The organism is Brevundimonas sp. GW821-FHT12E07 (assembly GCF_058807035.1).
Genome location: NZ_JBXAQH010000005.1, coordinates 1 through 52,188 on the forward strand (window position 1 = coordinate 1; position 52,188 = coordinate 52,188).

A 52,188-nucleotide genomic window follows, 5' to 3' on the forward strand; every position below is an offset into this window, starting at 1 on the left:
CGCTTCGCCATCCGTGAAGGCGGCCGCACCGTCGGCGCCGGCGTCGTCGCCAAGATCATCGCCTAAAAGATACAAGATACAGTAGCTTACAGAGCGGCCCCGGAGAGCAATCTCCGGGGTCGTTTTGCTTTCTGGGCCCCTCTCCCAAAGGGAGAGGGAGGGACCCGCGAGCAAAGCGAGTGGGAGGGTGAGGGGTTCTGCCCTCACCGGTGAGCGACATTACCCCTCACCCTTTTGCGCAAGGACGACGGCTTCGCCGCCGTGCGCTCAAGCCCTCTCCCTGTGGGAGAGGGAAGATGGCAACCTTCACCATTCATTGGGCGTTGGGAGCCGGATGATTCACCACGCTCGCGCCGTCCTCTCCATCCTGTTCGGCGCCCTGTTGCTGGCCGGGTGCGCCCTGCATCCGGGGGCGGTGGATCGGGTCAGGCTGGCGTCGGATCTGACCCGGCCCGTGGTCGCGACCCCGGCGGGCGATCTCAGAGGCATCGACGGCGACGGCGTCCGGGCCTTCCTCGGCGTGCCCTATGCCGCGCCGCCAGTCGGGGATCTGCGCTGGCGGGCGCCGCAGCCGGTCGCGGCCTGGCAGGGCGTGCGAGACGCCTCGCGCATCGGATCGGACTGCACCCAGGCGCTGGGCCGACGCGCCGTGCTCGGCGGCGGGGGCGGGGTCGTCTTCGGCAGCGAGGACTGCCTCACCCTCAACATCTATGCGCCGGCGGGAGAGCCTGCGACGCCGCGTCCGGTGATGGTTTATTTGCACGGCGGAGCCTTCACCATCGGGGCGGGCGCCAACTACGACCCCGGCCTGCTGGCGGTCGAGCAGGACCGGGTGGTGGTGACCCTGAACTTCCGCCTCGGCGCCCTGGGCTGGCTCGCCCATCCGGACTTTGCCAGGGACGGCGATGGGGTGGGCGGCAACTGGGGGCTGATGGACCAGCAGGCGGCCCTGCGCTGGGTCCACGCCAATATCGCAGCCTTCGGCGGCGATCCCGGCGACGTCACCCTGTTCGGAGAAAGCTCGGGCGCCTGGAGCGCCTGCTACCTGATGTCGGCGCCGTCGTCCCAGGGTCTGTGGAGTCGGGTCATCCTGCAGAGCGGGCCATGCCTTGAACCCTCATCCCTGAATGATGCGGCGACGGCGGCCCAGGCCGGGCCGGGCTTCGCCGAGTTGCTGGGTTGCGATGGGCCGGACGCCGTTGCCTGCCTGCGATCGAAGTCGAAGGGGGCGATCGCAAAGACACGTTCCGTGCGCAGCGGCCTGAACGGGCCCGGATCCTGGGGGCCGGTCTATGGCGACGCCCTGGTCCCGCACAGCCCGGCGGAAGCTTTCGCCTCGGGCGACTTCATCCGCACCCCGGTGATCGTGGGCACGAACGCCGACGAGGGCCGGCTGTTCGCGGTCGAGGTCAGGGACATGGCCCGCTACGACGACGAGACCCGCTGGATGTACGGCGACGAGGGGACGCGGGTCCTGGCCCACTATCCGGTCGGCGAGGACGGTCCCGGCCTGACCATGGCGCGCAGCTTCACCGACCAGAGGTTCGCCTGTCCGTCCGACGCCCTGCGCCGGGTGCTGGCCCGGCATGTGCCCGTCTACGGCTATGAGTTCGCCGATCCGAACCCGCCCATCGTCGTGCCCCGCTTCCTGCTGCCCTACGACATGGGCGCCTATCACGCCTCGGAGATGACCTATGTTTTCGGCCGGCCGTGGGCTTTCGCCAGTCCCTCGAAATTCACGCCGGAACAGGCGGCGCTGGCGCGGCGGATGCGCGACGCCTGGGCGGGGTTTGGCCATGACCCGGCGTTCGAGGCCGGCTGGCCGCGCGTCAATGAACGTGGAACGCCGCTGAAGGCTTTCGACCCGGCGGGCGACCGGGCGGATGACGGCTTCTTCGTCCGCCACCAGTGCGCGATGTGGGACGGCTCGGACTTCGGCGCCGTCATCCGGATGGCCCGCTAGCGTCTAGCGGAAGTGGACCATCACGCCCGGCTTGACGGCCTCGGCCAACTCCAGCGCGTCCCAGTTGGTCAGACGGACGCAGCCGTGGCTGGCGGTCTTGCCGATCTTGGTCGGATCGGGCGTGCCGTGGATGCCGTAGCTCGGGCGGTCCAGATCGATCCAGACCGCGCCGACCGGATTGTTCGGACCGGCGGGGACTGTGACCTTCGGACCCTTGCCGAAGTTCAGCTTGGCGGGGTCATAGACATAGTCCGGGGTGCGGGCCACGCCGTTGACCTTCACCTCGCCCGACGGGCTGGGGTTGTCACCGCTGCCGATGGTGGCCGGGTAATAGGCGATCAGCTTGCCCGAGGCGTCATAGGCGCGGATGGCCTTCTCTGCCTTGGACACCTCGATGCGATCGACCGCGGCAAGGGTCGCCTGCCGGACGGACGGGACCATGATCTTCACCCCGGCCGTCTTGAAGTCGACGCCTGGATTCAGGGCCTGAAGCAGGGTCTCGGAGATGTGGAAGCGTTCGGCGATCTTCTCGCGCGCTGTCGAATAGTTCGTTCCAAGCTCGGCCTGGAGCGACAGGTCGTCCGTCGGCGGCGGGCTGAACGGACCGGCGACGTCTTCGGCGCTCAGGACATAGTCGGCCATGACTGGCGCGGAGTCGGTGCTCGCCAGGACCTGGACCATGTCGGCCTCGGTGAAGGTCTCGTCCTCACGGCCGTTGGCCTTGCGCCAGGCCTCGATCGCCTGACGCGTGTTCGAGCCGCGCAGGCCGTCGATCTGGCCGGGCGAGAAGGGGGTGCGGTCCAGAAGGATCTGCAGCCGGATCAGGCCCGCGTCGGGCGGGGTGTCGGCGGCCGGGTCCGGCGTTTCGACGGCCTGGCCCGAAACGGCGGTGTCCGGCAGGGCCTCGGGCGCGGGGATGCCGCCCTCGATCTCGGCCCGGCTCAGCCCCGGCGTCACGCCCGCCGCCGGCGCCTCGACGCGGCTGTTCTGGCGATCAGGCGACCCGCAGGCCGCGAGCCACCCGGCGGCGAGGGGAAGGGCGGCGGAGACGAGGAGCAGCAGACGCAGACGCATGGGGCACTCTTTAATACGGCAAGGCTTGATGAAGGCTTCAGGCGCCGGAGAGTTCCCTATCTCAGGGCTGCGGCCAGACCTTCTGCGGTGATGGCGGCCCAGCACGCATAGCCCTCGTCATTCATATGCAGGTCGTCCGGCCCGATGCCGCCCCGGCTGAGGCGGCCCCAGCCCTGCATGGCCTCGAAGCGGCGCTGCACCGCATAGCCGACCCGGGTGCCCTCCAGGGCGATCAGCCGCGCGGCCTCGCCCAGCTCGCTGTTCTTGCCCCGGAAGTTGACGCCGTTCTCGGGCAGGCGCTGCGGATCGACCAGCAGGACGTCGACATGGGCGGCCGAGAGGATGGCCTCGCCGCGCTGCAGATCGGCGGCGACGTCGTTCCAGGGGCGGGCGCGCAGGATGTCGTTGGTGCCCAGCTGCCAGATGACCAGATCGGGCTGGAAGCGTTCGATCTCGGCTTGCAGCCGGTTGACGGTCTCATGCGCCGTCTCCCCGCCGATGCCCCGGTTCCAGACATTGACCGCGACCTCTGGCATCCGTGCGCGCAGATCGGTCTGCAGCAGGGGGACGAAGCCGAGTTCGGCGCGGCTGGCGCCCACGCCCTCGATGCTGGACGAGCCGATGGCCAGGATGTTGAGCCGGTTCTGGGCCACCGCCGCCTTCGACCGCTTCAGTCCGTCGCCGGCCAGGACCAGGCTGTCGCCGCTGACCGGGCAAGCCGGGGAATCGGCCTCAGGCGCCTGGATCGGGTTCGGGATCACCGGCTCGGTGGCGCGTGGTTGGGTCTGGGCCCGGGCGGCGCCGGCCAGGATCAGCCCCAGGCCGATCCCGGCGGCGGCGGTCAGCAGGACAGTCTTCAGTCTCACCCGTTCTCTTCTCCGGTTGCGGGGTCGGTGGCGGTTTCGCCGGAATTGCTCGAGCCTTCGGCCCCGCGCGGCTCGGTCGCGGGGCGCGGGGGTTCGCCCTCGGGGCCCGGGCGCAGGTTCTCGTTCTCGACAGCTTTGTCTTTGGGGCGGTTGGGGGAGGTCATCGCAGTCTTCCTGATTATCCACGGTCTGGCCGTCTGCGGCAACGCTCGGGGCGAAGGTTCGGCTCCGGACCCGAGCGGCGAAAGGTCTCGTTCACCATCCCGCTAAACCGTCCCGAAACAGCGGTCGGTGCAGGGTGCCGGCTGAAATCGGAGAGCCGCATGACCGGAACCCTTGAGGTCGAGATCATCAGGCCGGAGGCGCTGACCCCGGCAGACGAGACCCTGTGGCGCGCCATGCTGGCGGCCGACCCGGTGCTGGCCAGCCCCTATTTCCGCCCGGAGTTCACCCGCGTGGCCGGGGCGATCAGCCCGGATGCGGCCCTCGCCGTGTTCAAACAGGACGGCGAGACGGTCGGCTTCTTCCCGTATCAGACGCGCGGCGGCACGATCCAGCCGCTGGGCGCGCCGATGAACGACTATCACGGCGTCGTCGCCTTTCCGGGCCAGGCGCCGGATCTGGAGACGGTCGCCCGCCTGCTGGACGCCCCGCGCCTGCGCGTCAGCGCCTGGGTGGGAGAGGCTGAAGCCACCGAAGAGCGCCAGACCCTGATGGTCGCCATGCCCGACGAGGGATACGACGCCTGGTACGCCGAGCGCCGCTCCACCTGGGGCAAATACTTCAAGGACAAGGAACGCGCCCGCCGCAGCCTCGAGGCCGAGCAGGGGCCGATCACGGTCGAGCGCAATCTGCGCGACCCGGACCTGCTGGATCAGCTGATCGCCCTCAAGCGCGACCAGTACAAGCGCACCGGCCGCCACGACATCTTCGATTGCGGCTGGACCGCCGAGCTGCTGCACGCCCTGCTCAAGACCGAAGGCCAGGACGATTTCGGCGCCTCCATGGCCGCCATGTACGCGGGCGGCAGGCTGGTGGCGGTGGAGTATTCCCTGCACGCCGGCGGCCGCTACCATTTCTGGTTCCCGGTCTATGAGCCGTCGCTGGCGCGCTGTTCGCCGGGCATCCTGCTCAGCATGGACACCATGCGGCTGGCCTCGGAGAAGGGCTACCGGGTCTTCGACTTCGGCTTCGGCGGCGAGGGCTACAAGAAGTACTTCTGCAACGCCATGCAGACGGTGCGCGAAGCCGTGGTCATGCGCCCGGGCCTCAGCTCCGGCATCAGCAATGCCGCGGTCGGCCTGCTGAACGCGGCGGGCAAGCGGCGCGGCGACCGGCTGCGCACCAGCGTCCGGCGGCGCTGGGCGGCGATCGAGGCCTGCGAGACCACCTCGATGGACCGGCTCAAGGGCGCGGTCGAGGCGGCCCAGGTGGCGCTCAGCAAGGGCAAGGCCCGCGCGGCCCAGCGTCTGGCCGATCCGGCGGTGAGCGGATGAGAGATCAAGTGACGAAGCGCACCCGCTATCCGGGCCCGATCACCGAGGCGAAGAAGCACCCGCACGATCTGGTCGAGCGCGGCTTCGCGACCGACGAGGCCCTGGCCCAGGTGCTGGACCGCTATCCGGCCGAGCTGTTCGACATCAACCTGTACGACTACGACGCCGAGGGGCAGGTCTCGCTGCGCACCGGCGCGCGCGGCAAGCTGTCGGGCGACAAGCTGCTGGAGGCCATCCAGGCCGGGCGGCTCTGGGTCAATCTGCGCGACGCCCAGAACGGCTGCCCCGACCTCTGGGCCGCGGCCATGGGCGAGTTCAAAAAGATCGAGGCGGCCTATCCGGGGCTGAAGGCCGTGCGCAATGCGGGTCAGCTGATCATCTCCTCGCCGGTGGCGCGGGTGCCCTATCATTTCGATCCGGCCGGGGTGGTGCTGTTCCACCTGCGCGGCCGCAAGCGGATCTTCGTCTATCCGGGCGACGAGGCCCATCTGCCCGAGCGCAATATGGAGCAGGTGGTCGCGCGCCAGACGACCGAGGAACTGCCCTATGTCCGCGCCTTCGAGGCCGACGCCCAGGTCATGGACCTGGAGCCCGGTGAGGCCCTGACCTGGCCGCTGTACGCCCCGCACCGGGTGGAGAACCTCGACAGGTTCTGCGTCAGCCTGTCGATGGACTTCCAGACCTGGCCGTCGCGGTTCCGCAACGGCGCTCTCTATACCAACGCCGTCATGCGCAGCCGGGGCGGTTCGCCGCGCTTCACCGAAGGCATGTCAACGCCGGAACTGGCCGCGCGCTGGGCCGCCTCCCTGGCGCTCAAGAAGGTCGGCGGGCTGAGGAGCAAGCTCGACAGCTTCGAACGCGACTTCGAGCCCGAGGTCGGCGCCGCCGATGGGGCAGGGGCCTTGCGGGCCTAGATTAAATCGAGGTCATGACGTCGAGTTAAAATGACTTGCGGGAACGACGGCGGCATTTTCCGGTCATCGCCGGAGAGGAAACCCGTCATGAATTTCGCAGTCGTCGCCACCGCCGCTTCCATCGCCGTACTCGGCGTCGCCGCCATCGCCGCCCCCGCCTCCGCCAAGGACGGTCCCGAGGTCCGCGTCCGTAACGCCGCCGCCCGCATGGTCGTGATCGTCGAGGACCGTCAGGACGTCGCTGTGGAGATTGAGGGTGGTTCCGCCAACCTGCCGCGCCCGACCGTGACCCGGGTCGGCAATGAAGTCCGCATTGACGGCGAGCTGGGCCGCAACTCCATCCGCAACTGCCGCAGCGGCCCTGAGACGGCGCGTCAGCCTGGCGAGGGGGCCTCGGTCGAGGTGCGCAACCACGGCCGTGTCGACCTGTCGGCCGCGCCGCTGATCGTGGTGCGCACGCCGCGCGACGTCGATGTCTCCACCCAGAACTCGGCCGTGTTTGGCTCGGTCGGCCGCGGCGCGAACCGGATCGAACTGAGCAGCGGCGGCTGCGGAGACTGGACCGTGGCCAACACGACCGGCCACATGGATCTGGGTGTCGGCGGTTCGGGCAACATCCGCGCTGGAACCTCGGCCAGCCTTGAGGCCTCCATCGGTGGCTCGGGCCGGATCAACGCCGGCGCCACCGGTGATCTGGACGCCTCCATCGGCGGCTCGGGCACGGTCATCGTCACCCAGGCCACGGGCCAGGTCGACGCTTCGATCGGCGGCTCGGGCGACATTCGTGTCGGCGGCGGTCAACCGCGCTCGGTCGACGCCTCCATCGGCGGCTCGGGCGACATCGTCATCCAGGGCGACGCCGGCCCGCTGGACGCCTCCATCGCCGGCTCCGGCAATGTCACCGTCACGGGCACGGTCGCCAGCCTCGACGCCAGCCTGGTCGGCGGCGGCGACGTCCGGGTCGGCCGGGTTACCGGCTCGGTCTCCCAGTCGGTCATGGGCGGCGGCCGGGTCCGCATCGGCCAGTAAACGCATCGGTCAGCCGGCTCACACCGCCTGACTGAAGGAAGGCCCGCCGGGGGAGCGCCGGTGGGCCTTTCGTATGTCTGGCCCCTCTCGTTGGCGCACGTCAGGAACGGACACTCGCGCCGGAGACGGGTATTCTGCATCCTCGGTGCATGACCCGGATCCTGCCGCTCGCCGCCGTTCTCGCCGCCTTCGCCCTGCCGACCGTCGCCGCGGCCCAGGCGCCGACGCCGCCCGAGGGCTTCACCTGGCTGGTGCTCAAGGGGCTGAACGATCTGCACGACGATCCCGAAGATCCCACCAACGGCCCGCCGATCGTCACTGAGGTCCCCGAAGGGGTGCTCAAGCCGGTCGACATCAACCATGACGGCCTGACCGACTGGCTGATCGACTGGCCGCAGGACATCTCCGTCTGCGGCACCGGCGGCTGTCTGAAGTCCCTCTATGTCAGCGGCCCCGACGGCTTCACCCGGGCGTTCGACCGTCAGGCGCTGGAGTTCGACATCCGCACCGTCGGCGACGAGGTCCGCGTCGAGGCCATGGTCCACCACGGCGAATGCCCGTCGCAGGAGTTCGCCGGCGACTGGGACTGCCGCTACGCCTGGGCCTGGGACGAGCAGGCGAAGGCCCTGATCCCGCGTCCGACTCTCGAAGGCGTCTCCGTCCTGGACGGCGCCGGCGCCCAGCCGGTCGAACCGATCCTGATCGACGGCCGCACCCTGCCGCCCGCGAATCTGCCCGATGCCCTCACGGCCCTGTGGGATTCGGCCAAGGTGGTCTGCGCCGCCGACTGGGCCGAGACCGGCCAGTACGCCCTGCGCCCGACGATTGGCCGCCTGCCCGATGTGGACGGCGACGGCGTGCCCGACTGGTCCGTCGTCCTGCCCCGCGACTGCGACGCCGCGCCGGAGGGCGGAATCCGCATCTGGCGCGCCGGGCCGGACAATGCCGCGACCCCGATCTATGAAGACGCGACCGCCGCCCGCTTCCGCACCGACGTGTCGACCGCACCCGCCGTCATCTCGGTCAGCCCCGCCTGCGAGCCCGGAAGGGAAGGGGAGGGCGAGTCCTGCCGTTACGTTTCACTGCACTGGAACGCCGCGACGCGCAGACTCGAGCCTTCGGCGTAAAAGCCAGCCGTGACTCGGTTTGCGGGCGTTTCGGCGCTTGACGAAATCGGAATCGAACGTCATAAGCGCCCACTCTTGTTGGACCGGCTGTGCAGAGCAATCTGCAGACGCGGTTCGCAGGAACGACCTGAGTACCCGTTCTTTGTAGCGACTTAGGAATTCAACGGCCTTCGCGGGCGTCCGCGTGGGCCGATCGTTTTTGCGGACGTGCGTACTCTGAAGGCGTTTTCGCCTGAAGGCCTCCGGTCTTTGAAATGGTTCACAGGGACGCAGGTTCGCCTGCTTGGGAAATAAGACCGATATGGATCAAAGCATCCGCATCAGGCTCAAGGCCTTCGATCACCGCGTCCTCGATTTTTCGACGCGCGAAATCGTGAACACGGCCAAGCGCACCGGGGCGACCGTTCGTGGTCCGATCCCGCTGCCGACCCTGATCGAAAAATTCACCGTGAACCGCTCGCCGCACGTCGACAAGAAGTCGCGCGAGCAGTTTGAAATCCGCACGCACAAGCGCGTGCTCGACATCGTCGACCCCACCCCGCAGACCGTGGACGCGCTCATGAAGCTCGACCTGTCCGCCGGCGTGGACGTCGAGATCAAGATTTAATTAGAAAGAGGCGGGATCCGATGCGCACGGGCGTGATCGCCAAGAAGCTGGGCATGACCCGCGTGTTCGCCGAAGACGGCGCGCACGTTCCGGTCACTGTGCTCCAGCTCGACGACTGTCAGGTCGTCGGCCAACGCACTCAGGAGCGGGACGGCTACGTCGCCCTGCAGCTGGGCGCCGGGGCCAAGAAGGCTAAGAACACCAACAAGGCTCAACGCACGACCTTCGCGAAAGCGGAAGTCGAGCCGAAGCACGTCGTCAGCGAGTTCCGCGTGTCGGAAGACGCGCTGATCGAAGTCGGCGCGACCCTGTCGGCGGACCACTTCGTGGCCGGCCAGAAGGTCGACATCCAGGGCGAAACCATCGGTAAGGGCTTCGCCGGCGCCATGAAGCGCTGGAACTTCGGCGGTCTGCGCGCCACCCACGGCGTTTCGCTGTCGCACCGTTCGCACGGTTCGACGGGTAACCGCCAGGACCCGGGCAAGACCTTCAAGGGCAAGAAGATGGCCGGTCACTACGGGACCGAGATCGTCACCACCCAGAACCTGACCGTCGTTCGCGTGGACGCTGAGCGCGGCCTGATCCTGATCAAGGGCGCTGTCCCGGGTCACGAAGGTTCGTGGGTCAAGGTTCGCGACGCGCACAAGAAGCCGTTCGCCGACCTGCCCTTCCCCGGATCGTTCAAGAAGAACGGCGCCGTCGCTGCTGCTCCGGCTGAAACGCCGGCTGAAGAAGCCCCGGCCGTCGAAACGACCGAAGGCGGTGAAGCGTAATGAAACTCTCTGTCATCAAACTCGACGGCAAGGCCGCTGGTGACGTGGAACTGTCGGATGTCGTTTTCGGCATCTCTGACATCCGCGGCGACCTGCTGGCCCGCTACGTCAACTGGCAGCTGGCCAAGCGCCGCGCCGGTACGCACAAGGTTCAGACCCGGAACGAGAATTCTCGCACCGGCAAGAAGATGTACAAGCAAAAGGGCACCGGCGGCGCCCGTCACGGTTCGCGCCGTGCGCCGCAGTTCGTCGGTGGTTCGCGCGCTTTCGGCCCGATCGTTCGCGATCACGGCTTTGATCTTCCCAAGAAGGTCCGCGCCCTGGCCCTGCGTCACGCCCTGTCCTCCAAGGTCAAGGCCGGCGCCCTGGTCGTCGTCGACACCGTCTCGGTGAAGGACGCCAAGACCTCGGCTCTGCGCGAAAACTTCGGCAAGCTGGGCTGGACCAAGACGCTCATCATCGCCGGTCCCGAAGTTGACACCAACTTCGCCCTGGCGTCGCGCAACATCCCGCACATTCACGTCCTGCCGAACGCCGGCCTGAACGTTTATGACATCCTGCGGGCCGACAAGCTGGTTCTGTCGAAGGCCGCTGTGGAAGCCATCGAGGCCTCCTACGCCGACTACAAGCCCTCGCGTCGCGAGCAAGCCGAGAAGGAAGCCGCGTAATGGCCGCCGCTCCCACCGCCAAACACTACGACACGATCCTGTCGCCGATCATCACTGAGAAGGCCACGATCCTGTCCGAGCAGAACAAGGTCGTCTTCCGCGTCGCCGGCACGTCCACCAAGGACGAAATCGCCGCCGCCGTTGAAAGCCTGTTCAAGGTCAACGTCCTCAAGGTCAACACCATGGTGACCAAGGGCAAGACCAAGCGCTTCCGGGGTATCCTCGGTCGTCGCGTCGACATCAAAAAAGCGATCGTGACCCTGGCCGAAGGCCAGTCGATCGACGTCACCACGGGGCTCTGATCAGATGGCCTTGAAGACTTATAATCCGACGTCGCCGGGCCGCCGCGCCCTGGTGCTGATCGACCGCTCGGAGCTCCACAAGGGCCGTCCCGAGAAGTCGCTGACCGAAGGCCTGACCAAGTCGGGCGGACGTGGTCAGGGCGGTCGCATCGCTGTCCGCTTCCGCGGCGGCGGCGCCAAGCGCCTGTATCGCAAGATCGACTTCAAGCGTCGCAAGTTCATGACCGCCACGGTCGAACGCCTGGAATACGATCCGAACCGCACCGCCTTCATCGCCCTCATCACCTATGAGGACGGCGAAAAGGCCTACATCGTCGCGCCGCAACGCCTGAAGGCTGGCGACACGATCGTGGCCGGCGAAAAGACCGACGTGAAGCCGGGCAACGCCATGCCGCTGCGCTCGATCCCGGTGGGTACGATCATCCACTGCGTCGAGATGAAGCCGGGCAAGGGCGCCCAGCTGGCCCGTTCGGCCGGCGCCTACGCCCAGCTGGTCGGCCGCGATCAGGGCTACGCCCAGATCCGTCTCGGCTCGGGCGAGCTGCGCATGGTCCTGGACTCCTGCATGGCCACGGTCGGCGCCGTTTCGAACGCCGATCACATGAACCAGAACCTCGGCAAGGCCGGTCGCGTTCGTCACATGGGCTGGCGTCCGCACGTTCGCGGCGTCGCCATGAACCCGATCGATCACCCGCACGGTGGTGGTGAAGGCCGGACCTCCGGTGGTCGCACCCCCGTCACGCCGTGGGGTAAGGACACCAAGGGCACCCGCACCCGCAAGAACAAGGCGACGGACAAGTACATCATCCGTACCCGCCACGTTAAGAAGGCTCGCTAAAGATGGCTCGTTCCTCCTGGAAAGGCCCGTTCGTCGACGGGTATCTGCTCAAGAAGGCCGACGCCGTTTCGACGTCGGGCCGCAAGGACGTGATCAAGACCTGGTCGCGTCGCTCCACCATCCTGCCGCAGTTCGTGGGCCTTACTTTTGGCGTCCACAACGGTCACAAGCACGTTCCCGTGCACGTGAACGAGGACATGGTCGGCATGAAGCTGGGCGAATTCTCGCCCACCCGTTCGTTCCCCGGCCACGCCGCGGACAAGAAGGCGAAGCGGAAGTAACATGCCCAAGACCAACAACCCCCGCCGCGTCGGCAATACGGAGGCTCGCGCCAAGCTGACGAACGTCCGTATCAGCCCTCAAAAGCTGAACCTCGTCGCTCAGTCCATCCGTGGCCTGCCGGTGCAAAAGGCGCTGAACGAACTCGAGTTCAGCCGCAAGCGCATCTCCGACGACGTCCGCAAGGTCCTGTACTCGGCCGTCTCCAACGCCGAGAACAACCACAACCTCGACATCGACAACCTGGTCGTCGCCGAGGCCTTCGTGGGCAAGAACCTGGTGATGAAGCGTTTCGCGAGCCGCGCTCGTGGTCGCTCCTCGCGCATCCTGAAACCTTTCGCGGAAATCACGATCGTGGTCCGCGAAGCCGGTGAGGCCGCCTGATGGGTCAGAAAATCAATCCGATCGGTTTCCGCCTCGGCGTGAACCGCACCTGGGACAGCCGTTGGTTCGCCGACGGCGTCTCCTACGCCCGCCTGCTGCACCAGGACCTGAAGCTGCGTACGTGGCTCAAGGAACGCCTGAACGCCGCCGGCGTCTCGCGCATCATTATCGAGCGTCCGCACAAGAAGTGCCGCGTGACGATCTACGCCGCCCGTCCGGGTGTCGTGATCGGCAAGAAGGGCGCTGACATCGAGAAGCTCCGCAAGGACATCTCGGCTCGCACCGAAGGCGAAGTTCACCTGAACATCGTCGAAGTCCGCAAGCCGGAAGTCGACGCCCAGCTGATCGCCGAGAACATCGCCCAGCAGCTGGAACGCCGTATCGCGTTCCGCCGCGCGATGAAGCGTTCGATGCAGTCCGCCATGCGCCTCGGCGCCAAGGGCGTCCGCATCAACGTCTCGGGCCGCCTCGGCGGCGCTGAAATCGCTCGTATGGAATGGTACCGCGAAGGCCGCGTGCCGCTGCACACCCTGCGCGCCGACATCGACTATGGCTTCATCGAAGCCAAGACGACCTACGGCATCATCGGTGTGAAGGTCTGGGTCTTCAAGGGTGAGGTGCTCGAGCACGACCCGATGGCCCAGGACAAGCGTTGGGCCGCTGAAGCTGCGGGCCCGTCGTCGAACGAAGGCCGCGAACGCGGTGGTCCCCGCGGTGACCGTGGTCCCCGTCGTGGTCGTGAGGGCTAAGGAACATGCTGCAGCCTAAGAAAACCAAGTACCGGAAGGCCTTCAAGGGCCGTATCCACGGTGCCGCCAAGGGTGGCTTCTCGCTGAACTTCGGGTCCTACGGCCTGAAGACGCTGGAGCCGGAACGCATCACTGCGCGTCAGATCGAAGCGGCCCGCCGCGCGATCACCCGCCAGATGAAGCGTCAGGGCCGCGTCTGGATCCGCGTCTTCCCCGACCTGCCCGTCACGGGCAAGCCCGCCGAAGTCCGTATGGGTAAAGGCAAGGGCGCGGTGGACCACTGGGCGGCGCGCTGCCACCCGGGCCGGATCCTGTTCGAAATCGACGGCGTCGCCGACGATGTGGCGCGTGAAGCGCTGCGTCTGGGCGCCGCCAAGCTGCCGGTCCGCACCAAGGTGGTCACCCGCCTGGACGCCGGTATCGCTCACGTGGAGCACGCCGCCTGATGACCAAGATCGCTGATCTCCGTTCCCAGACGACGGACCAGCTGGGCGACCAGCTGCTGTCCCTCAAGAAGGAACAATTCAACCTGCGCTTCCAGGCGGCCACCGGCCAAATGGAAAAGACTCACCGCGTTGGTGAAGTCCGCAAAGACATCGCTCGCATCTCGACGCTTCTGCGCGAGAAGCGTGCGGCCTCGTAAGGAAACACTATGCCCAAGCGAATTCTCGAAGGCGTGGTCGTGTCCGACAAGGGCGACAAGACCGTCGTCGTCGTCGTCCAACGCACGCTGCTGCACCCGGTCATGAAAAAGATCGTGCGCCTGTCCAAGAAGTACCACGCCCACGACGAAGCGAATGCTTTCAAAGAGGGCGACGTCGCCCGCATCGTCGAGTGCGCCCCCAAGTCCAAGCTGAAGCGCTGGGAAGTCCTGTCCAAGGACACCTCGGCCTCGGCCTCGTAATCAGAAGGATCTGACACTATGATCCAGATGCAAACTAACCTGGATGTGGCCGATAATTCGGGCGCCCGCCGGGTCATGTGCATCAAGGTGCTCGGCGGCGCTAAGCGTCGCTACGCCTCGGTCGGAGACACCATCGTCGCTTCCGTCAAGGAAGCGATCCCGCGCGGTCGCGTGAAGAAGGGCGAGGTCGTTCGGGCCATCGTCGTTCGCACCGCCAAGGACATCCAGCGCAAGGACGGTTCCGTCATTCGCTTCGACAAGTCCGCCGCCGTCATCGTCAACAAGCAAAACGAGCCGGTCGGCACGCGGATCTTTGGCCCGGTTCCCCGCGAACTGCGCGCCAAGAACCACATGAAGATCATCTCGCTGGCCCCGGAGGTCCTGTAACCATGGCCGCCAAGATCAAGAAGGGCGACCGCGTCGTCGTCCTGACCGGCAAGGACAAGGGCCGCACCGGCTCCGTCGCCAAGGTCCTGCCCACCGAGAACCGCGTCCTCGTGACCGGCATCAACATGGTGCAGCGCCACACCCGTCCGACCCAGGGCGACCCCCAGGGCGGTATCAAGAACAAGGAAGCCTCGCTTCACCTGTCGAACGTCGCGGTCGCCGACGCCAACGGCAAGGCGACCCGCGTCGGCTTCCGCGTGGAAGGCGACAAGAAGGTTCGCTTCGCCAAGACCACGGGAGACGTCATCTAATGGCCGACACCAAGTACACCCCGCGCCTCAAGACCGAATACGTCGAGCGCATCAAGGGCGTGATGGCCGAGAAGTTCGGCTACACCAACCCGATGCAAATGCCCAAGCTGGACAAGATCGTCCTCAACATGGGCATCGGCGAAGCCGTCGCTGACTCCAAGAAGGCCAATGCGGCCCTCAAGGATCTGACGATGATCGCCGGTCAGAAGGCCGTCGCCACCAAGGCCCGTAACTCCATCGCCGGCTTCAAGCTGCGCGAAGGCATGGTCATCGGCGGCAAGGTCACCCTCCGCGGCGACCAGATGTATGAGTTCCTGGACCGTCTGATCACGATCGCCCTGCCGCGCGTGAAGGACTTCCGTGGCCTGAAGCCGACGTCGTTCGACGGCCGCGGCAACTACGCCATGGGTCTGAAGGAGCACATCGTGTTCCCGGAAATCAACTACGACCAGATCGACCAGATGTGGGGCATGGACATCATCGTCTGCACCACGGCCAGGACTGACGACGAAGCGCGCGCGCTTCTGACCGAGTTCAAGTTCCCGTTCGTGAAGAACTGAGCGGGAAGGGAAAAGCACAATGGCAAAGAAAAGCGCCGTAAACCGTAACGAAGCCGTCAAGGCCCTGGTTGCGAAGTATGCCGCGAAGCGGGCCGCCCTCAAGGCGACCGCCAACGACGAGAGCCTGCCTCTGGAAGAGCGCTTCGAAGCGCGCCTGAAGCTGGCCGAGCTGCCGCGTAACTCGGCTGCCGTCCGTATCCGCAACCGCTGCGAAGTGACGGGCCGTCCGCGGGCCTTCTATCGCAAGCTCAAGATGAGCCGTATCGCCCTGCGTGAACTCGGCAACCTGGGTCAGATCCCGGGTCTGACCAAGTCCAGCTGGTAAGGGGAGCGACAGACATGATGATCAACGATCCCCTGAGTGACATGATCACTCGCATCCGCAACGCGCACATGCGCAAGCGGTCCAAGGTTCTCACCCCGGCCTCCCGTCTGCGTCAGCGCGTCCTCGACGTGCTGCAGGACGAAGGCTACATCCGCGGCTACTCCCTGGTTCAGAACCCGGGCGAGTTCCCGCAGTTCGAGATCGAGCTCAAGTACTTCGACGGCCAGCCGGTCATCGCCGACATCGCTCGCGTGTCCAAGCCGGGCCGCCGCGTCTACTCGGCCATCGGTGATCTGAAGCCGGTCAAGAACGGCCTGGGCATCTCGATCCTTTCGACTTCGAAGGGCGTCATGTCCGACGCCGCCGCTCGCGACGCCAACGTCGGCGGCGAAGTCCTCTGCAGGGTCTACTAAGATGTCCCGTATCGGAAAACGTCTCATCGCAGTGCCCAAGGGCGTGACTGTCACGCTCAACGGCCAATCCGTCACCGTCAAGGGTCCCAAGGGCGAACGCTCCTGGACCGTCGCCGACGAGATCGAAGTCACCCAGGATGAAGCCGGCCTCTCGCTCGGCCTCAAGGTGGACACCCAGCGCGCTCGCGCGATGTGGGGTCTGTCGCGCACCTTGGTCGACAACATGGTCACCGGCGTCACCGACGGCTTCGAGCGCAAGCTCGAGCTGGTCGGCGTCGGTTACCGCGCCGCCCTGAAGGGCAAGGACCTGTCGCTGCAGCTCGGCTTCTCGCACGAAGTCGACATCGTGGCTCCCGAAGGCGTGACCTTCGTGGTGCCCAAGCAGACCGAAATCAGCATCCAGGGCGCTGACAAGCAAGTCGTCGGCGAACTGGCGGCCAACATTCGCAAGCTGCGTCCGCCGGAGCCCTACAAGGGCAAGGGCGTCCGCTACGCCGGCGAAAAGGTCCGTCGCAAGGAAGGCAAGAAGAAGTAAGTCATGGCTCTTTCTCTGCAACAACAAGCCAAGCGCCGCACCGAACGCAACCGCCGCCGCCTCAAGGCTGTGGCCAACGGTCGCCTGCGCCTGTCGGTCTACCGCTCGGACAAGAACATCTCGGCCCAGATCATCGACGACGCCAACGGCGTCACCGTGGTCGCTGCCTCGTCGCTGGAAGGCGGCAAGGGCGCCAGCGGCTCCAACGTCGAGGCTGCCGCCAAGATCGGCAAGCTGGTCGCTGAACGCGCCATCGAAAAGGGCGTCACCGACGTCGTCTTCGACCGCGGCGGTTACATCTATCACGGACGGGTGAAGGCGCTGGCTGATGCCGCGCGTGAAGCCGGCCTGAACTTCTAAGGGACGCGACAGATGGCGCAACAACCCCAACGTGGCGGACAAGGCGGCGAACGCCGTGGCGACCGTCGCGACAACCGCAACGCTCCTGTCGTCGACGGTCCGGATTCGGACATCGTCGAGAAGCTGGTCCACATCAACCGCGTCGCCGCTACCGTCAAAGGCGGTCGCCGGTTCTCGTTCGCGGCCCTGATGGTGGTCGGCGACGGCAAGGGCCGCGTCGGCTTCGGTCACGGCAAGGCGCGCGAAGTGCCGGAAGCCATCCGCAAGGCGACCGAAGAAGCCAAGAAGACCATGATCCGCGTTCCGCTCCGCGAGAACCGCACCCTGCACCACGACGGTCAAGGCCGTTGGGGCGCCGGCAAGATCATGATGCGCGCTGCCCCTCCCGGGACCGGCGTCATCGCGGGTGGTCCGATGCGCGCCGTCCTCGAAACCCTCGGCGTCCATGACGTCGTGGCCAAGTCGAGCGGTTCGTCGAACCCCTACAACATGATCCGTGCGACGTTCGAGGCCCTCAAGGTCCAGTCGTCGCCGCGTCAGGTCGCTTCGAAGCGTGGCAAGAAGGTCGCTGACCTGATGGGCCGCCGCAACGACGGCGCCTCGGCTCCCGCCGAGACCGCCGAAGCCGTGGAGTCCTAAGTCATGGCCGAGAAGAAAACCGTCACCGTCAAGCAGACCGGTTCGCCGATCCGCCGCAAGAACGACCAGCGCGCCACCCTGGTGGGCCTGGGTCTGAACCGCATGGGCCGCGAGTCCACGCTGGAAGACACCCCCTCGGTTCGTGGGATGATCGCCAAGGTCGCCCACCTGACCGAGATCGTCGAAAAGTAAGACGAACGTCTATCGCCCTTCCCGAAAGGGGAGGGCGGGTCGTCCAGAACGACCGGCAAGGGGCGGCTCCGCAAGAGTCGCCTTTACTGCTGTCCGGGGAGCCGCTATAGCGCGCGACCTTGAGTTTCGGGTCCGGATCCGTCCGGCCCCGCCGTAAAAATCGAAACAGCCGAGTCCGCTGCTGCAGCGGGCGCTAGAACCCGAAAGGATCAGGCACATGAAACTGAACGAAATCCGCGACAACCAGGGCGCCCACAAGAAGCGCATGCGCGTCGGCCGCGGTCCGGGCTCGGGCAAGGGCAAGACCGCCGGTCGCGGCGTCAAGGGTCAGAAGTCGCGTTCGGGCGTCGCCATCGGCGGCTTCGAAGGCGGCCAGATGCCGCTGTACATGCGTATGCCGAAGCGCGGCTTCAACAACGCCAACGCTCTGAAGCTGGCCGAAGTGAACCTGTGGCGCCTGCAAGACGCGATCGACGCCGGCAAGCTGGACGTCAAGGGTGAGATCAAGGGCGACGCCCTGGTTGCCGCCGGCGTCATCCGCCGCGTCAAGGACGGCGTCCGCATCCTGGGCACCGGCGAGATCAAGGCCAAGCTGAACCTGGTCGTCTGGTCGGCCTCGGCCGGCGCGATCAAGGCTATCGAAGCTGCTGGTGGTTCGGTCGTTCAGGAGCGCATCGCTGCTGAAGCCAAGGCCGCCGCGGCCGTCGAGAAGCGCAACGCCGCCAAGGGCAAGGCTCCGGCTCCCAAGGCTCCGCGTGGCGACGCCAACAAGATCTCGGCCCGTACCGCTCGTACGGCTGCCAAGGCCTAACGAATAAAGCTTGAGGGGCGGTCTCGCTAAGAGGCCGCCCTTCGCCTATCTGGACTGTGGCCCCGGATTCTCTCTCGGTCTGGCCGCGTTCTGATCAGTCGGGGTAACGACATATGGCTTCGGCCGCCGAACAACTCGCAGCCAATATGAACATGGGCTCGTTCGCGAAAGCGACCGACCTGCACAAGCGGCTGCTCTTCACGCTTCTGGCGCTTCTGGTCTACCGCATCGGCACCTATGTGCCGATCCCGGGGATCAACTCCGAAGCCTTCCTGCAGTTCTTCCAGGATCCGAACGGCAAGCGCGGCATCCTGGACATGTTCAACATGTTCTCGGGCGGCGCCGTTCAGCGGATGGCCGTCTTCGCCCTGAACGTCACGCCCTACATCTCGGCGTCGATCATCGTCCAGCTGATGGGGACGGTGTATCCGCCGTGGGAAAAACTGCGCAAGGAAGGCGGCGAGAGCGGCCGCAAGACCCTGAACCAGTACACCCGCTACCTGACGGTCTTCCTCGCCCTGGCCCAGTCGCTGGGCATCGCGGCGGGCCTGAACGCCCAGGCCGGTCTGATCGACCAGCCCGGCATCTTCTTCATCGTCTCGACCGTGACCTGCCTGACCGGCGGCACCATGTTCCTGATGTGGCTGGGTGAGCAGGTGACCACGCGCGGCGTCGGCAACGGCATCTCGCTGATCATCTTCGCCGGTATCGTGGCGGTGCTGCCCGGCACCGTGGTGCGGCTGTTCGGCCTGGCCCAGCAGGGTCAGCTGTCGGCCTTCGCCCTGCTGTTCATCATGGTCATGGCCATGGCGACCGTCATCTTCATCGTCTTCATGGAGCGCGCCCAGCGCCGCCTTCTGATCCAGTATCCGAAGCGCCAGGAAGGCAACCGCATGTCGGGCGGCGAACGCTCGTTCCTGCCGCTGAAGGTGAACACCGCCGGCGTCATCCCGCCGATCTTCGCCTCGTCCCTGCTGATGCTGCCGTCGACGGCCGCGACCATGCTGGTCAACGCCGACCTGCCGAACTGGCTGAGCTGGCTGCCGATGGTCACCGCCCAGCTGACCCACGGCCAGCCGCTGTTCATGCTGCTGTACGCGGCCCTGATCATCTTCTTCTGCTTCTTCTACACCTCGATCACCTTCAACCCCGAGGACACGGCCGAGAACCTGCGCAAGTACGGCGGCTTCCTGCCGGGCATCCGTCCGGGCAAGCGTACGGCGGAATATCTGGACTATGTCCTGACCCGCCTGACCGTGATCGGCGCCGCCTACATCACCCTGGTCTGCCTGCTGCCCGAGTTCGTCTCGGCCAACTTCGGCCAGAGCCTCTACTTCGGCGGCACCTCGGTGCTGATCGTGGTCTCGGTGACGATGGACACGGTGGCCCAGATCCAGTCCCAACTGCTGGCGCACCAGTACGAGGGTCTGATCAAGAAGGCCAAGCTGCGTGGTCGTGGTGGACGTGGCGCCCCGACTCCCGTACGCCGGTAACAACTTGTTTCGGGGCTATCGCGCGTCGCGCTGTCTGAGCCCGAACGTGATCGCCTTGGGAGGGCGGCTTTGAACCTGATCCTGTTCGGACCGCCGGCCGCCGGCAAGGGCACGCAAGCCAAACGCCTCGTCGAAGGCCGCGGCATGGTGCAGCTCTCGACCGGCGACATGCTGCGCGAGGCCATCGCCTCGGGCTCGGCCCTGGGCCTGGAGTGCCAGGCGATCATGTCGCGCGGCGATCTGGTCTCGGACGAGATCGTCATCGCCCTGATCGAGGCCCGGCTGAAAGAGGCCGAGGACGCGGGCGGAGCCATCTTCGACGGCTTCCCGCGCACCGTGGCCCAGGCCGAGGCGCTGGACGCCATGCTGGCCAAGCTGGGCAAGCAGATCGACCACGTCGTCCGGCTCAAGGTCGATGACACGGCCCTGCTGGAGCGGGTCGCCAAACGCTACGCCGACCAGGGCCGCCCGGACGACAACCCGGAAAGCTTCAAGGTCCGGCTCGAGGCCTATAACCGCAACACCGCGCCCCTGCTGCCCTACTACGGCGACAAGGGTCTGCTGACCGAGGTCGACGGCATGGGCTCCATCGAGGCCGTCGCCACGGGTATCGACGCGGCGCTCGACGCCTAGGGCTCACCCAGGCGGCCGTCAGGCGACGTTCATCCGCGTCATGCGTTAGGGTCCTTCAGCATTCTGCAGGATGACCCCGACGCCGTGACGCCGCCCCGCCCGCATCTCTCGCCGAAGAAGAGCCGCAACCTCCTCGTCGCGTCCGGCGTCGTGGTTCTGCACCTCGGCCTTTTCGCCCTGGTGGGGCTGGAACAGGTTCCCGTCGAACAGACGGGGCCGGGCCTGCCGCCCATCTTCGTCGAACTGGTCCCCCCGGTCCGCCCGCCCGAACCTCCGCCCGAAAAGACCGCGCCCGTCGAGGGCGGGGGCGCGCCCGCCACCCCCTCGCGCGTCCATGTGACGCCCAAGCCGCCCGAGAAGCCTCTCCCCGATCCGCCGCCGGCCCCGATCCAGCAGGCGCCCAAGCCTGATCTGATCGTCGGCGTCGCTCCCGTGGCCGGCCCGACGCCGGGTCAGGGTCTGGGCGGGCAGGGGACGGGCTCGGGCACAGGCATCGGCTCGGGCAATGGCCCCGGCGTCGGCGACCGTATGGCGCCCCGCATCATCCGGGGGCCGTCGCTGCGGGACATCGGGCGGGCCCGGCCGCGCGGCGCTCGGGGACGTGGGGATGTGGGTGTGCGCTGCCGGATCCGGCTGGATCAGACGCTCGACCAGTGCCGGGTTGTCAGCGAGACCCCGCCGGGACAGGGCTTCGCCGAGGCCGCTCTGCCATTGACCTCCGCCTTCCGCTTCCTGCCGCCGACCGAGAACGGCGTGCCGGTCGAGGGGCAAACCGTGGTGGTCACTCTCAGATTTCCCTGAGGCGCCCCCACGACCCGGCCGACGCTCCGCCGACGGAACTTCACCGCGTTGACACCCGCCTGCCAATCACCGCCTTATCGCACCGCAGCGTAACAGGGGGCAGGCATGGCTTACGGGTTCAGGCGGACGGCGACGGCGATCGCCCTGGTATTGGCCCTCTCGGGCGCTGCAGCTCCCACCTTTGCCGCTGATCCCGCCCCCAGGACCTTCGCCGAGGCCACCGAGGGTTTGACCCGTCAGGACGGTTTGCTGCCGGTCTTCGTCGATCAGGACGGCGGCAAGGTGCTGGTCCAGCTGCCGGCCCCCGGCGCCGACGGCGTCATGACCCGGGTCATCCACCACACGGCCCTGCGCACCGGCGTCGGCTCGGCGGTGACCGGTCTGGACCGCGCCCAGATCGGCGCCACCAACATCCTGGCCTTCCGCCGTATCGGCAAGAAGATCGTCGCCGAGTTCGAGAACCCCAAATACGAGGCCCCCCACGGCTCGCCCGAGGAACAGGCTGCCGCCCGCGACGCCTTCGTCGGCTCGACCGTCTGGGCCGGGGACGTGGTCGCGACCGGGCCGGACGGCTCGGTCCTGGTCGATCTGTCGGCCTTCCTGACCCGCGACGCCATGGGTATCGTCGAAACCCTGAAGGCCACGGGCCAGGGCTCGCTCAAGGCGATGAGCGACCTGACCATGGTCGATCCGGCGGCGACCAGATCCTTCCCCGACAATCTGGAGATGGAGGCCCGTCTCACCTTCGGCGTCGACAGCCCCGGCCGCGAGCTGTCCCAGATCGCGCCCGAGCCGCGTCTGGCCACCTTCACCGTCCACCACAGCTTCATCAAACTGCCCGACGCTGACTATCAGCCGCGCGAGTTCGATCCGCGCACCGGCGCCTTCGCCACCAACGTCACCGACTATTCCGCGCCTCTGAACGAGGCCATGGTCCACCGTCTGGCCAGCCGCTTCCGGCTGGTGAAGACCGATCCGACCGCGGCGCGCTCCACCGTGGTCAAGCCGATCGTCTTCTATGTCGACCGCGCCGCGCCCGAGCCGATCCGCTCGGCCCTGGTCGAGGGCGCGAGCTGGTGGGCCCAGGCCTTCGACGCCGCCGGCTATATCGACGCCTTCAAGGTCGAGGTCATGCCCGAGGGCGCCGATCCGCTGGACGCCCGCTACAACGTCATCAACTGGGTCAACCGCGCCACCCGCAGCTGGTCCTACGGCCAGAGCGTCGTCGATCCGCGCACCGGCGAGATCGTCAAGGGTTCAGTCCTGCTCGGCTCCCTGCGCATCCGTCAGGACATGCTGATCTTCGAAGGACTGGTCGGCGCCGACCACACCGGCGACGGCTCCGTCAACGACCCCCAGCGCATCGCCCTGGCCCGTATTCGCCAGCTGGCCGCGCACGAGGTCGGCCACGCCATCGGCCTGCAGCACAATTTCGCGGCCAGCACCCAGGGCCGCGCCTCGGTGATGGATTATCCGGTGCCGAAGATCGGCATCACCGTCGACGACCAGCTCGACTTCTCGGACGCCTATGGCGTGGGGATGGGCGCCTGGGACGACTTCGCCATCGACTGGCTCTATTCCGACGCTGACAAGGCCACGCTGGAGAAGAAGGCGGAGGAGGGCAGGGCGCGCCTGCGCTTCGCCAATGACGCCGACGCCCGCGTGGGCGGCGACGCCCAGCCCTGGGGCAGCCTGTGGGACAATGGCGAGGATCCGGTCGCCGAGCTGGACCACATCCTCAGGATCCGCCGCATCGCCCTCGACCGCTTCGGCCTGCGCAACCTGCCGGCGGGCGCCGCCGTCAACGACCTGCGTCGCCGTCTGGTCCCCATCTATCTCTATCACCGGTACCAGGTGGATGCGGTGTCCAAGCTGGTGGGCGGCATCGACTACTCCTATCCGGTCGCGGGCGGCGGGCAGGAGGCGGCGACCGCCGTCCCGGCCGACGTCCAGCGCGCGGCCCTCGCGGCCCTGGCCCGCACCCTCAACCCCGCCGAGCTCGACCTGCCCGAGCCGCTGCTGGCCCTGCTGGCCGCCCAGCAGTCGGGCGACGGCGATCCCCAGAACGACATCGAGGTGTTCAAGGGCCTCAACGGCCGGGCCTTCGATCCGGGCGTGGCCGCCGATGTCGCCGCCGACGTGACGCTGGACGCCCTGTTCGCGCCCCAGCGGGTCAACCGCATCGCCGACGCCGGCCGCCGCGATCCGGCGGCTCTGGGTCTGGGCGAGACCGTCGACACTATCGTCACGGCCGCCTTCGCCCCGGCGACCGGCCGCCTCGCCGAGCCCGCGCGCCGGGTTCAGGCCCAGACGGTCCTGACGCTCGCGGGCCTGCTCAAGGGCGACGACCTGTCCAGCACCTCGGCCGCCGTCATCGACGAGCGCTTGCAGGCGCTGGCCGTGAAGCTGAAGGCCTCACGCGCAGGCGATCCGGTCCAGCGCGCCCACGACCGCTGGCTCGGCGCCCTGATCGGCGACCGCGACCGGCTGGATCAGCTGCTGGAAGACAAGCATCATGCGCCCGCGACCCCGCCCGGATCTCCGATCGGTGCGGAGGAGGGTTGGCACGATAACGATGCGTAAACCCCTTCCCGGTGTTGACCCGAACTGAATCACCTGTATAAGGCGCGCTTCCCGCGAAGGGCGCCACGCTCCTGGTCTGTTGACCGGAGCGTTTGTTGCGTCCGATCACGCGTATCTGGAGAGCTTCGTGGCCCGTATCGCTGGCGTCAATATTCCGACCAACAAGCGCGTGGAAATCGCGCTGCAGTATATTCACGGCATCGGCCCGGCCGCCGCCAAGGACATCACCGCCAAGGTGGGCCTCGAGCCCGCGCGCCGCGTGAACCAGCTGACGGACGCCGAAGTCCTGCAGATCCGTGAGACCATTGACCGCGACTACACCGTCGAGGGCGACCTGCGTCGCGAGACCTCGATGAACATCAAGCGTCTGATGGACCTGGCCTGCTACCGCGGCCTGCGTCACCGTAAGGGCCTGCCGGTCCGCGGTCAGCGCACCCACACCAACGCCCGCACCCGCAAGGGTCCCGCCAAGCCGATCGCCGGCAAGAAGAAGTAAGAGCTGACAGATGGCCAAGGAACCGGGTCGCGTAAAGAAGCGCGAGCGCAAGAACATCACCTCGGGCGTCGCCCACGTGAATGCTTCGTTCAACAACACCATGATCACGATCACCGATGCCCAGGGCAACGCGATCTCGTGGTCGTCGGCGGGTCACATGGGCTTCAAGGGTTCGCGTAAGTCGACCCCCTACGCCGCCCAGATGGCTGCTGAAGACGCGGGCAAGAAGGCCCAGGAACACGGCGTCAAGACGCTGGAAGTCAACGTCTCGGGTCCGGGTTCCGGCCGTGAGTCCGCGCTCCGCGCCCTGCAGTCGGTGGGCCTGACCATCACCACCATCCGCGACGTCACCCCGATGCCGCACAACGGTTGCCGTCCGCCCAAGCGCCGCCGCGTCTAAGCGAACCGCCGCCGACCCATTCTCCGCGGGTTCCGCCTCCCTGACGAGGTGAGAGGAACCCGCGAAACTCGTTTCGAGGGACACCTATGATCGAACGTAACTGGCAAGAGCTGATCCGTCCCGAGAAGCCGCAGATCGAACTCGGCTCCGACGCCCAGCGCAAGGCGCGCCTGGTCGCCGAGCCTCTCGAACGCGGCTTCGGCGTGACCCTCGGCAACGCGCTCCGCCGCGTCCTGCTGTCGTCGCTGCAAGGCGCCGCCGTCACCGCCATCCAGATCGACGGCGTCGTTCACGAATTCTCGTCGCTGGAAGGCGTGCGCGAGGACGTGGTCGACATCGTTCTGAACATCAAGCAACTGGCGCTGCGCATGCACGCCGAGGGCCCCAAGCGCATGACGCTGAAGGCCACCGGTCCGGGCGTCGTCACCGCCGGCCAGATCGACGTCCCCGCGGACATCGAGGTGCTGAACCCGAACCACGTCATCTGCACCCTGGATGACGGCGCTTCGATCCGCATGGAACTGACCGTCCAGAACGGCAAGGGCTATGTCGCTTCGGAGTTCAACCGTCCGGAAGACGCCCCGATCGGCCTGATCGCCGTCGACGCCCTGTACTCGCCGGTCAAGCGCGTCGCCTATCGCGTCGAGCCGACCCGCCAGGGCCAGTCGCTGGACTATGACAAGCTGGTGCTGGAAGTCGAAACCAACGGCGCCGTCTCGCCGGTTGACGCTGTGGCCTACGCCTCGCGCATCCTGCAAGACCAGCTGCAGATCTTCATCACCTTCGATGAGCCGAAGAAGGCCGTTGAAGCCACGGACGGCAAGCCCGACCTGCCCTTCAACCCGGCCCTCCTCAAGAAGGTGGACGAGCTGGAACTGTCGGTGCGTTCGGCCAACTGCCTGAAGAACGACAACATCGTCTACATCGGCGACCTGATCCAGAAGACCGAGGGCGAAATGCTTCGCACCCCTAACTTCGGCCGCAAGTCGCTGAACGAGATCAAGGAAGTGCTCACCTCCATGGGTCTGTCGCTCGGCATGGACGTGCCGAACTGGCCCCCGGAAAACATCGAAGACCTGGCCAAGAAGTTCGACGACCAGATCTAGTTTTTAACCCTCCGCCCAATCCCGAGTATGGGACTGACGGGGCGGTTATGAAGAATACGGCGGCTGGTCCTCATTCAGGATACCGTCGCCGGAGTAGGAGAGACCCCGATGCGCCACGGCGCCGCCCACCGCAAGCTCGGCCGTACGAGCGCCCACCGGACCGCGATGTTCGCCAACATGGCTGCGTCGCTGATCAAGCACGAGCAGATCACGACCACCCTGCCGAAGGCCAAGGAGCTCCGCCCCTTCGTCGAGAAGCTGGTCACGCTCGGCAAGAAGGGCGACCTGCACGCTCGCCGTCAGGCCATCAGCCACGTCCGCGACGTGACCCAGGTCGGCAAGCTGTTCGAAACGATCGGCCCGCGCTACGCCGAACGTAACGGCGGCTATATCCGCATCATGAAGGCCGGCTTCCGCCACGGCGACAACGCCCCGATGGCCGTCATCGAGTTCGTCGACCGCGACGTCGACGCCAAGGGCCTGGACTCCGGTCCGGTCTACGCCGTCGAAGGCGACGAGGAATAGGATCCAGCCTCACGGCTGATCTGTCGAAAGGGCGGCCCGGTTATCCGGGCCGCCCTTTTGCTTTCCGGGCGGCCTTCACGCTGTGAGGATCTGCCACAGGGCGGCGGCCCAGATCAGGATGGCGCACAGACCGTACAGGACCTTGTCCCAGAGCGTACGGCGGGGCGGCGGGGTGTTTCTGTCGAAGAGGGGCATCGATCAGCTTCAACCCGAATTGCGCCGGACCGAAAATCGATTAAACCGGCTCATCCTTGTGAGCTGAGATCACATGACCCCAACCTCATGAAACGGGCCGCCCCGCCGCCGCTCAATGCCCTGCGCGCCTTCGAGGCCTTCGCCCGTCACGGCGGCATGACCCCGGCCGCCGCCGAGCTCTGCGTCACCCACGGCGCGGTCAGCCGGCAGGTGAGGGCGCTGCAGGACAGCCTCGGCGTCGTCCTCGTCTCCGGCCCGCGTCACCGTCTGGTCCTGACCCCAGCCGGCGAAACCCTGGCCCGCAGCCTGTCGCCCGCCTTCACCGCTATCGACGACGCTGTCGCCACGGCCAGGGCGGGAAGCCATCGCGAGATCGAGATTTCCTGCCTCGGCACCTTCGCCCTGAAGTGGCTGATCCCGCGCCTGCCCGCCTTCCTCGACGCCCATCCCGAGGTGCGGGTGAAGCTCTCCGAAAGCTGGGCGGCCGTCGATTTCGCCCGCGACCGCTTCGACGGCGCCGTGCGTATCCTGAACCCCGGTCAGACCGCGGGCCGGGCCGAGGCGACGCCCTTTCTCGTTCAGTATCAGGGGCCGGTCGGGGCGCCGGGGATCGAGCGGCTGCCGCCCGAGGCCTTCGCCCGCCTGCCGCGCCTGCATGCCACGACCTTCCCCGAGAGCTGGCGCGTCTGGAGCGACCTGACCGGCGTCGCCCTGCCGCCCGCCGTCCTGATGCGGGAGTTCGCTCATAACCATTCGATGATCGAGGCCGCCGCCTCGGGCATGGGCGTGGCCATCGCCCCCTGGGCCTTCGTCGCCCCGGATGTCACGGCGGGCCGTCTCGTCGCCCCTTACGGCTTCGCGGAGCGGCCGTCGCAGTTTGTCTTCCTGCGCCCGGCGGGCCGCAAGGACGCCGCCGTCGACGCCTTCCGCGACTGGCTGGTCGCCGAGGGCGCGGCCAGTCCGCCGCCGCCCTCTCATCGCGCACCCTGAAGGCGTCTATTCCTTCGACAGGTCCTGCCGCTGGAACCAGGCGATGGCCGCGACCAGCAGGACCACGCACCAGCCGATCAGGCTGATCGCCGCGGCCCAGACCGTGGCGTCGGGCACAGCGGACTGGGCCCCGCCGATGATCGCGCTCTTCAGATTGTCGGAGGCCAGACCCGGGATGACCGCCTGGGCGTACCATTCCGTGCCTTCCCAGCCGAACAGGGGCATGGCCTGCATCAGGAAGAACTGGCCGATCGAAACCACCAGGGGCACGAACAGGGTCGCCAGCAGCGACCGGCTCATGACGGCGGCCAGCAGACCGATCAGGCCGACCTGCACGATCCGCACATAGCCGGCCAGGGCCAGCAGGCCGAACTGGCCCGCCTCCCTGGCGCCGAAGGTGAAGATATAGCTCTGGCCGTGGATCGCGCCCTTCACCAGCTCGCCGATGAAGCCGAAGATCAGGAAGACGATCACCGCGGCGAGGGTCAGCAGCTTGGCCACCCCCACCTTGCCGAGGATCAGGTTGGCCCGGGTGTTGCGCGCCGAGGTCAGCCGCCAGGTCTCCCAGCGGTAATCGCCGGCATACAGGGTCGCCGCCCCGATCAGGACGAACAGCAGCAGCATCGGGTTGGTGATGTCGCCTGCCAGCTTGACCAGCGAGTGTCCGAGGTCCAGCGGCCCCTGCGTCAGCAGGCCCGGCGGCAGGTTCGGCTCCGTGGTGATCTGGGCCATCTTCTGCTTGAGGAAGAACTGGCCGGCGCTGCCCAGGACCAGCAGCAGGATCGGCAGGAAGATGACGCTCCAGAAGACCGTCATCCGGTTCTTGGTGAAGCGATAGGCCTCGGAGAAGAGGGCGTCCGCCAGCATGGTCATTGGATGGCCTCCGGGATCTGGACGGAACCGGTTTCGGTCATGAAGACGCTTTCGAGGTCGGCGCCGACCCAGCGGGCCTCGTCGATGTCCACGCCCTGTTCGATCAGGGCCTTGAGCAGGGCCGGGCCCTCGGCGCGCGGGATGGCGGCGATGACGGCCGAACCCTCCATCGAGCCCTTGGCGCCGAGCACCTGGAGCACCTTCTCTGACGGCTTGACCGACAGGCGCAGGCGTTCGCCGCTGGTGGTCAGTTCGCTGACCGAGCCTTCGCGCACCAGCCTGCCCTTGTTCATGATGGCCACGCGGTCGCAGACGCGCTGGACCTCCAGCAGCTGGTGGCTGGCCAGGACCACGGTGATGCCCTCGTGGTCCGACAGCGACCGGATCAGGGCGCGCATCTCCTGAATGCCGGGCGGGTCCATGCCGCTGGTCGGTTCATCCAGGATGATCAGCTCGGGTTCGGTGATCAGGGCGATGGCCACGCCCAGCCGCTGCAGCATGCCGACCGAGAAGCCGCGCACCTTGCGGTCGGCGGCGCCGGTCAGGCCGACCCGCTCCAGCCAGGCGTCCACGCGGCTGTTATCGGCCTTCAGCCCGTGGGCGGTCGACAGCCAGACCAGCACCTGACGCGCGGTCATGAAGGGCGGGAAGCGCGGCGTCTCGATCATCGAGCCCATGCGCCGCGAGGCCTTCACGTCGCCAATGGGCCCGCCCATGACGATGGCCTGGCCTTCGGTCGGCCGGATCAGGCCCAGAAGGATGCGGAACAGGGTCGACTTGCCGGCCCCGTTCGGGCCCAGAACGCCGTAGACCCCGCCTTTGGGAATCTCCAGCGAAAGCCCGTCGAGGGCGCGGACCGTGCCATAGGTCTTGGTCAGGGAGCGGGTTTCGATCACCGAGGTCATGGGGCGACCTTCGCCTGCCCGTGTTCGTCCGGCAAGCCGTCGCGAGACCGTTACGGATTAAGCTTAGGCAATGTTGCCTTCCCCGAATGCGTCTGTGGAGTTCGCCTGATGTTGTCCCGTCTGATCGCCGCCACCTCCGTGAGCGCGATGCTCGTCATGACCGGATGCGCGACGGCCCCGTCGACTCCTCAGGCCTCGACCGTCGCAGCGGCGCCGACCGCCCGGGCGGCGCGCCCGCTGGTGATCCTGATCTCGATCGACGGCTTCCGGTATGACTATCTGACCCGCGGGGCGACCCCGACCCTCAGCGGCCTCGCCGCCGACGGCGCGACCGGTCCGATGCGCCCGTCTTTCCCCAGCCTGACCTTCCCCAACCACTATACGCTGGTCACCGGCCTGCACCCCGACCACCACGGCATCGTCGGCAACAGCTTCGTCGATCCGGTGCTGGGCAAGTTCAGCATGTCCAACACCGAAACCGGCTTCTGGGATCAGGCCGAGCCCATCTGGGACACGGCGGTCAAGGCGGGCCTGACCACGGCGACTATGTTCTGGCCGGGGTCCGAGACGACGATCAACGGCGTGCATTCGACCTACTGGAAGGCGTTCGATCACGACATGCCCGGCGACGCCCGGGTCGACCAGCTGCTGGCCTGGATGGATCAGACGCCGCGTCCCGACTTCGGCACCCTGTATTTCGACGCCGTCGACTCGGCCGGTCACCGCAACGGGCCTGACGCAGCCGAAACCATGGCCGCGGCGACCAGCGTCGACGCCTCCATCGCCCGGCTGATCGAGGGTCTGAAGGCGAGGGGGCTCTATGACAATACGGTGCTGGTCATCGTCGCCGACCACGGGATGGCGGCCACCTCGCCCGACCGGGTGATGGCGCTGGACGATCTGGTGGACCTCTCGGCCGTCCAGATCATCGCGGCGGGCCCCGTCGTCTATCTGGATCCGGTTCCCGGGCATGAGGCCGAGGTCCAGGCGGCCCTGGTCAAGCGCCACGATCACGGCGTCTGCTGGGACAAGGCGCATATCCCCGCCCGGTTCGTGCTGGGCTCCAACCCGCGCGTCCCCGCCATCGTCTGTTCGGCCGACATCGGCTGGGTGTTCGGGACGAAGGCCCGGCCGATGCGTCAGGCCGGCGGCGCCCACGGCTATGACAACCAGGCGCTCGAGATGGCCGCCCTGTTCATCGCCCACGGCCCGGGCGTCGCCCATGGCCGCACCCTGACCGATCTCGACAGCGTCGACGTCCAGCCCCTGCTGGGTCGCCTGCTGGGCATCTCCGTCCCCGCAGGCGACGGCCATCTGGTCGACAGCGAAAAGGCATTGCAATAGCGTAACTTGCCTTCGCAACCTTCACCGTTTCAGATGTCCCTCTGTTCCAGAGGGGGATGAGTGATGAGTTTCGAACGTTGGGGCGTGCCGGTCGCGCTGGGGGACCGCCGCGTCCTGCATCCGGGCATGCTGCGCTGGTTGCGCGCCCTGGGCTGGATGGTGCTGGTCGGCTTCCTCTGCGTCCTGTCCTTCGGCATGCCCTATTCGGTGCTGGACCATTTCCTGCCCGAGACGGGGCCTGTCGAGGTGGCCTCAAACGCCGTCTGCGCCCTGATCGCGCTCGGCGTCTACACCGGCCTGGTCTGGTTCGGGGAGGCGAGGGCGCCGGCGGAACTGGCGCTCAAGGCGGCGCTACCCGGCCTGTTCTGGGGCCTCGTCATCGGCGTCCTGATGTTCGCCTCGGTCATGGGGATCATGGCCGTCTTCGGCTTCTACGACATCGTCTTCACCGGTCCGGCCCCGGCCTGGAAGTCCGTTGGCAGCGCGATCGAGTCGGGGGTTCTGGAAGAGCTGCTGCTGCGCGCCGTCATCCTGCGTCTGGTCTGGCGCGCCTTCGGGCCGTGGATCGCCTTCGCCGCCTCGGCCGTCCTGTTCGGCGGCGGCCACCTCGGCAATCCCAACGCGACTGTCTTCGCGGCCGTCTGTATCGCGGTCGAGGCCGGTATCATGTTGGCCGCCTTCTATGCCCTGACCGGACGCGTGTGGGTCTCCGTCGGCGTCCATGCGGCCTGGAATTTCACCCAGGGCTATCTGTTCGGCGCGGCCGTCTCGGGCACCGACTTCGGTCCCTCCATCGCCCGCAGCACGGCGCGCCCCGGTGTCGCCGAATATCTGACCGGCGGCGCCTTCGGTCCCGAGGCCTCGCTCCCGGCCCTGTTCGTGGGGACCCTGGTGGGGGCGGTCGTGCTCTGGATGGCGTGGAAGGCGGGGAGGTTCAGCAAGCTGACGTGACGGCGTTACGATCCCCGGCTAAACCCCGGGCGCAATGAAACTCTTCGCCCGCTCCCATCAGGCCGCCATCGGCTTCATCTTCGTGACCGCCGTCCTCGACGTCGTGGCCATGGGGATCATCATCCCGGTCCTGCCGACCCTGATCGAGCAGTTCGTCGGCTCGAACGCCCAGGCCGGGATCATCAACGGCGTCTTCGTGGCCCTGTGGGCCGGGATGCAGTTCCTGGCCTCGCCGGTGATCGGCTCCATCTCGGACCAGTACGGCCGCCGCCCGGTGATCCTGCTCAGCTGCGTGGGTCTGGCCTGCGACTATGTGCTGATGGCCGTGGCGCCGGACCTGTGGTGGCTGGCGCTCGGGCGGATGATCGCCGGCGTCACCTCGTCCAGCTTCACCACCATCTTCGCCTATATGGCCGACGTAACCGAGCCGGAGAAACGCGCCCGCGCCTATGGCCTGGTCGGCGCCGCCTTCTCGGGCGGCTTCGTCCTGGGCCCCGTGCTGGGCGGCTTCATCGGCGAGCTGGGCCCGCGCGCGCCCTTCTGGGTCGCCGCCTGCCTGTCAGGCGTGGCCTTCCTCTACGGCCTGATCGTCCTGCCCGAGAGCCTCGCGCCCGAGAAGCGCATGAAGTTCAGCTGGAAGCGCGCCAATCCGGTCGGGGCCATGGTCCTGCTGCTCCGCCATCCGGAGCTTTCGGGTCTGTCGATCGTCAACTTCCTCCTCTACTTCGCCCACCACGTCTTCTCGGCGGTGTTCGTGCTCTACGCGGCCTACCGCTACGGCTGGGGCCCGCGCGAGGTCGGCTTCCTGCTGGCCCTCGTGGGCGCCATGGACATGCTGGTGCAGGGCCTGCTGACCGGCTGGATCGTCAAGAAGATCGGCGACCGCGCCGCGATGATCTTCGGCCTGACCGCCGGGGCCGTGGGCATGGCCTGTATGGGCTGGGCGCCGACCGGCTGGTTCTTCATCGCCGCCATGCTGCCCAACGCCCTGTGGGGTCTGGCCATGCCGACGCTTCAGGCCCTGATGACCGCCCGCGTCTCCGAAAGCGAGCAGGGCCAGCTCCAGGGCGCCAACTCCAGCGTCGGCTCCATCGCCGGCGTGGCCTCGCCGATCTTCTTCGGCTGGGTCTATTCGATGACGGTCGTGTCGCTTCCGGGCGCGGCCTTCTATTTCGGCGGGGCGGTGCTTCTGGCGGCGGCGGCGATCGGCTGGATCGTGGCCCGCAAGGCCGAGCGGGCCGAGGCGACGGCCGAGGCCTGACGCGCCATCATCCCGCCGAAATGGCGGAGAGAAATGCCGGTCAATGACGCCGCCTTCGAAAGTCCCGATGAAAGCCTCGACCCCAGTCCTCGCTATGGCCATCGCCGCTGTCCTCTCGCTCGGCGCCGTCGCCGTTCACGCCCAGGAGGCGACGCAGGACGCCTTCTCCGAGCCCGCCGCCCGCGCGGTGCCCACCGACGCCCTGTCGATGAAGGCCGGCTTCGCGCCCGTGGTGCGTCGCGCCGCTCCGGCGGTGGTCAATATCTCGGCCCGCTCTGTCCAGCAGGTCGATCCCTTCTTCCAGATGTTCCGCGGCATGCCGGCCCAGCGCATGGCCGAGTCGGCCGGCTCCGGCGTCATCGTCCGCGCCGACGGCATCGTGGTCACCAACAACCACGTCATCGAGGGCGCGCAACAGATCCGCGTCGTCCTCAACGACCGCCGCGAATATCCGGCCCACGTCCTGCTGGCCGACGAGCGCGCCGATGTGGCCGTGCTCCAGCTCGAGGGCGTCACCGAACAGCTGCCGACTCTCCCCATCGATGACCGCGAGGAACAGCAGGTCGGCGACCTGGTCCTGGCCATCGGCAACCCCTTCGGCGTGGGCCAGACCGTGACGAACGGCATCATCTCGGCCCTGAACCGCACCGAGACGGGGATCTCGGATTCCGGCTCCTTCATCCAGACCGACGCGGCCATCAATCCGGGCAACTCCGGCGGGCCGCTGGTCGACATGAACGGCGAGGTGATCGGCATCAACACCGCCATCTTCTCGCGCTCGGGCTCCTCGTCCGGCGTCGGCTTCGCCATCCCGGCCTCGATGGTGAAGCGGGTCATCGCCAGCGCCGTCGGCGGCGCCACCAGCGTCGTCCGTCCCTGGCTGGGCGTGAAGGGCGAGGGCGTCTCGGCCGACATCGCCCGCAGCCTCGGCATGGACCGGCCGGTGGGTCTGGTCGTCACCCAGGTCTGGACCACCGGCCCCGGCGACCGCGCCGGCATCCAGGAGGGCGATGTGATCACCTCCGTCGGCGGTCAGGAGGTCAACGACCAGGGCGGTCTGAACTTCCGCGTCGGCACCCACAATCCCAACGACACCGTCTCCGTCGCCCTGCTGCGCGACGGCCGCCCGATGACCGTCAACGCCCGCATCCAGGCCCTGCCGGGCGACACGGCGCCGGATCAGGGCACGCTGATCGCCCGCGGCCCCCTGGCGGGTCTGAAGGTCGCCAGCCTGACCCCGGCCCTGGCCGACAGCCTCGGCGGCGACCCCTTCCTGAAGGGCGTCATCGTCACCGGCTTTGGAGAGACCGCCCGCAATCCGGGCCTGCGTCGCGGCGACTTCCTGCGCGCCGCCAACGGCAATGCCATCAACTCGGTCGCCGACGTCCAGGCCATCACCGGCCCGACCCAGCTGACCATCGAACGCAACGGCCGCCGCATCACCGGCGTGATCCGTTGAGGCGTCTCGCTCCCGGCGCCCTCGTCCTCGCCGCCCTCGCCACGATCGGTTGCAGCGGCGCCGAGCCGGCCGCCGCCCAATCCGCCACCGCCAGCGCCCCTGCCGACGATCCCCTGACCCGGCCCCTGAAGGCCAACCCCGCCTGGCTGGTCCCCCAGACGCCGGTGAAGGTGTTCGGCAATACGTATTTCGTCGGGACGCAGGGGCTCAGCATCGCCCTGATCGATACCGGTCAGGGGCTGATCCTGATCGACGGCGCCGTGCCCCAGGCCGTCGGCGACATCGAGGCCAATATCGCCCGGCTCGGCTTCCGCCTTCAGGACGTCCGCTACATCCTGAACACCGAGGCCCATTACGATCACTCCGGCGGGATCGCCGCCCTGGCCCGCGATAGCGGCGCGACGGTGATCGCCGCCCCGGCGGGAGCGCAGGCCCTGCGCGCCGGCCATGTGCTGGACGCCGACCCCCAGGCCACCGACATCGAGGCCTTCCCGGCCATCCCGACCGCCCGCGCGATCGCGGATGGAGAGACCCTGACCCTCGGCGGCGTCACCGTCACCGCCGTCCACACGCCCGGCCACACGCCGGGGAGCGCGAGCTGGACCTGGTCGTCGTGCGAGGCTGGCGTCTGCCACAGCGTGGTCTTCGCCTCGAGCCTGAACGCCGTCACCGCCGCCCCCTTCACCTATGCCGGTCATCCGGAGGCGACGGCCGCCCTGCGCGCCTCCATCGCGCGGATCGAGGAGCTGGATTGCGACATCCTGATCTCGGCCCATCCGGACAACTCCGGCGGCGTCGAGAAGCTGGCGGGCCGCGCAGCCAATGCGACGCCCAACCCCTTCATCGACCCCAACGCCTGCCGCGCCTACGCGGCCCGGGCGACAGGTATCCTCGACCGGCGTCTGGCGACCGAGGCGGGGGCCCGCTAGGTCTTCTTCGGGCCTAACAACGACCAGACATGCCCATACGGATCGCGCAACTTGGCGTGGCGGCCATAGAACTCGTCCACGGCCGGGCGGATGACCTCGGCTCCGGCCTCGACCGCCCGGGCCAGCCAGGCGTCCACGTCATCGACGGCCAGAGAGATCGTCACCGTCGTCCCGCCCAGTGTCCTCGGCGTCAAGGCCCCGACGGTCTCGACCGCCTCCGGGAACTCGTCGGCCAGATAGAGGTCGCCGCCGTTGATCCCGATCATGGCGTGGCCGACCCGGCCGTCCTCCATGTCGTAGCGGACCTTCACCTCGGCCCCGAACGCGCGCCCGTACCAGTCCAGCGCCCCCGGTCCGTCATGGACCATCAGATAGGGCATCACCGGCGGATCGGGCGGCGTATAGGCCATGGGTCTAGCCCTTGATCGGCGACCCGATCGACCAGCAATGGCCGAACGGATCCTTCACCTGGCCGTAGCGGTCGCCCCAGAACTGGTCCGACAGCGGGAACAGGGGCACGGCGCCGGCGATCACCGCCCGGTTCCACCATTCGTCGGCGTCGTCGACCTGAAGGTGGATGGTCACCGAGGCCGGGACCACATCGACCGGCCCGCCCATTTCCGGGAACTCGTCCGACAGCATGACGCTGCAGCCGTTGATCTGCAGGTGGGAGTGAATCAGCCGCTCGCCGTCCTCGGCCACCATCCGCCGGACCTCCACTGCCCCGAAGGCGCGGGCATAGAAGTCCACCGCCGCCATCCCGCCGCGCGAGGCGATGCTCAGATAGGGGGTGACCCCGGTCAGGGGCGGCGGCGCCTTGGTCTGGTCCATGGGAGGTCTCCGGTGTCTTGTCCCCACTCTAACGCGTGAAAACCTCAGCCGAAACGCCTACATCTGCGGCATGTCCGACCTGTTCGAAGCCTCCGGCGTCCTGCCGCCTGACGCACCGCTTGCCGACCGCCTGCGCCCCCGCACCCTCGATGAGGTCGTGGGTCAGGACCATCTGCTGGGCGAGGGCGGGCCGATCCGGCGGATGATCGAGGCGGGCCGTCTGGGCTCCATGATCCTCTGGGGGCCGCCCGGCACCGGCAAGACGACCATCGCCCGGCTTCTCGCGAAGGCGGCGGGCTATGAGTTCCAGCAGATCTCGGCCGTCTTTTCCGGCGTCGCCGATCTGAAGAAGGCCTTCGAACAGGCGACGATGCGCCGCCTCGCGGGCCAGTCGACCCTGCTGTTCGTCGACGAGATCCACCGCTTCAACCGCGCCCAGCAGGACGGCTTCCTGCCCTTCGTGGAGGAGGGGGTGGTCACCCTCGTCGGCGCCACGACCGAGAACCCCTCGTTCGAGCTGAACGGGGCGCTGCTGTCGCGCTCGCAGGTCTTCGTGCTCAAGCGGCTGGACGACGCGGCGCTCGATCAGCTTCTGGTCCGGGCCGAGGCGCATGAGGACCGGGCCCTGCCGCTGACGCCCGAGGCGCGCCACGCCCTGCTGGCTCTCGCCGACGGCGACGGCCGCTATCTGCTGACCATGACCGAGACCCTGTTCGCCCTGCCGGCCGACGTCTCCCTCGACGTCCAGGGTCTGGCCGCCATCCTCCAGCGCCGCGCCCCGGCCTACGACAAGAGCCGCGAGGAGCACTACAACCTCATTTCCGCCCTGCATAAGTCGGTGCGCGGCTCCGACCCCGACGCCGCCCTCTACTGGCTGGCGCGGATGCTGAACGGCGGCGAGGACCCGCTCTATCTGGCCCGCCGCATCGTGCGCATGGCGGTCGAGGACATCGGCGAGGCCGACCCCCTGTCCATCATGGTCGCCAATGCGGCCAAGGACACCTACGACTTCCTCGGCAGCCCCGAGGGCGAACTGGCTCTCGCCCAGGCAGTGGTTCACCTCGCCACCGCGCCCAAGTCGGTCGGCGTCTATGAGGCCTTCAAGGCGGCGAAGCGTGCCGCGGCCGAGACCGGCTCCCTCATGCCCCCCGCACACATCCGCAACGCCCCGACCAAGCTCATGAAGCAACTCGGCTACGGCAAGGGCTACCAGTACGACCCCGACACCGAGGAAGGCTTCTCGGGCGCCAACTTCTTCCCCGACGAGATGGAGCGTCGCGTCTTCTACAAGCCCAAGGGCGAGGGTCACGAAGAGAAGATCAAGGCGCGTCTGGAACGCTGGGCCGCGATGCGCGAACGGATTCAGGCGGAGAGGCAGGGGGGCGAATGAACCTCAATCAGGTCACCGTCGAGGTCGCGGATATCCCGCGCAGCCGCGCCTTCTACCAGCGCCTCGGCCTGATCCTGATCGTCTCGGCCGACCACTATGCGCGCTTCGCCTGTCCCGGCGATGAGGCGGGGAGAGCGACCTTCTCCATCCATCGCGCCGAGACGATGACGTCCAACGGGACCGGGATCTATTTCGAATGCCCCGACCTCGACGCCCGGGTCGAGGCCCTGAAGGCTGAGGGGATCATCTTCGACAGCGGTCCCGTCGACCAGAGCTGGCTGTGGCGCGAGGCCTGGCTGCGCGACCCCGACGGCCATCGGCTGTGTCTCTATTTCGCGGGCGACAACCGCCTCGATCCGCCGTGGCGCGTCGGATCGCCTGACTGATCACTGTTCATTGTTCCCGCCCCCGCTTGATGTCAGGTTCGCCGAAAATCCTGGGGAGGAAAACAATGGCCGAGATCAAGAAGACGCCGTGGCATCTGTGGCTGGTGGGCGTTCTGGGCCTGCTATGGAACGGCTACGGCGCCACCGACTTCGCCATGAGCATGACCATGGGCGACGCCTGGTATCGTATGGCCGGCATGACCGAGGCGCAGATCACGGCCATGCACGCCTATCCGGCATGGATGTACGTCGTCTGGTTCGCCGGGACCTGGGGCGCCCTGATCGGTACGGTGCTGCTGCTGTTCCGCAGCCGGTTCGCCGTTCCCGCCTTCGTCGTGTCGCTGCTCGGCTTCCTGATGAGCCTCGTCTACGGCTACTTCATCTCGCCGGACAAGACGGCCGTCCACGGCATGGCGGTGATGCATGCGGTCATCTTCGCCGGCTGCCTCTTCTTCCTCTGGTACGCCTGGACCATGGCGAAGAAGGGCGTCCTGCGCTGAAACGCATCGGACTTTAAGAGTGCAAAATTGTTTTCGAAAAGGCGTTCCGAATCAAGGCTCTGCACTTTTTGCACTCGGATTTTTCGAGTGCAAAGGCGGCGGGGCTGCAGGCGCCAGGGCGAATCAGGTCTTCGCCACAAGTCCCTGATTCAACACGTCTTCGGCCTCGAACTGTGAGGCGCCGGCCCATCACGGGCTGACGCCGCCCTCGCCATGGGTTAGGGACCGCGGGTGAGAACCCGTCCGCCCCCCGTCCTGACCGCCGAAGAGACCGCCGCCGTGCGGTCCTGGGTCATCCATGAGGACGCCCACGTCATCGCCATCAACAAGCCCGGCGGCCTGACCAGCCAGGGCGGGGTGCGGCATGCCCATACCCTGGACGACCTGCTCTGGGCCTTCGCCCGCTCGAACGGCAAGCGGCCCGAGCTGGTCCACCGGCTGGACCGGGACACCTCCGGCGTCATCCTGTCGGCGAAGACCAAGCCCGCCGCCGGCTTCCTCGGCAAGGCCATCCAGGCCCGCAAGCTGACCAAGACCTACCTCGCCCTCGTGTCCGAAGCCCCCCAGCCGCCGTCCGGCCGCATCGAGACGCCCCTGCTGCGTGTCGAGGTCGGGCGCGAGAGCTGGATGAAGGTCGCCGACCTCGAGACGCCCGGGGCCCAGGCCTCCCAGAGCCGCTACCGCACCCTGGCCTCGTCCGAGGACGGCGCCCTGGTCGAGCTGGAGCCCTTCACCGGCCGCATGCATCAGCTGCGGGTCCATATGGCCTCCATCGGCCGGCCCCTGATCGGCGACGTCAAGTACGGCGGGGCCCTGACGGCCGCAGGCCGCGCTGCGCCCCGCCTGATGCTCCACGCCGTCTCGCTGGACTTCCCCCATCCCGAGGGCGGGCGCATGACAATCTCCGCCCCGCCACCCGAGGACTTCCGCAGCCTCGCCGAGGCCATGGGGGTGGCCAAAGGCCTGCCCCAATAGGGGCTTGCGGGAACGATCCCCTTGCGGTGACGCTCTCTCTTCAAAGGGAGACCCGCTCATGAAGCGCCTGACCACACTCGCCCTCGTGGCCTCGACCGCCGCCCTCGCGGCCTGCGCCAGCCTCGCCCCCTATGGCCCCCAGCGGGGTCCGGGCGGGCAGGGCTTCTCGGAACAGCGGATCGAGAGCGACCGCTACCGCGTCACCTACAACGGCGTCGGCGCCCCCGGCCCGGTCGCCGACCGCGCCCTGCTGCGCGCCGCCCAGCTGACCACCGATCAGGGCTACGACTGGTTCGAGGTGACCCAGCGCTACATCGACGGCCGCCCCGACAGCGCGGGCGGCGTCCGGCCCAGCGTCGGCGTCGGCTACGGTTCGTCCAACTACGGCGGCTGGCGCACGTCGGGGACCAGCGTCGGCGTCGGCCTGAACTTCAGCGGCCCGTCCCCGACCTCGACCACCCTGGAGGTCCGGCTCGGCAGAGGTCAGCGCCCCGACCGCGCCGAGGCGTATGACGCCCGCGAGATCCAGCGGTCGCTACGGCCGGGTTGAGGCCTATCGGCCCCGCGTGAGTGCCCGGTACTCGACCAGCCGTTCCTTGTCGCGCCGGACCTGGTCGGCGACGGCGTCGTCGACGTCCAGCGAGGCGTAGCGGACCCAGCCCTCGACGCCCAGCTTGCCCTGGATCGCCGCCGTCGGCGTGGCCCACAGGAAGTAGGACAGGGTGCTGACCGCGCCGCCCAGCAGGATGGCCAGGACCTGCAGGCCCCGGAACCAGCCGGCCTCAACCGGGGCGGGCTCGAACAGGAAGACGGCCAGCCAGATCAGGAAGACTGCCGGGGTCACGAAGCGGGCGAACCAGCGCATCCAGTAGCGCTCGCGGCGGACCCGCCACAGCTCCATCTGGACGTACTTCTCGAGGTACTCCATCCGCGCGGCCAGCCACATGGTCAGGCGGGTCAGATAGTGGGACCGGCGGCCCCAGCCCTTGCCGTCCATCTGGTACTGGGTCTCGGCCTGGTCGGCCATGGCCCGGGCGGAGGTGAACAGGTTCTGGAGCTCGCGCGTCCGCTGCACGATCTCGCGCGACAGCTCGTAGGAGTCGTTCTCCAGCCGGAACCGGTACTGGACGAACAGGATCTGCTGGACGCCCCACCAGAGGCCGCCGGCGACCAGCATGGCGCCCGCCGCGATCGCCGCGCCCGAGATCAGCGAGCCGGTCCACTGGCTGAACCAGGTGGGCCCCAGGGTCGCCAGCAGGGCGAAGCCGATCAGGGCCAGCAGCTGGCACAGCCGCTTGGTGCCCACGTGGACGCACAGGGCCCGGAAGACGCGCCGGCCATAGGCGTGGATGTGCGAGCGCAGGTCCTCATCGACCGGGAAGCGCTCCTCGATCTGGCGCGCGAACAGGACGTGGAAGCGGTCCGGCTTCCCCTCGGTCTCCCAGAAGGGGAAGATGTCCAGCGGCTGGTTGAAGTAGGCGTTGATGTGGGACGACACCGCCATGATCGTCGCCGGGTCGCTGGAGAAGACCTCCGCGTCCTGGATCGGGCGCATAATGCCGTCGGCGGCGCGCAGGGTCGTCGGATGGTCGGGGGTCGCTTGGGGCACCGGGCGATCCGGGATCGTCGCTGCGCCCGGAGGCGGCTCGGCCGTGGGCTGGATATAGGCGTGCGGGTCGGCCGCGCGCGTGGGCTCGTTCACCGGCGGATGGGCCGTGGCGGGCTCCAGCTCGAACGGCGAGGGCGGATAGGGATCGCCGCCGGTCGGTCCTTGCGGGTGGTCGTTCGACATGGCCAATCCGGTCCCCTCAGTCAGCCTGACATCGTGGCAGAGTTCGTGGCCTCGTTGGACGACGTTCTCTCGCGGCGCGAACTGCCCGCCCGCCAGCTATCACCGTTAACCGGTACGGTTAGCAAGTGACGTTTCGTTCAGACAGACAGAGGCTTCCGGGCCATCAGCCCTTCGCAAGCGGGCCGGGCAGGGTATAAGCCCCGCATCATGACACGCTTCCTTCTCGTCGCCATCGGCGGAGCGCTCGGCTCCGTGGCGCGCTACGGCGTCGGACTGGCCGCCGGGCGGCTCTTCCCCGGCGCGGCCTGGCCCTTCGGCACCATGACCGTCAACCTTGTTGGCGGCCTCGTCATGGGGCTGGTCGTCGGCTGGCTGGCCGCGCGCGGAGGGGCGAGCCAGGAAAGCGTGCGCGTCTTCGCCGCCGTGGGCGTTCTGGGCGGCTTCACCACCTTCTCGGCCTTCTCGCTGGAGGTGGCCCTGATGATCGAGCGCCGCCAGCTGGGTCTCGCCGCCGCCTATATCGCCGTCTCGGTGGTCTGCGCGGTCGCCGCCGTCTTCCTGGGCCTGATGATCGCCCGTCGCGCCTTCGGAGCCGCCGCATGAGCTACGACCCCTCCGACGACGCCTCCGCCGCACCCGCGCCCAAAGGGCCGGTCGGTACTCGCGAGGCCCAGGTCCACTATGTCGCCGAGGCCGAGGACGGCATCCGTCTCGACCGCTGGTTCCGCCGGCGCTGGCCCCATCTGTCCAACATCCAGGTGCAGAAGATGGCCCGGGGCGGCCAGATCCGCGTCGACGGCGCCCGCATCAAGCCCGAGGGGCGGCTGACCGCCGGCGCCGCCGTGCGCGTGCCCCCGATCCCCGAGCCTATCGTCCGCGCGCCCGGCGAGCACATGGCTCTGACGCCCGCCGACATCGCCTTCGCCAAGAGCCTCGTGATCTATGAGGACGACCTGGTCATCGCCCTGAACAAGCCGCACGGCCTGGCGGTCCAGGGCGGCACCAAGACCACCCGCCACGTCGACCGTCTGTTGTCGGCCTGGGGCGAGGGGATGGACCGGCCGCGTCTGGTCCACCGTCTGGACCGCGACACCTCGGGCGTCCTCCTGCTCGGCAAGGGGCCGGAGGCGGCCAAGCGTCTGGCCGGCGCCTTCGCCCGGCGTCAGGCCAAGAAGACCTACTGGGCCATCGTCCAGGGCATGCCCAAGCCCTCGTCGGGCCAGATCGACATGGCGCTCAAGAAGTCGGGCATCAACGACTTCGAGATCATGCGCCCCGCCGACCGCAAGGAGAACGGCGCCGAGCCGGCCGAGACCGCCTTCGCCCTGATCAGCCACGCCGGCCAGCGCGCCTCGTGGATGGCCCTGCGCCCCTTCACCGGCCGGACCCACCAGCTGCGCGCCCATATGAAGGGCATCGGCCATCCGATCCTGGGCGACCCCAAATATGGCGACGAGCGCTCGGCCGAGCTGTCGGGCCCGCTCAAGCTGCAGCTCCATGCCCGCCGTATCGAGCTGGACCACCCCTCGGGCGGCAAGCTGATCGTCGAGGCCCCGATCAGCCCCGAGCTGCGCGCCGGCTTCCAGCATTTCGGCTTCGACGAGAGCGAGGCCGACTACGACCCGTTCGAAGGGGTGAAGCGCCAGCGATGACGGGGGACAGCAGCCTGTCAGCGCCGGACCGCACCGCCCGTGCGCGCGATCTCGCGGTGGCGGGCGATCTGGCGGGCGCCATCGCCCTGCTGCAGGCCGCCCCGGCGGATCAGGTCGCGGCCCACCGCAACATGCTGGTCCAGCTGCTGAGCGCGGCAGAACGCCATGAAGAGGCTCTGGCGATCCACGTCGCCCTGGCCCGTGCGGCGCCCGGCGTCGCGGCCCATCACCACAACATCGCGGCGCGGCTCGGAGATATGGGCCGGGCCGTCGAGGCGGAAGCTGCCGCCCGTCAGGCCTTCGTGGTCGGCGGCGATGCGCCCGAGACCTGGCTGGTCCTCGCCCGCGCCCTGCAGGGGCAGGATCGTCACGACGAGGCCGAAGCCGCCTTCGCCGAGGCCCTGAAGCGGCGGCCCGACTATCTCGACGCCCTGGTCGACCAGTCCCAGCTGATCTGGATGCGGACCGGCGACGCCGAGCGGGCCCGGGCGCCGTTGACCGCCGCCATCGCCCGCGCTCCCGACCGCCCCGACCTCTACGCCGCCCGCGCCAGGCTGGACCGGTTCGCGGGCGCCGCGCCCGAAGCCATCCACCGCGACCTGACCGCCTCGCCCGTCGCCGGCCACCCGGTGGTCGAGCTGGCCGCCGCCCACGCCGCCATGGGCTTCGACCGCGACCGGGCGCTGACCCATGCCCGCGCCGCCCTGGCCCAGACGCCCGGCAATCCGGCGGCGGTCCAGCAGCTGGTCGAGATACATCTGGCCCGCAACGAGCCCGAGGCGGCCCTGGCCCTTCTGGACCCCCTGCTGGAGCAGCGCCCGACGGACCAGCAGGCCATCGCCTTCCGCCACACGGCCTGGCGGCTGTCCGGCGACCCGCGCGCCATGACGCCCGCCGACTACGCCGCCGTGGTCGCCGGGCACATCATCGACACCCCGCCCGGCTGGGCGACGCTGGACGCCTATCTGGCCGATCTGGCCCGCGCCCTGGCCCCGCTGCACGCCCTGACCGAGCATCCGGTGGGCCAGAGCCTGAGGCACGGCACCCAGACCAGCGTGGACCTGCGCCACAGCCAGGATCCGGCCATCCGCGCCTTCTTCACCGCCATCGACGGCCCCATCCGCCGCCACATGGCCATGCTGGGGCAGGGGAGCGACCCGCTGCGAAGCCGCAACACCGGCGACTACCGGCTGGCCGGCTGCTGGTCGGTCCGGCTGCGTCCCGGCGGCTTCCACACGCCCCACTTCCATTCCAAGGGCTGGCTGTCCTCGGCCTGCCATATCGAGCTGCCGTCGGCAGTGGACGGGGACGGCAAGGAGGGCTGGCTGGCCTTCGGCGCCCCCGCGTTCGACGGCGTCCAGCCCCTGCCGCCCGATCACTACGAAAAGCCCCAGCCGGGGCGTCTGGTTCTGTTCCCGTCCTATATGTGGCACGGCACCGTGCCCTTCAGCGGGACCCAAACCCGCCTGACCATCGCCTTTGACGTCGTACCCGCATGACCCAACTTCACTCCCGTCCCCTCGCCATCTTCGACGTCGACGGCACCCTCGTAGACAGCCGCGCCTCCATCTTCGAGGCGGCGACCGAGGCGTCGCGCGCGCTCGGCCTGCCCGACCCGGCCTATGACCGGGTGCGCCAGATCGTGGGCCTCAGCCTGCCCGACGCCATGCAGGCGCTGGAGCCGTCCCTGACCGACGCCGAGCTGGCCGACTTCGTCGCGGCCTTCCAGGCCAGCTTCCGCCGCATGTTCGAGGCGGGCCACGAGGAGCCGCTCTACGACGGCGCCCTGGACCTGCTGCACCGGCTGAAGGCCGACGGCTGGCGGCTGTCGATGGCCACGGGCCAGAACCGACGCGGCGTGGCCCGTAACATGGGCCGCCCGGGCTGGGCCGAGCTGTTCGCCTCGACCCACTGCGCCGAGGACGGCCCCGGCAAGCCCGACCCGGCCATGCTGCTGGCCGCCATGGCCGCCTGCGAGGGCACGCCCTCGACCGCCATCATGATCGGCGACACCGCCCATGACGCGACCATGGCCGCCAATGCCGGCATCGCCGCCGTCGGCGTCTCATGGGGCTTCCACACGGCCGAGGAGCAGCGGGCCGCGGGCGTCCGCCACGTCGCCGTGGACTTCGCCGACCTCGAAGCCCATCTGAACGCCTTCGCCGCCGAAGTACTCGAGACCGCCTGATGAGCCACATCCCGCCGCTGGACCCCATGGTCGCCGCCAGGAAGGGCTTCCGTGAGAGCGAGGAGCGCCTCAAGCGCTTCTGGAAGACCGCCGACGTGGTCGCCGAGGGCGAAGGCTGGAAGGTCGTGCTGGACGGCCGTGCGCCCAAGACGCCGGCGGGCGCGACCTATCTGCTGCCGACCGAGGCCTCGGCCCGTCTGGTCGCCGACGAATGGGCCGCCCAGGGCGAGTTCATCGAGCCGGGGACCATGCCCGCCACCCGTCTGGCCGCCACCGCCATCGACCGGGTCAGCGTCACGCGCGAGCCGGTGGCGGACGAGATCGCCGCCTACGCCGGCTCCGACGCCCTCTGCTACCTCGCCGAACATCCCAGCGGTCTGGTGGCCGAACAGGCGAAGGCCTGGGGGCCGTGGCGCGACTGGGCGGCGTCGGAACTCGGCGTCGTCCTGACCCCGACCGAGGGGATCATCCACCGCGAGCAGGATCCGGCGTCGATCACCCGGGTGCGCGAACTGGCGCTTGAGGCCGACGACTTCGCCCTGACGGCCCTGGCGACGGCGGTGCCCCTGCTGGGCTCGGCGGTGCTGGGTCTGGCCGTGATGCGCGGCGCCCTGACCGGCGAGGCCGCCTTCGACCTCAGCCGCCTCGACGAGGACTATCAGGAGCGCCAGTGGGGGGTAGACGCCGACAACGCCGAGCGCACCGCCCTGAGGCGCGCCGAGGCCGTGCTGGTCGATCGGTGGTTCCGGGCGCTGGAAGTCTAACTTTCCGATCTGGAAAGTTATCACTTGACGATGTGGAAAGTCAGGATCATTTTCCAGTATGGAAAGTGAGAACCTCGCCATGACCGATCCGCAGCAGACCCCCGCCGAGGCGCTGGAGGCCATCCGCAAGTCCCGTGAGGCGGTGCGCGAGGCCGTCCGCGATCCCAAGGGCTCGACCCGCTACACCCTGATCTATTCGACCCTGGCCGCCATCGCGGTGGGCGGTCAGATCCTGCCGTCGCCGTTCAATGTGCTGTGCTCCTGCGGCGGGGCGCTTGGGCTGGCGCTGCTGTACAAGGGTTGGACGGAGCGGACAGGGGTCCAGATCTCGGGCGTGTCGCCGAAGAAGGCGCGCTGGGTGGCCTGGGGGCTCGGCGCCGTGCTGGTGAGCCTGATGCTGGTCGCCATCTGGGCCGGCTGGCATCACCAGCTCTGGATCGGCCTGCCCCTGACCGTCCTGGCCTTCGTCGCCGCCTGGGTCGGGTCGCGGCTGTGGACGAAGGTCTTCCTCACCGAGACGGCCGACCGGTGAGGGCTCCCGTCTTCGATCCCGTGATCCACGCGCCGGGCCGGCTGCAGATCTGCGCCATCCTGGCCGAGGTCGATCAGGCCGAGTTCGCCATGGTCCGCGACGCCGTGGAGGTGTCCGACTCGGTCATGTCCAAACATGTGAAGCAGCTGGAGGAGGCGGGCTATGTCGCCGTCTCAAAGGTCGCCGCGGGCGGCCGCCAGCGCACCTGGCTGAAGCTGACCGCCCAGGGTCGCGCCGCCTTCAAGACCCATGTCGCGGAGCTGACCCGGCTGGCGGGGATCGGTTAGGTCAGAAGAAGGTCAGCCCGCCACCGCCCATTGCGATGATCGTGTGGCCCTGGCCTTCGGCCGTGAAACTTGCCTGCCAGCCCTCGTACCCCGACGAGTTGTTGAACAGGTCCAGCCGCAGGCCGTTCGAGAACCACAGGCAGAGGTCCGCGGTCGTCCGATCGACCTTCACGGACGCGATTATGGCGTCGGACAGCAAGGCGTTCGCCCGAGCTTCCGCATCGACAGGCTCGGGCAGGCCGAACCACTGTTTGTCGTCCTCGTCGGTCAAGGCGATCCCCTCGGGCGACACGATCCTCCAGTGACAGGAGACCGCGAGGCCTCTGTCGTCCCGCAGGTCCAAGTCCCAGTCAGTCTCGCGGCGTCGGACTCGGCAGGACCGCCCAACGAGGTCGGTTTCGAACGCGAGAGTGAGATCGGTCACGTCGTGCTCCGATACGGCGACAGCTCGCGCGTCATGGCCTCGATCTCGGCGGCCATGCCGGGGCGTTCCTGATCCAGATAGCGCGCCACCGGGACCCTCAGCGCCTTGTCGGCGATGTAGTGGGCCGAATAGACGGGGGAGGGCAGATAGCCTCGCGCGATCTTGTGGTCGCCCTGCGCCCCCGCCTCGACGCGCGACAGGCCGCGCTCGATCGCGAACTGGATGGCCGCATAGTAGCAGAGCTCGAAGTGGAGGAATGGAACGTCCTCCAGCGTGCCCCACTGACGGCCGTACAGGGCGTCGCGGCCGATGAAGTTGAGGGCGCCGGCGATCGGCGTCGCGCCGCGGAAGGCCATGACCAGGGCGATGCGGTCGGCCATGGTCCGGCCGATCATCGCGAAGAACTCCCGCGTCAGATAGGGCCGGCCCCACTTGCGTGATCCGGTGTCCATGTAGAAGGCGAAGAAGGCGTCCCAGTGGGCTTCGGTGATCTCCGCCCCGGTCAGGACGCGGATGTCGAGGCCGTCCTGCGCGTCGCGGCGCTCTCGGCGGATGGTCTTGCGTCGGTTGGAGGACAGGGCGGAGAGGAAGTCGTCGAAGGTCTGGTAGCCGTCGTTGCGCCAGATGAACTGCATGTCCTGCCGCAGCAGCAAGCCCATCTCCCCCATGGCCCGCCACTCGGCCTCGGTCGGGAAGTTGACGTGCAGGGACGAGACGCCCGTCTGGCCGGTCAGGCCCAGCGCGCCCTGAAGCAGGGCCTGCCGCACCGTCGCGGCGTCCGTGCCGGGCGCGTGCAGGAAGCGCGGCCCGGTCGCGGGCGTGAAGGGCACGGCGCCCAGAAGCTTGGGATAGTAGCGCCCGCCGGCCCGCTCATAGGCGTCGGCCCAGCTGTGGTCGAAGACGTATTCGCCCTGGCTGTTGCCCTTCAGATAGAGGGGCATGACGCCGAGGACGTCGTCGTTGTCGTCGCGCAGGCTCAGGTGGCGCGGCGCCCAGCCCTGACGCGGGGAGGCGCTGTCGGAGGCCTCGCAGGCGTGCAGGAAGTCGTAGGAGACGAAGGGATCGCCGGTCAGGTCGGCGCAGGCGTCCCAGGCCTCGCGACCGATGGCCGCGAGGCTGTCATGGACGTGGATCGTATAGTTTGACGTCAGGCTCAGCGGACTTCCACGATGGCGTCCACCTCGACGGCGAAGCCCAGCGGCAGCTGGTAGACGCCGACGGCCGAGCGGGCGTGCTTGCCGGCGTCGCCGAAGACCTCGACCATCAGGTCAGAGCAGCCGTTGATGACGGCGGGGATGGCGGTGAAGCCCGGTCCGGCCTGGACGAAGCCGCCCAGCTTCACGATGCGCACGACGCGCTCCAGATCGCCGTCCACGGCGGCGTTGATCTGGGCGATCAGGTTGATGGCGCACAGGCGGGCGGCGGCGGCGGCCTGTTCCGGGGTCACATCGACGCCGACGGTGCCCTTGATCCCGCCCGAGGCGTCGTTCGACAGCTGGCCCGAGATATGGACCAGATTGCCGGTCTGGACGAAGGAGACATAGCTGGCGACCGGCTTGGCGGGCTCGGGCAGGGTGATGCCGAGTTCGGCGATACGGGCGGCGACGGTCATGCGGAATGCTCCTTTGAGGGACGCCGGGGGTTTAGCGCGCCGCGCCGGTCCCGTCACCCGCCAGGAGCAGAAGCCGCTCAGGAAAGCCGCGTTCCCTCGGGCGGTCCGCTGCGGCCCTCGGCCAGCTCTTCGGCCTTCTGCTCGCATTCGCGGGCGTAGTCCTGGAGGGCGGTGCGCGTCTTCTCGTCCACGGTGACGGCGAACTGGCGCGCCTTGCGGGCCTGCCCCCTCAGTCTCTCGATCTCGTCCATGTCCGCACACCTGTCTGATAGCAGGCCTTCCATTTATCGGACCCGGACCGCGCCCGCCTCCTAACTTTGGGCCGACCTCGGTCTGGCCGCTTAAAGGTTCGCCAACCGGCGTGTGCCATGCTGTGCCCATGGAAACGCTCTCGACTGCCCAGATCGCGGCCTTCAAGGCCATCCGTGACCGCCTCGGCGCCGAAGAGCGCGCGGTGGTCGACATCGCCTCGGTGGAGGCGGTCTATTCGGCGAAGGCCTCGGCCAGCCACTGGAATTTCGACCTGCCGGCCCATGCCGCGGACGAGGCGCTCGGAGACGGCGCGACCGACGCCCTGCGCCGCGCCCTGGTCGCCACCTGGGCGCTGGAGCTGCCGGGGCGGGTCAAGGAGGCGGACCTGCCGCCCGAGGTGCTGCAGTTCTATCCGTTCTGGCTCGACAAGCTGGCCGCCTTCCTGACCGAGGCCGCCGGGACGGGCGCCGACTACGACCGCGACCACTGGGCCAAGGATGTGCGCTTCTCGCTGGTGCTCAGCGTCCCGGGCGCCAGGACCCAGACCATCGACCTGTCCTCGCCGATGGGGCCGGGGCAGGTGGTGAGGAACGGCCGCGACGGATACGGCTGGAGCCAGCTGATCGCCTATGTGAAGGCTCAAGGGTGGAAGAAGCCCTGGCTGGAGGTCCATACCGAAAGCCGCCACACCGACGACTTCTCCGAGTCCGGCTGGGACCAGGCCTGGGCCTCGGCCGCCGCGATCTGCAAGCGCCGTCCCGAGCTGGCCGGCATGATCGGTTCGAGCTGGTTCTACGATCCGCCGCTGGAAACGATCAGCCCGCGCATGGCCTATCTGCGCCTCAACCCGCTCAAGGGCGGCGCCTTCATCATCCATCAGGGCCCGGGCCAGATCCATTCCGACCGCGCCGGCGCGACGTCGCCGACCCGCCGGGGCATGATCGAAAGCGGCGAGTACCTGCCGCGGTCGTGGCTGGTCGCCTGGCCGAAGTCGACGCTGATCCCGTGGGCCGACAAGCGAGCCGCCGCGATGGCCGAGGCGGAAAAGGAAGCGGCCTGAGGCGCTAGAGGTTGGTCGGCGGTCCGTAGAAGTGGGTATTCAACCGCCCAACCAGTCTGTTGATCGCCCAATAGAACCCTAGGAAGAAGATCCCGAACGCAGCCATCAGCAGGCCGCCCCAGACATCCTTGAGCCGGTATCCCCAGCCGAGATGGAAGGTGACGTCAGCGGCTGCGGCGGCTGTCATGCCGAGAACGAAGACTTCCCACAGGACGACGAAGATCTGGCCCGATCGCCAGATCTTGCGGTTCCACGCATGCACCCAATTCGCTTGGCTCATGCGGTGAGGTTAGCTCGGTCCAGTTCGGTTGACGAGCTGTGGGGAAGCGTCGCTCAGGCCGCCACCCGCTCCCACGCCGCCGCGACCGGCAGGATCTCCAGATCCGCGGCCTTGGCCAGTCTGATCACGCGGTCGAGGTCGTCGGGGGTGCAGCCGTAGGGCGTCGGGCCGTCCATGACGTCGTGGCCGTAGGCGATCAGCCAGCCCTTCTCTTCGGCCGTCTTGGCCATCATTGCCTCGAGGTCGTAGCCGGGGATGCGGCGGCTCTCCAGACCGATGGCCTGAAGGTTGGCGCGGTCGGCCTTTCCGGCGTTGATCCCGTCGCGCACGCCGCGTCCGCACAGGAAGCGGCTGTCGACCACGGCCTTGGAGCCCAGCGAGGCGTCGCCGAACGGATAGGCGAAGGTGCGCATGACGTATCCGTCCAGCCGCTCAGCCACCCAGGCGGCGTTCCTCGCGAAGCTGGCGTCCAGCTCCGCCGGCGACAGGGTCAGGGTCGAGACATGCTCATAGGTGTGGCAGCCGACCTCGTGCCCGGCCTCGTGCAGGGCCTGAAGGTCGTCCGTCGAGAACTGCGGCAGGTCGAGATTGGAGCCGTCCGACAGGCCGCCGCAGACATAGTAGGTCGCCGTGATGCCATGCTCGGCCAGGATCGGCCCGGCCTCGGTCCAGGCGGTGCGCGGAATGTCGTCGAACGACAGGCTGAAGACCCCGCGGTCAGGCGCGATCCGCACCGGGCGGACGTCGAGGTAGCGGCCGGCGCGGCGGCGCATCTTGTCGATGAAGGCGGACATGGCGGCACCCTGACACATCGCCGTTAAGGGCCGTTGAAGACGGCTGGCCAAAGTTTCGGATATCGGTGATCATCGGACATCGCTGGGGGATCGGTCGATGCTGAAGTTCATCCGATGGGGGCTGATCGCCCTGACGGGGCTGATCGTCCTGGCCTTCGCCGTGGTCTATGGCGGCAGCGAGATCATCATCAGGTCGAAGCCTGAAACGCCAATGCCGACCATCGTGGCGGCCAGCGATCCCGGGGCGGTGGCGCGGGGCGCCTATATCGGCCGGGTGTCGGGCTGCGACGGCTGCCACGAGCGCAACCTGCAGGGCGGGGAGTGGGGCAAGGACTTCTGGCAGGGCTCGGTCTACACGGCCAATCTGACGCGGGTCACGCCGCACTATACGGACAGCCAGCTGGCGCGCGCGATCCGCTCGGGCGTGCGCGCCGACGGAACGAAGCTCTGGGCCATGCCGTCCGAGACCTGGACCACGATGACGGACGCCGAGGTCGCCGACGTCATCGCCTGGCTGCGCACCCATCCTGCGGCCGGCCCCGACCGCCCGCGCGAGACCTTCGGGCCCTTGGGGCGTCTGAGAATTCTGCTGGGACAGGCGAAGTCGACGCCGGCCTGGGTCGCCGAGGCGAAGGCCAACCCGGCGATGGATGCGGGGCCTCAGTTCGCGCGCGGCCGCCATCTGGCCATGACCGTCTGTGGCGAATGCCACAACTCCGATCTCAAGGGCCGGGAAGGGGATACGCCCGACCTGCTGATCGCGGCCTCCTACGACCTCCCGGGCTTCACCAAGCTGATGCGCACCGGCGTGGCCATGGACGGCAAGACCAAGGGGCTGATGTCGGAGGTCGCCCGCGAGAACTTCAGCGCCTTCACGGACGCGGACATCGCCGCGCTCCACGCCTATCTGACGGCGCGGGCGGAGGCTGCGCCTACTTCCTGAGGGCCCGCCCCGCCACCACCGCGTCCTTGCCGAACTTGGCGCGCAGCCTGTCGATGGTGGTCTCGGTCTTGAGGGC

69 protein-coding genes (1 of these 69 only partly in view) are annotated in these 52,188 nt (G+C 68.1%); 55 read left to right on the forward strand and 14 right to left on the reverse strand.

The features are described from left to right. Both AC1ROD_RS17055 and AC1ROD_RS17060 read left to right on the forward strand, forming a co-directional pair. On the forward strand, positions 1 to 66 hold a 66-nt coding region (locus AC1ROD_RS17055; protein WP_199734358.1), incomplete at its 5' end, for an EF-Tu C-terminal domain-related protein. Positions 67 to 334: 268 nt separating this feature from the next. Beyond that, entirely contained in the window at positions 335 to 1,963 is a 1,629-nt protein-coding gene (locus AC1ROD_RS17060; protein WP_492949462.1) for a carboxylesterase/lipase family protein, read from the forward strand. 3 nt (positions 1,964 to 1,966) lie between these two features. On the opposite strand, the gene AC1ROD_RS17065 is transcribed toward AC1ROD_RS17060, so the two are convergent. Both AC1ROD_RS17065 and AC1ROD_RS17070 read right to left on the reverse strand, forming a co-directional pair. Next, complete coding sequence (locus AC1ROD_RS17065) at positions 1,967 to 3,037, reverse strand: L,D-transpeptidase family protein (protein WP_492949463.1); 1,071 nt, start codon at positions 3,035 to 3,037, stop codon at positions 1,967 to 1,969. Between the two features lie 56 nt (positions 3,038 to 3,093). Continuing rightward, positions 3,094 to 3,903 carry an SGNH/GDSL hydrolase family protein gene (locus AC1ROD_RS17070; protein WP_492949464.1) on the reverse strand — a complete coding sequence of 270 codons (810 nt, stop codon included), beginning with the start codon at positions 3,901 to 3,903 and terminating at the stop codon, positions 3,094 to 3,096. Positions 3,904 to 4,226: 323 nt separating this feature from the next. Between AC1ROD_RS17070 and AC1ROD_RS17075 the strand changes: the two genes are divergently transcribed. The 34 genes from AC1ROD_RS17075 (at position 4,227) to AC1ROD_RS17240 (ending at position 27,728) form a co-directional block, all read left to right on the forward strand. Further along, complete coding sequence (locus AC1ROD_RS17075; protein WP_492949465.1) at positions 4,227 to 5,399, forward strand: GNAT family N-acetyltransferase; 1,173 nt, start codon at positions 4,227 to 4,229, stop codon at positions 5,397 to 5,399. An 8-nt stretch (positions 5,400 to 5,407) separates the two neighbouring features. Next, on the forward strand, positions 5,408 to 6,313 hold the full coding sequence (locus AC1ROD_RS17080) for a cupin-like domain-containing protein (RefSeq protein WP_492949466.1): 906 nt from the start codon (positions 5,408 to 5,410) through the stop codon (positions 6,311 to 6,313). Positions 6,314 to 6,400: 87 nt separating this feature from the next. Next, positions 6,401 to 7,342 carry a GIN domain-containing protein gene (locus tag AC1ROD_RS17085; protein ID WP_492949467.1) on the forward strand — a complete coding sequence of 314 codons (942 nt, stop codon included), beginning with the start codon at positions 6,401 to 6,403 and terminating at the stop codon, positions 7,340 to 7,342. Between the two features lie 149 nt (positions 7,343 to 7,491). Next, complete coding sequence (locus AC1ROD_RS17090) at positions 7,492 to 8,469, forward strand: hypothetical protein (RefSeq protein WP_492949468.1); 978 nt, start codon at positions 7,492 to 7,494, stop codon at positions 8,467 to 8,469. A 301-nt stretch (positions 8,470 to 8,770) separates the two neighbouring features. Next, positions 8,771 to 9,076 (forward strand): 30S ribosomal protein S10, encoded by a 306-nt coding sequence (gene rpsJ / locus AC1ROD_RS17095; protein WP_003164367.1) that lies wholly within the window; start codon positions 8,771 to 8,773, stop codon positions 9,074 to 9,076. A gap of 20 nt (positions 9,077 to 9,096) precedes the next feature. Further along, entirely contained in the window at positions 9,097 to 9,849 is a 753-nt protein-coding gene (gene rplC / locus AC1ROD_RS17100) for a 50S ribosomal protein L3 (protein WP_207870900.1), read from the forward strand. Further along, positions 9,849 to 10,517 (forward strand): 50S ribosomal protein L4, encoded by a 669-nt coding sequence (gene rplD / locus AC1ROD_RS17105; protein ID WP_492949469.1) that lies wholly within the window; start codon positions 9,849 to 9,851, stop codon positions 10,515 to 10,517. Before rplC ends, rplD begins: the two co-directional genes overlap by 1 nt. Next, positions 10,517 to 10,819, forward strand: coding sequence for a 50S ribosomal protein L23 (locus AC1ROD_RS17110; protein WP_207870902.1), 303 nt, complete (start codon positions 10,517 to 10,519; stop codon positions 10,817 to 10,819). The genes rplD and AC1ROD_RS17110 overlap by 1 nt, the downstream gene beginning before the upstream one ends. 4 nt (positions 10,820 to 10,823) lie before the next feature. Beyond that, positions 10,824 to 11,657 carry a 50S ribosomal protein L2 gene (gene rplB / locus AC1ROD_RS17115; RefSeq protein WP_492949470.1) on the forward strand — a complete coding sequence of 278 codons (834 nt, stop codon included), beginning with the start codon at positions 10,824 to 10,826 and terminating at the stop codon, positions 11,655 to 11,657. 2 nt (positions 11,658 to 11,659) lie between these two features. Beyond that, positions 11,660 to 11,938 (forward strand): 30S ribosomal protein S19, encoded by a 279-nt coding sequence (gene rpsS / locus AC1ROD_RS17120; protein ID WP_013268924.1) that lies wholly within the window; start codon positions 11,660 to 11,662, stop codon positions 11,936 to 11,938. 1 nt (position 11,939) lies between these two features. Beyond that, positions 11,940 to 12,320: a 50S ribosomal protein L22 gene (gene rplV, locus AC1ROD_RS17125; protein ID WP_207870904.1), complete on the forward strand. Its 381-nt coding sequence runs from the start codon at positions 11,940 to 11,942 to the stop codon at positions 12,318 to 12,320. After that, entirely contained in the window at positions 12,320 to 13,069 is a 750-nt protein-coding gene (rpsC, locus tag AC1ROD_RS17130; RefSeq protein WP_492949471.1) for a 30S ribosomal protein S3, read from the forward strand. The genes rplV and rpsC overlap by 1 nt, the downstream gene beginning before the upstream one ends. 5 nt (positions 13,070 to 13,074) lie before the next feature. After that, the gene (rplP, locus tag AC1ROD_RS17135) at positions 13,075 to 13,515 is read left to right on the forward strand and encodes a 50S ribosomal protein L16 (protein WP_207870906.1); all 441 of its coding nucleotides are present in this window, start codon (positions 13,075 to 13,077) and stop codon (positions 13,513 to 13,515) included. Continuing rightward, positions 13,515 to 13,712: a 50S ribosomal protein L29 gene (gene rpmC / locus AC1ROD_RS17140; RefSeq protein WP_207870907.1), complete on the forward strand. Its 198-nt coding sequence runs from the start codon at positions 13,515 to 13,517 to the stop codon at positions 13,710 to 13,712. The genes rplP and rpmC overlap by 1 nt, the downstream gene beginning before the upstream one ends. 9 nt (positions 13,713 to 13,721) lie before the next feature. Beyond that, positions 13,722 to 13,973, forward strand: coding sequence for a 30S ribosomal protein S17 (rpsQ, locus tag AC1ROD_RS17145; protein ID WP_207870908.1), 252 nt, complete (start codon positions 13,722 to 13,724; stop codon positions 13,971 to 13,973). A gap of 18 nt (positions 13,974 to 13,991) precedes the next feature. Further along, positions 13,992 to 14,360 carry a 50S ribosomal protein L14 gene (gene rplN, locus AC1ROD_RS17150; RefSeq protein ID WP_492033624.1) on the forward strand — a complete coding sequence of 123 codons (369 nt, stop codon included), beginning with the start codon at positions 13,992 to 13,994 and terminating at the stop codon, positions 14,358 to 14,360. A 2-nt stretch (positions 14,361 to 14,362) separates the two neighbouring features. Then, positions 14,363 to 14,671, forward strand: a complete 309-nt coding sequence (gene rplX / locus AC1ROD_RS17155; protein WP_492949472.1) for a 50S ribosomal protein L24 — start codon at positions 14,363 to 14,365, stop codon at positions 14,669 to 14,671. After that, entirely contained in the window at positions 14,671 to 15,231 is a 561-nt protein-coding gene (gene rplE / locus AC1ROD_RS17160; protein ID WP_492949473.1) for a 50S ribosomal protein L5, read from the forward strand. The genes rplX and rplE overlap by 1 nt, the downstream gene beginning before the upstream one ends. Positions 15,232 to 15,250: 19 nt before the next feature. Next, entirely contained in the window at positions 15,251 to 15,556 is a 306-nt protein-coding gene (rpsN, locus tag AC1ROD_RS17165; RefSeq protein WP_183213197.1) for a 30S ribosomal protein S14, read from the forward strand. Between the two features lie 14 nt (positions 15,557 to 15,570). Further along, a complete protein-coding gene (rpsH, locus tag AC1ROD_RS17170; protein WP_207870911.1) occupies positions 15,571 to 15,969 on the forward strand; it encodes a 30S ribosomal protein S8 in 399 nt (132 codons plus the stop codon). Position 15,970: 1 nt separating this feature from the next. After that, the gene (gene rplF / locus AC1ROD_RS17175; protein ID WP_492949474.1) at positions 15,971 to 16,504 is read left to right on the forward strand and encodes a 50S ribosomal protein L6; all 534 of its coding nucleotides are present in this window, start codon (positions 15,971 to 15,973) and stop codon (positions 16,502 to 16,504) included. Between the two features lie 3 nt (positions 16,505 to 16,507). After that, a complete protein-coding gene (rplR, locus tag AC1ROD_RS17180; RefSeq protein ID WP_207870913.1) occupies positions 16,508 to 16,864 on the forward strand; it encodes a 50S ribosomal protein L18 in 357 nt (118 codons plus the stop codon). Between the two features lie 12 nt (positions 16,865 to 16,876). Next, positions 16,877 to 17,503, forward strand: a complete 627-nt coding sequence (gene rpsE / locus AC1ROD_RS17185; protein ID WP_492949475.1) for a 30S ribosomal protein S5 — start codon at positions 16,877 to 16,879, stop codon at positions 17,501 to 17,503. A 3-nt stretch (positions 17,504 to 17,506) separates the two neighbouring features. Continuing rightward, positions 17,507 to 17,695, forward strand: a complete 189-nt coding sequence (gene rpmD, locus AC1ROD_RS17190; RefSeq protein ID WP_428149009.1) for a 50S ribosomal protein L30 — start codon at positions 17,507 to 17,509, stop codon at positions 17,693 to 17,695. A 217-nt stretch (positions 17,696 to 17,912) separates the two neighbouring features. Continuing rightward, positions 17,913 to 18,506, forward strand: coding sequence for a 50S ribosomal protein L15 (gene rplO / locus AC1ROD_RS17195; protein WP_492949476.1), 594 nt, complete (start codon positions 17,913 to 17,915; stop codon positions 18,504 to 18,506). A gap of 113 nt (positions 18,507 to 18,619) precedes the next feature. Beyond that, positions 18,620 to 19,999 (forward strand): preprotein translocase subunit SecY, encoded by a 1,380-nt coding sequence (gene secY / locus AC1ROD_RS17200; RefSeq protein ID WP_492949477.1) that lies wholly within the window; start codon positions 18,620 to 18,622, stop codon positions 19,997 to 19,999. Between the two features lie 69 nt (positions 20,000 to 20,068). Continuing rightward, the gene (locus AC1ROD_RS17205) at positions 20,069 to 20,632 is read left to right on the forward strand and encodes an adenylate kinase (RefSeq protein ID WP_492949478.1); all 564 of its coding nucleotides are present in this window, start codon (positions 20,069 to 20,071) and stop codon (positions 20,630 to 20,632) included. Between the two features lie 84 nt (positions 20,633 to 20,716). Next, complete coding sequence (locus tag AC1ROD_RS17210; RefSeq protein ID WP_492949479.1) at positions 20,717 to 21,433, forward strand: energy transducer TonB; 717 nt, start codon at positions 20,717 to 20,719, stop codon at positions 21,431 to 21,433. A gap of 105 nt (positions 21,434 to 21,538) precedes the next feature. Further along, positions 21,539 to 24,016 carry a zinc-dependent metalloprotease gene (locus tag AC1ROD_RS17215; RefSeq protein ID WP_492949480.1) on the forward strand — a complete coding sequence of 826 codons (2,478 nt, stop codon included), beginning with the start codon at positions 21,539 to 21,541 and terminating at the stop codon, positions 24,014 to 24,016. Positions 24,017 to 24,143: 127 nt separating this feature from the next. Then, positions 24,144 to 24,512, forward strand: coding sequence for a 30S ribosomal protein S13 (gene rpsM / locus AC1ROD_RS17220; protein WP_207870920.1), 369 nt, complete (start codon positions 24,144 to 24,146; stop codon positions 24,510 to 24,512). 10 nt (positions 24,513 to 24,522) lie between these two features. Beyond that, positions 24,523 to 24,912, forward strand: coding sequence for a 30S ribosomal protein S11 (gene rpsK / locus AC1ROD_RS17225; RefSeq protein WP_013268944.1), 390 nt, complete (start codon positions 24,523 to 24,525; stop codon positions 24,910 to 24,912). Positions 24,913 to 24,998: 86 nt separating this feature from the next. After that, entirely contained in the window at positions 24,999 to 26,018 is a 1,020-nt protein-coding gene (locus tag AC1ROD_RS17230; protein WP_207870921.1) for a DNA-directed RNA polymerase subunit alpha, read from the forward strand. Positions 26,019 to 26,126: 108 nt separating this feature from the next. Next, entirely contained in the window at positions 26,127 to 26,543 is a 417-nt protein-coding gene (gene rplQ / locus AC1ROD_RS17235; RefSeq protein WP_207870922.1) for a 50S ribosomal protein L17, read from the forward strand. A 282-nt stretch (positions 26,544 to 26,825) separates the two neighbouring features. Beyond that, positions 26,826 to 27,728, forward strand: coding sequence for a LysR substrate-binding domain-containing protein (locus tag AC1ROD_RS17240; protein ID WP_492949481.1), 903 nt, complete (start codon positions 26,826 to 26,828; stop codon positions 27,726 to 27,728). A 6-nt stretch (positions 27,729 to 27,734) separates the two neighbouring features. Here the strand turns inward: AC1ROD_RS17240 and AC1ROD_RS17245 are convergent, their stop codons facing one another. Beyond that, a complete protein-coding gene (locus AC1ROD_RS17245; RefSeq protein WP_492949482.1) occupies positions 27,735 to 28,601 on the reverse strand; it encodes a hypothetical protein in 867 nt (288 codons plus the stop codon). Beyond that, entirely contained in the window at positions 28,598 to 29,506 is a 909-nt protein-coding gene (locus AC1ROD_RS17250; RefSeq protein ID WP_492949483.1) for an ABC transporter ATP-binding protein, read from the reverse strand. Before AC1ROD_RS17250 ends, AC1ROD_RS17245 begins: the two co-directional genes overlap by 4 nt. A gap of 108 nt (positions 29,507 to 29,614) precedes the next feature. Here AC1ROD_RS17250 and AC1ROD_RS17255 point away from each other — a divergent pair, with 108 nt between their 5' ends. The 5 genes from AC1ROD_RS17255 (at position 29,615) to bla (ending at position 35,450) form a co-directional block, all read left to right on the forward strand. Next, a complete protein-coding gene (locus tag AC1ROD_RS17255) occupies positions 29,615 to 30,850 on the forward strand; it encodes an alkaline phosphatase family protein (protein WP_492949484.1) in 1,236 nt (411 codons plus the stop codon). 63 nt (positions 30,851 to 30,913) lie between these two features. Beyond that, positions 30,914 to 31,801, forward strand: a complete 888-nt coding sequence (locus AC1ROD_RS17260; RefSeq protein ID WP_492949485.1) for a CPBP family intramembrane glutamic endopeptidase — start codon at positions 30,914 to 30,916, stop codon at positions 31,799 to 31,801. 34 nt (positions 31,802 to 31,835) lie between these two features. Beyond that, positions 31,836 to 33,062: a TCR/Tet family MFS transporter gene (locus AC1ROD_RS17265; RefSeq protein ID WP_492949486.1), complete on the forward strand. Its 1,227-nt coding sequence runs from the start codon at positions 31,836 to 31,838 to the stop codon at positions 33,060 to 33,062. 67 nt (positions 33,063 to 33,129) lie between these two features. Next, on the forward strand, positions 33,130 to 34,521 hold the full coding sequence (locus tag AC1ROD_RS17270; RefSeq protein WP_492949487.1) for a trypsin-like peptidase domain-containing protein: 1,392 nt from the start codon (positions 33,130 to 33,132) through the stop codon (positions 34,519 to 34,521). After that, positions 34,518 to 35,450 (forward strand): subclass B3 metallo-beta-lactamase, encoded by a 933-nt coding sequence (gene bla, locus AC1ROD_RS17275; protein ID WP_492949488.1) that lies wholly within the window; start codon positions 34,518 to 34,520, stop codon positions 35,448 to 35,450. Before AC1ROD_RS17270 ends, bla begins: the two co-directional genes overlap by 4 nt. On the opposite strand, the gene AC1ROD_RS17280 is transcribed toward bla, so the two are convergent. Beyond that, on the reverse strand, positions 35,447 to 35,860 hold the full coding sequence (locus tag AC1ROD_RS17280; protein WP_492949489.1) for a VOC family protein: 414 nt from the start codon (positions 35,858 to 35,860) through the stop codon (positions 35,447 to 35,449). The genes bla and AC1ROD_RS17280 overlap by 4 nt on opposite strands. Before the next feature lie 4 nt (positions 35,861 to 35,864). Beyond that, positions 35,865 to 36,281: a VOC family protein gene (locus AC1ROD_RS17285; RefSeq protein WP_492949490.1), complete on the reverse strand. Its 417-nt coding sequence runs from the start codon at positions 36,279 to 36,281 to the stop codon at positions 35,865 to 35,867. 70 nt (positions 36,282 to 36,351) lie between these two features. Between AC1ROD_RS17285 and AC1ROD_RS17290 the strand changes: the two genes are divergently transcribed. The 5 genes from AC1ROD_RS17290 (at position 36,352) to AC1ROD_RS17310 (ending at position 40,082) form a co-directional block, all read left to right on the forward strand. Next, positions 36,352 to 37,671, forward strand: coding sequence for a replication-associated recombination protein A (locus AC1ROD_RS17290; protein ID WP_492949491.1), 1,320 nt, complete (start codon positions 36,352 to 36,354; stop codon positions 37,669 to 37,671). Further along, positions 37,668 to 38,057: a VOC family protein gene (locus AC1ROD_RS17295; protein WP_492949492.1), complete on the forward strand. Its 390-nt coding sequence runs from the start codon at positions 37,668 to 37,670 to the stop codon at positions 38,055 to 38,057. The genes AC1ROD_RS17290 and AC1ROD_RS17295 overlap by 4 nt, the downstream gene beginning before the upstream one ends. Positions 38,058 to 38,122: 65 nt before the next feature. Further along, positions 38,123 to 38,557 (forward strand): hypothetical protein, encoded by a 435-nt coding sequence (locus AC1ROD_RS17300; protein ID WP_492949493.1) that lies wholly within the window; start codon positions 38,123 to 38,125, stop codon positions 38,555 to 38,557. A 231-nt stretch (positions 38,558 to 38,788) separates the two neighbouring features. Continuing rightward, the gene (locus tag AC1ROD_RS17305) at positions 38,789 to 39,532 is read left to right on the forward strand and encodes an RluA family pseudouridine synthase (RefSeq protein WP_492949494.1); all 744 of its coding nucleotides are present in this window, start codon (positions 38,789 to 38,791) and stop codon (positions 39,530 to 39,532) included. 58 nt (positions 39,533 to 39,590) lie between these two features. Continuing rightward, the gene (locus AC1ROD_RS17310; RefSeq protein WP_492949495.1) at positions 39,591 to 40,082 is read left to right on the forward strand and encodes a CC0125/CC1285 family lipoprotein; all 492 of its coding nucleotides are present in this window, start codon (positions 39,591 to 39,593) and stop codon (positions 40,080 to 40,082) included. Between the two features lie 3 nt (positions 40,083 to 40,085). Here AC1ROD_RS17310 and AC1ROD_RS17315 read toward each other — a convergent pair whose 3' ends face one another. Beyond that, positions 40,086 to 41,324 carry a hypothetical protein gene (locus AC1ROD_RS17315; protein WP_492949496.1) on the reverse strand — a complete coding sequence of 413 codons (1,239 nt, stop codon included), beginning with the start codon at positions 41,322 to 41,324 and terminating at the stop codon, positions 40,086 to 40,088. Between the two features lie 207 nt (positions 41,325 to 41,531). Between AC1ROD_RS17315 and crcB the strand changes: the two genes are divergently transcribed. The 7 genes from crcB to AC1ROD_RS17350 all read left to right on the forward strand — a co-directional run bounded on the left by crcB (position 41,532) and on the right by AC1ROD_RS17350 (position 46,747). Next, positions 41,532 to 41,927 (forward strand): fluoride efflux transporter CrcB, encoded by a 396-nt coding sequence (gene crcB / locus AC1ROD_RS17320; RefSeq protein WP_492949497.1) that lies wholly within the window; start codon positions 41,532 to 41,534, stop codon positions 41,925 to 41,927. Continuing rightward, positions 41,924 to 42,976 (forward strand): RluA family pseudouridine synthase, encoded by a 1,053-nt coding sequence (locus tag AC1ROD_RS17325; RefSeq protein ID WP_492949498.1) that lies wholly within the window; start codon positions 41,924 to 41,926, stop codon positions 42,974 to 42,976. Before crcB ends, AC1ROD_RS17325 begins: the two co-directional genes overlap by 4 nt. Continuing rightward, on the forward strand, positions 42,973 to 44,475 hold the full coding sequence (locus AC1ROD_RS17330) for a putative 2OG-Fe(II) oxygenase (protein WP_492949499.1): 1,503 nt from the start codon (positions 42,973 to 42,975) through the stop codon (positions 44,473 to 44,475). Before AC1ROD_RS17325 ends, AC1ROD_RS17330 begins: the two co-directional genes overlap by 4 nt. Beyond that, the gene (locus AC1ROD_RS17335) at positions 44,472 to 45,164 is read left to right on the forward strand and encodes an HAD-IA family hydrolase (protein ID WP_492949500.1); all 693 of its coding nucleotides are present in this window, start codon (positions 44,472 to 44,474) and stop codon (positions 45,162 to 45,164) included. The genes AC1ROD_RS17330 and AC1ROD_RS17335 overlap by 4 nt, the downstream gene beginning before the upstream one ends. Next, entirely contained in the window at positions 45,164 to 45,928 is a 765-nt protein-coding gene (locus AC1ROD_RS17340) for an ATP12 family chaperone protein (protein ID WP_492949501.1), read from the forward strand. Before AC1ROD_RS17335 ends, AC1ROD_RS17340 begins: the two co-directional genes overlap by 1 nt. Before the next feature lie 79 nt (positions 45,929 to 46,007). Next, positions 46,008 to 46,460: a hypothetical protein gene (locus tag AC1ROD_RS17345; protein WP_492949502.1), complete on the forward strand. Its 453-nt coding sequence runs from the start codon at positions 46,008 to 46,010 to the stop codon at positions 46,458 to 46,460. Next, positions 46,457 to 46,747, forward strand: coding sequence for a winged helix-turn-helix domain-containing protein (locus tag AC1ROD_RS17350; protein ID WP_492949503.1), 291 nt, complete (start codon positions 46,457 to 46,459; stop codon positions 46,745 to 46,747). Before AC1ROD_RS17345 ends, AC1ROD_RS17350 begins: the two co-directional genes overlap by 4 nt. A 1-nt stretch (position 46,748) precedes the next feature. Here the strand turns inward: AC1ROD_RS17350 and AC1ROD_RS17355 are convergent, their stop codons facing one another. The 4 genes from AC1ROD_RS17355 to AC1ROD_RS17370 all read right to left on the reverse strand — a co-directional run bounded on the left by AC1ROD_RS17355 (position 46,749) and on the right by AC1ROD_RS17370 (position 49,034). Further along, on the reverse strand, positions 46,749 to 47,171 hold the full coding sequence (locus tag AC1ROD_RS17355; protein WP_492949504.1) for a hypothetical protein: 423 nt from the start codon (positions 47,169 to 47,171) through the stop codon (positions 46,749 to 46,751). Further along, positions 47,168 to 48,322 (reverse strand): GNAT family N-acetyltransferase, encoded by a 1,155-nt coding sequence (locus AC1ROD_RS17360; protein WP_492949678.1) that lies wholly within the window; start codon positions 48,320 to 48,322, stop codon positions 47,168 to 47,170. The genes AC1ROD_RS17355 and AC1ROD_RS17360 overlap by 4 nt, the downstream gene beginning before the upstream one ends. A 2-nt stretch (positions 48,323 to 48,324) precedes the next feature. Next, positions 48,325 to 48,783 (reverse strand): RidA family protein, encoded by a 459-nt coding sequence (locus AC1ROD_RS17365; protein WP_492949505.1) that lies wholly within the window; start codon positions 48,781 to 48,783, stop codon positions 48,325 to 48,327. A 77-nt stretch (positions 48,784 to 48,860) separates the two neighbouring features. Then, positions 48,861 to 49,034: a hypothetical protein gene (locus tag AC1ROD_RS17370; protein ID WP_492949506.1), complete on the reverse strand. Its 174-nt coding sequence runs from the start codon at positions 49,032 to 49,034 to the stop codon at positions 48,861 to 48,863. A 128-nt stretch (positions 49,035 to 49,162) separates the two neighbouring features. Between AC1ROD_RS17370 and AC1ROD_RS17375 the strand changes: the two genes are divergently transcribed. Further along, positions 49,163 to 50,095 carry a hypothetical protein gene (locus AC1ROD_RS17375; protein WP_492949507.1) on the forward strand — a complete coding sequence of 311 codons (933 nt, stop codon included), beginning with the start codon at positions 49,163 to 49,165 and terminating at the stop codon, positions 50,093 to 50,095. 4 nt (positions 50,096 to 50,099) lie between these two features. Here the strand turns inward: AC1ROD_RS17375 and AC1ROD_RS17380 are convergent, their stop codons facing one another. Together AC1ROD_RS17380 and AC1ROD_RS17385 are read right to left on the reverse strand one after the other, a co-directional pair. Beyond that, positions 50,100 to 50,375, reverse strand: a complete 276-nt coding sequence (locus AC1ROD_RS17380) for a hypothetical protein (RefSeq protein WP_492949508.1) — start codon at positions 50,373 to 50,375, stop codon at positions 50,100 to 50,102. A 53-nt stretch (positions 50,376 to 50,428) separates the two neighbouring features. Then, positions 50,429 to 51,169, reverse strand: coding sequence for a polysaccharide deacetylase family protein (locus tag AC1ROD_RS17385; RefSeq protein ID WP_492949509.1), 741 nt, complete (start codon positions 51,167 to 51,169; stop codon positions 50,429 to 50,431). Positions 51,170 to 51,266: 97 nt separating this feature from the next. Here AC1ROD_RS17385 and AC1ROD_RS17390 point away from each other — a divergent pair, with 97 nt between their 5' ends. Beyond that, entirely contained in the window at positions 51,267 to 52,112 is an 846-nt protein-coding gene (locus AC1ROD_RS17390) for a c-type cytochrome (protein WP_492949510.1), read from the forward strand. On the opposite strand, the gene AC1ROD_RS17395 is transcribed toward AC1ROD_RS17390, so the two are convergent. Beyond that, on the reverse strand, positions 52,102 to 52,188 hold the final stretch of the coding sequence (locus AC1ROD_RS17395) for a DNA polymerase IV (protein WP_492949511.1). Its footprint extends 1,176 nt past the window's final position; 87 of the gene's 1,263 nt are visible here — the last part of the coding sequence; the start codon falls outside the window, past its right edge; the stop codon is at positions 52,102 to 52,104. The two genes, AC1ROD_RS17390 and AC1ROD_RS17395, sit on opposite strands and share 11 nt — an antisense overlap.

Coding starts and splice junctions, on each gene's coding strand:
- rplD (WP_492949469.1), top strand. CDS start 9,849: ATGAAACTCTCTGTCATCAAACTCGACGGCAAGGCCGCTGGTGACGTG.
- rpsK (WP_013268944.1), top strand. CDS start 24,523: ATGGCCAAGGAACCGGGTCGCGTAAAGAAGCGCGAGCGCAAGAACATC.
- AC1ROD_RS17090 (WP_492949468.1), top strand. CDS start 7,492: ATGACCCGGATCCTGCCGCTCGCCGCCGTTCTCGCCGCCTTCGCCCTG.
- AC1ROD_RS17075 (WP_492949465.1), top strand. CDS start 4,227: ATGACCGGAACCCTTGAGGTCGAGATCATCAGGCCGGAGGCGCTGACC.
- rplO (WP_492949476.1), top strand. CDS start 17,913: ATGAAACTGAACGAAATCCGCGACAACCAGGGCGCCCACAAGAAGCGC.
- secY (WP_492949477.1), top strand. CDS start 18,620: ATGGCTTCGGCCGCCGAACAACTCGCAGCCAATATGAACATGGGCTCG.
- rpsQ (WP_207870908.1), top strand. CDS start 13,722: ATGCCCAAGCGAATTCTCGAAGGCGTGGTCGTGTCCGACAAGGGCGAC.
- AC1ROD_RS17375 (WP_492949507.1), top strand. CDS start 49,163: ATGGAAACGCTCTCGACTGCCCAGATCGCGGCCTTCAAGGCCATCCGT.
- AC1ROD_RS17295 (WP_492949492.1), top strand. CDS start 37,668: ATGAACCTCAATCAGGTCACCGTCGAGGTCGCGGATATCCCGCGCAGC.
- crcB (WP_492949497.1), top strand. CDS start 41,532: ATGACACGCTTCCTTCTCGTCGCCATCGGCGGAGCGCTCGGCTCCGTG.
- AC1ROD_RS17085 (WP_492949467.1), top strand. CDS start 6,401: ATGAATTTCGCAGTCGTCGCCACCGCCGCTTCCATCGCCGTACTCGGC.
- AC1ROD_RS17300 (WP_492949493.1), top strand. CDS start 38,123: ATGGCCGAGATCAAGAAGACGCCGTGGCATCTGTGGCTGGTGGGCGTT.
- AC1ROD_RS17215 (WP_492949480.1), top strand. CDS start 21,539: ATGGCTTACGGGTTCAGGCGGACGGCGACGGCGATCGCCCTGGTATTG.
- rpsS (WP_013268924.1), top strand. CDS start 11,660: ATGGCTCGTTCCTCCTGGAAAGGCCCGTTCGTCGACGGGTATCTGCTC.
- rpsC (WP_492949471.1), top strand. CDS start 12,320: ATGGGTCAGAAAATCAATCCGATCGGTTTCCGCCTCGGCGTGAACCGC.
- AC1ROD_RS17335 (WP_492949500.1), top strand. CDS start 44,472: ATGACCCAACTTCACTCCCGTCCCCTCGCCATCTTCGACGTCGACGGC.
- AC1ROD_RS17380 (WP_492949508.1), bottom strand. CDS start 50,375: ATGAGCCAAGCGAATTGGGTGCATGCGTGGAACCGCAAGATCTGGCGA.
- AC1ROD_RS17390 (WP_492949510.1), top strand. CDS start 51,267: ATGCTGAAGTTCATCCGATGGGGGCTGATCGCCCTGACGGGGCTGATC.
- rplE (WP_492949473.1), top strand. CDS start 14,671: ATGGCCGACACCAAGTACACCCCGCGCCTCAAGACCGAATACGTCGAG.
- AC1ROD_RS17370 (WP_492949506.1), bottom strand. CDS start 49,034: ATGGACGAGATCGAGAGACTGAGGGGGCAGGCCCGCAAGGCGCGCCAG.
- AC1ROD_RS17345 (WP_492949502.1), top strand. CDS start 46,008: ATGACCGATCCGCAGCAGACCCCCGCCGAGGCGCTGGAGGCCATCCGC.
- AC1ROD_RS17230 (WP_207870921.1), top strand. CDS start 24,999: ATGATCGAACGTAACTGGCAAGAGCTGATCCGTCCCGAGAAGCCGCAG.
- AC1ROD_RS17240 (WP_492949481.1), top strand. CDS start 26,826: ATGAAACGGGCCGCCCCGCCGCCGCTCAATGCCCTGCGCGCCTTCGAG.
- rpsJ (WP_003164367.1), top strand. CDS start 8,771: ATGGATCAAAGCATCCGCATCAGGCTCAAGGCCTTCGATCACCGCGTC.
- rplF (WP_492949474.1), top strand. CDS start 15,971: ATGTCCCGTATCGGAAAACGTCTCATCGCAGTGCCCAAGGGCGTGACT.
- AC1ROD_RS17325 (WP_492949498.1), top strand. CDS start 41,924: ATGAGCTACGACCCCTCCGACGACGCCTCCGCCGCACCCGCGCCCAAA.
- AC1ROD_RS17385 (WP_492949509.1), bottom strand. CDS start 51,169: ATGTCCGCCTTCATCGACAAGATGCGCCGCCGCGCCGGCCGCTACCTC.
- rpmC (WP_207870907.1), top strand. CDS start 13,515: ATGACCAAGATCGCTGATCTCCGTTCCCAGACGACGGACCAGCTGGGC.
- rplC (WP_207870900.1), top strand. CDS start 9,097: ATGCGCACGGGCGTGATCGCCAAGAAGCTGGGCATGACCCGCGTGTTC.
- rpsH (WP_207870911.1), top strand. CDS start 15,571: ATGATGATCAACGATCCCCTGAGTGACATGATCACTCGCATCCGCAAC.
- rplQ (WP_207870922.1), top strand. CDS start 26,127: ATGCGCCACGGCGCCGCCCACCGCAAGCTCGGCCGTACGAGCGCCCAC.
- AC1ROD_RS17315 (WP_492949496.1), bottom strand. CDS start 41,324: ATGTCGAACGACCACCCGCAAGGACCGACCGGCGGCGATCCCTATCCG.
- AC1ROD_RS17060 (WP_492949462.1), top strand. CDS start 335: ATGATTCACCACGCTCGCGCCGTCCTCTCCATCCTGTTCGGCGCCCTG.
- rpmD (WP_428149009.1), top strand. CDS start 17,507: ATGGCCGAGAAGAAAACCGTCACCGTCAAGCAGACCGGTTCGCCGATC.
- rplX (WP_492949472.1), top strand. CDS start 14,363: ATGGCCGCCAAGATCAAGAAGGGCGACCGCGTCGTCGTCCTGACCGGC.
- rplN (WP_492033624.1), top strand. CDS start 13,992: ATGATCCAGATGCAAACTAACCTGGATGTGGCCGATAATTCGGGCGCC.
- rplV (WP_207870904.1), top strand. CDS start 11,940: ATGCCCAAGACCAACAACCCCCGCCGCGTCGGCAATACGGAGGCTCGC.
- AC1ROD_RS17290 (WP_492949491.1), top strand. CDS start 36,352: ATGTCCGACCTGTTCGAAGCCTCCGGCGTCCTGCCGCCTGACGCACCG.
- AC1ROD_RS17330 (WP_492949499.1), top strand. CDS start 42,973: ATGACGGGGGACAGCAGCCTGTCAGCGCCGGACCGCACCGCCCGTGCG.
- AC1ROD_RS17270 (WP_492949487.1), top strand. CDS start 33,130: ATGAAAGCCTCGACCCCAGTCCTCGCTATGGCCATCGCCGCTGTCCTC.
- AC1ROD_RS17255 (WP_492949484.1), top strand. CDS start 29,615: ATGTTGTCCCGTCTGATCGCCGCCACCTCCGTGAGCGCGATGCTCGTC.
- AC1ROD_RS17265 (WP_492949486.1), top strand. CDS start 31,836: ATGAAACTCTTCGCCCGCTCCCATCAGGCCGCCATCGGCTTCATCTTC.
- rpsN (WP_183213197.1), top strand. CDS start 15,251: ATGGCAAAGAAAAGCGCCGTAAACCGTAACGAAGCCGTCAAGGCCCTG.
- AC1ROD_RS17365 (WP_492949505.1), bottom strand. CDS start 48,783: ATGACCGTCGCCGCCCGTATCGCCGAACTCGGCATCACCCTGCCCGAG.
- AC1ROD_RS17110 (WP_207870902.1), top strand. CDS start 10,517: ATGGCCGCCGCTCCCACCGCCAAACACTACGACACGATCCTGTCGCCG.
- AC1ROD_RS17065 (WP_492949463.1), bottom strand. CDS start 3,037: ATGCGTCTGCGTCTGCTGCTCCTCGTCTCCGCCGCCCTTCCCCTCGCC.
- rplR (WP_207870913.1), top strand. CDS start 16,508: ATGGCTCTTTCTCTGCAACAACAAGCCAAGCGCCGCACCGAACGCAAC.
- AC1ROD_RS17340 (WP_492949501.1), top strand. CDS start 45,164: ATGAGCCACATCCCGCCGCTGGACCCCATGGTCGCCGCCAGGAAGGGC.
- AC1ROD_RS17310 (WP_492949495.1), top strand. CDS start 39,591: ATGAAGCGCCTGACCACACTCGCCCTCGTGGCCTCGACCGCCGCCCTC.
- rpsE (WP_492949475.1), top strand. CDS start 16,877: ATGGCGCAACAACCCCAACGTGGCGGACAAGGCGGCGAACGCCGTGGC.
- rplP (WP_207870906.1), top strand. CDS start 13,075: ATGCTGCAGCCTAAGAAAACCAAGTACCGGAAGGCCTTCAAGGGCCGT.
- AC1ROD_RS17260 (WP_492949485.1), top strand. CDS start 30,914: ATGAGTTTCGAACGTTGGGGCGTGCCGGTCGCGCTGGGGGACCGCCGC.
- AC1ROD_RS17280 (WP_492949489.1), bottom strand. CDS start 35,860: ATGGCCTATACGCCGCCCGATCCGCCGGTGATGCCCTATCTGATGGTC.
- AC1ROD_RS17285 (WP_492949490.1), bottom strand. CDS start 36,281: ATGGACCAGACCAAGGCGCCGCCGCCCCTGACCGGGGTCACCCCCTAT.
- AC1ROD_RS17250 (WP_492949483.1), bottom strand. CDS start 29,506: ATGACCTCGGTGATCGAAACCCGCTCCCTGACCAAGACCTATGGCACG.
- AC1ROD_RS17245 (WP_492949482.1), bottom strand. CDS start 28,601: ATGACCATGCTGGCGGACGCCCTCTTCTCCGAGGCCTATCGCTTCACC.
- rplB (WP_492949470.1), top strand. CDS start 10,824: ATGGCCTTGAAGACTTATAATCCGACGTCGCCGGGCCGCCGCGCCCTG.